Source organism: Bradyrhizobium sp. LeoA1Lang, from assembly GCF_055413685.1.
The window spans coordinates 1-45,656 of record NZ_JBVAPG010000065.1 but is presented as its reverse complement, the minus strand read 5'-3'; the positions used below and the strand labels follow the sequence as shown (position 1 = coordinate 45,656).

The window sequence follows — 45,656 nt, the reverse complement described above, 5'->3', positions numbered from 1 at the left end:
ATCGTGCCACAATGGCCGGCGGTGGGCGTGCTCTTGGTCGATGCTTGCATCAGACTCTCCGATGGTTCGAGTGTGGAAACCCAAACCTACCGGAAAGGGCGCGCTCACCGCCCCATGGAATCTACGACGCTACGAACTAGCCTTCGCCATCAATCCCTCGACCATGGCGCGGACGATGGAGGCGACTTCGCTGCGCAACGCTTCGATCGGCACTGCGATCAGCTTCTGCTCTAACCCCAGCGCGACTATGCCGTGGACGGCCGAGAACAGGCTGCGCGCGGTGACGCTCACGTCTTGCGGCGAGCGCGCCGGAAAGAGTGCGGCGAGCGGGTGGTAGATGTGGCGGAACAGGTCCATCTGCTCGGAGATGGCCCAGTCCGGGACCGCCTTGCCCGGTGCCATCCGGTGCTCGAACAGTGCGCGCCATAACTCGAGATTGTCGGCGGCGAAATCGCAATAGCCGACCGCGATGCGGACCAGCGTGTCGATGGGATCCGCGGGACCGTCGCGCTCTGCCGCGGTGAGGGCCGCGTCGAGCCGGGCCAGCGTGCGCGATCCTATCCGCAGGATCAGTTCGTCGACGTCCTCGACCAGATTGTAGACCGCGCCATTGGCGATGCCGATCTCGCTGGCGAGATCGCGCGTCTTCAGGCCGGCCAATCCGCCGGCGGCGATCGATCGTTCTGCCGCTTCGATCAGCCGCTCGAGGTTTTTAGCTCGTCGTTCCAAGGCCTTGGACATTTGTTAACTAAATACATGAGCGACGCTCAAGATTTTCTTGAACCACGCTCAGGTTCCCGTTACAAAGATGATGTGAGCAATGCTCATAACAGGGAGCTGGCAAATGTTCAAAACCGTTTTCACGCTTTTTCGCGGCACCGTGGCCGCGGCAGAGGAGGAGTTGCAGGATCGCTCGGCCCTCCTCATCCTCGACCAGCAGATGCGCGACGCGGCCTCGGCCGTCGACCGCTCCAAGCGGACGCTGGCGCTGGCGATTGCCGGCGACCAGCAGGAGGGCCGTCGGCTTGAGGCGACCAATGCGCGGATCGCGGATCTCGAGGCGCGGGCCACGGCCGCGCTGGAAGGTGGCCGCGAAGATCTGGCGCGGGAGGCGGCGCAGGCGATTGCCAATCTCGAAGCCGACCGCGACGCCGCGATGACCGCGCGCACGCTGTTTGGTCAGGAGATCGCGCGGTTGAAGTGCCATGTCGCCAATGCCGAGGCGCGGCTCACCGAACTCGACCGCGGCCGCCGCATCGCCCGCGCCTCGGACGCAGTGCGCTCGCTGCGCCGGAGCGGCATCGAGGCGGTGCGCCCATACGAATCCACGCTGCCGGAAGCGGAGAACACGCTGCGCAAGTTGCGCGAACGGCAGATGGAAGCCCAGGCCGCCGACGAGGCGCTGATCGAACTCGATACCGCCAGCGGACCGCTTGCCACGGCTGAGAAGCTCGCTGAGCAGGGCTTTGGGCCTCGCATGAAATCGACCGCCGACGACGTGCTCGCACGGCTCAAAGCCGGGCGTGCAGCTACTGCCTGAACCTTCAAGTCCTCAACATTGTTCATTTAAGGAGAGATTGCCATGAACCAGAACGTCCAGCCCCACAGCAATGCCTGGGTTACCTTCACCTATGCCTCCTTCCTCGGCTCCGCCTTCCTGGTCGGCGTCGGCATATTCTTCCTGCCCGTCGATCTCTGGATGAAGGGCTATCTCACCATGGGCATCGTGATGCTGGTGCAGACCTGCGTCACCCTGACCAAGACGGTTCGCGACGTCCACGAAAGCGGCAGGCTCGTGAACCGCATCGAGGACGCCAAGGCGGAACGGATCCTGATGGAAGTGTCCAAGGTGGCCTGACCAGGGCAGTTGGAGACGGACCGAACTTTTCGAGGCGGCGGATGTCTGGCATCCGCCGCTTTTTGCCGCGAGGATGCATCGATGACGGCGCACAAGGGAGCATTTACCTTCTGGCGATGAGCGCCGTCCGGCGCTCACAGCGCCTTAATGGGTGACGGGCAGTAATTGGGCCCGACAACGGGCAGCGGCATGGCGTCTTCCTGGAGCGGCATTTCGGTCTCGCGCTTGCGCGAAAGGTTTGGCAAAGCCGGCGCGGCACTGACGCGCTTGCCCGGCCACGCCACCTTCTGGCTCAAGGCGTTGTCGCAGCCAAACATCGATCTCACCTTGCGCACGCATGCGGGCCTTCGCACGCGGATCGTCGAGCGTCCGGGCAGCTCGCTGCCGCCGGAAGAATTGGAGGCACTGGCCTCGCAGCTGCGCGTCGTGGCCGCCAAGACGCTGCCGCAGGAGAGCCTGACCTACGGCATCTTCTCCGGCGAGCCAGAGCGTCTCGCGCGCGCCATCATCACGCTGATCTGTGAGGAGGAAACCGGGCGGCCGATCGCCTTCAATGCGCTGTCGGTGATGGAGGTTGAGCTCGACGGCGCGCCGATCGACGTCACCCATCTCGGCCTCGTGATGGTCGACCCCGATGTACGCGGGCAGGGGTTGTCCTGGGTGCTCTATGGCATGACCGCGCTGGTGCTGTTCGCGCGCGACGGGCTGCGTCCGAAATGGATTTCCAATGTCACGCAGGTGCCGGCGGTGGTCGGCATGGTCTGTGAGACATTTTCCGATGTCTATCCATCGCCGCTGTCAGGCGCGCGGCGGAGCTTCGCGCATCTGCAGCTCGCACGCGGGATCATGGCGCATCACCGCGCGGTGTTTGGTGTTGGCCCCGAGGCTGGCTTTGACGAGGAACGCTTCGTCATCACCGATGCCTACACCGGCGGCTCGGATGCGTTGAAGAAGAGCTTCGAGATCGCACCAAAGCACCGCAACGCGATCTATGGCGAGTTCTGCGCCCGCGAGCTCGACTATGCGCGCGGCGATGATTTGCTGCAGCTCGGCCGCATCGATCTCGCCGGCGCGCGGCGCTATCTCACGAGCGAGGTGCCGGCGGGCTCGCTGCCGGCGCTGATCGCCGCCTCCGCCGTGCTGGCGCTGCAGCGGCTGGTGTTGCCGTTCTTCCACTGGATGGATGATACGCGCGCGTTCGGCTCGCTGCGGCCGCGTTCTCGCGACCAGAAGGATGGGCGCCGATGAATCCCGGAATCATCGCCGATTCTATCGTCAATCTCTGCGGCGCGATCGGGCTCTGCGTCGCGATGATGACGTTCTACTGGCGCGACCCGAACAGCCCGCTGACGCGGCGCCTGCTGTTCGGACTCGGCGTGATCGCGCTCCTGTTCCTTGTGCGCGGCGTGGCGTGGTGGAGCGGCAGCGATGTGCTGGATCGCTTGAGCGTCATTCCGGCGGCGCTGATCCCGCTCGGCGCGCTTGTCGTGACCGAGGGGATGCTGCGGCGACATGCACCGCGCGTGGTGAAGATGCTGGCGGTGTTCGGCGGCATCCTGCTCGGCCTTGGCGGCGCGCTCGGGCTTGCCCGCTTCACGACCGCTTATGCCGTATCCCTGTCGCTATTCCAGCTTGCGGGCTTTGTCGTCTGCGCCTTGTTGCTCGCGAGCCGCGATCGCGCTTCGCTGATGGCGTCGGAAAATCGCAGCATCGGACGCCTCGCAGCCGGTGCGCTGATCGTGATTCCGTTCGTGATCACCGATTTCCGCACGCTGTTTCCGGACATCCCGGTTCGGCTCGGTGCGATCGGCGCGCTCTTGACCGTCACCGTGATCCTGATCGCAGGCGGCGGTGCCGAGACGCGGCGTCACGGGCTTGCGCTGATGACCTTAAGGCTTGGCAGCTCGGCGCTGCTCGGCATCGCCGCCGCCTTCATCGCCGGCGATGTCGATGCGGCGCAGATTGAGCGCTTCTGCGCGGTCGCGGTCGCCGGCGTGCTCACGATCGCCCTGATGACGGATGCGCTGCGCGCGGTGTTCGAGGCGCAGGAGCCGGGGGTGCTGAACGCGGCCGTGCTGTCGACGGCGAGGACGCGTGATGAATTGATCGCCGAACTGGCGCGGCATCCGATTTTCGAGCATGCCCGGCGCTACCGTGAGGTCGAGCTCGCGCATTACGATCCGTCGCTGCTGCGGGAATTGTTGGCGACGGAGCGAGTGCTGCGCCGGTCCGACGCGCCCTGGGGAGCTTCGTTTGATGATCCCGCGGTCGAGCGCGTGCTGTCGCTGATTGCAGCCAACAGCGCCACGCATGTGATCGTGCTCTCGCATGATCCGGTCGACCTGATCGTGCTCGCCGTGCCCGTCACATCAGCCGACCCCGCCACCGAAACCGCACTCGCGCTGGTGCGGAGGCTGCTGGCGCTGACGCCGGAGAGGGTGTGAGGTCGGCGGAGATCCGCCGGCCCCTTTTGGATTCTCGCTCGCCTATCAGCCGCAGACCTGCGTCGGCTGCGTGCGCCAGCCGTGCGTGGTGTGGACGCGGCGGTTCACGACGTAGCAATTGCCGTTGTCGTAATAGGTGTCGCCGTAGCCGTAGTAAGGATAGTCGTAGGCGTAGTCGTCGTAATAGTAGGGATCATAGAAGCCGCCACCGAAGCCTGTGCCGAAGGCGAAGCGCCGTCCATGGAAGCCATGGAAGCCGCGGCCGCGGAAGCCGCCACCGCGGAATCCGCCGAAGCCCTGATGAATGCCGCCGAACGTGCTGTGGAAGCCTCCGCCAGCAAAGCCGCCGCGAAAACCACCGCCGCCGAAGCCGCCACGGAATCCACCACCGCCAAATCCGCCACCGTGAAATCCACCGCCGCCAAAGCCGCCGCCAAATCCGCCACCATGGCCGCCGCCTCCACCGAAGCCGCCACCACCATGGCCGCCGCCGCCTCCGCCACCGCGCGCCAACGCTACCGTCGGCGCCGCCGCAAGACCAACCGATGCAGCCGCCAACAATGCGATAACCATCTTGCGTAACATTACACCACTCCGTCAGTATCGCACCCAGCCCGCGATAACGATCAGGTGGCGATCATTTGCGAGATCGCGATGCACACACCGCTCAACTCCGTGCGAGCGGAGTTTAAATTCTAGTTTAGAGAGAGTTGAACGGCGCAGTCGGAGTAGCGCTGTGGTATTACATCCGAAATGAAAAACGCCCGCTTCGTTGCGGGCGAAAAAAAACGACCGCGGCACGAAGGCCGCGGTCGTTTGATTTTTGGTTCGCGTTACGCCGGCGGCGCGTTGATGATCTGAAGCTGGGTGAATTCGGCAAGACCCTCTTCGGCGAATTCGGTGCCGATGCCCGACTGCTTGGCGCCGCCGAACGGGATGTTCGGGGCCATGTCGAGATGCTTGTTGATCCACACCGTGCCGGCCTCGATGCGGCTCGCGACCTTGTGAGCCCGCTCGGTATCCGACGACCAGACCGACGCGCCGAGCCCGTAATTGGTCGCGTTGGCGCGGCGGATCACATCCTCGTTGTCGGAGTATTTGATGATCGGCAGCACCGGCCCGAACTGCTCCTCGTCGACCAGCCTCGACCCCTCCTTGATGTCGCGCACCAAAGTGGGCTCGATGAAGTAGCCCGGACGGTCCATCGCCGATCCGCCGGCGATCACGTTGCCGTTCTTGTGGGCGTCCTCCAGGAACGCCTTCACCTTTTCGTACTGCATCTTGTTCTGCAGCGGACCGAGCTTGGTGCCTTGCTTGGAGCCGTCATCGACCACGGTGTTCTTCGCTATCGCGACCAATTCGTTGCAAATCTCGTCGTAGACGGATTCGTGCACATAGAGCCGCTTGATGGCGAGGCAGACCTGGCCGGAATTCTGGAACGCGCCTTCGAAGATGCCGGGCGCAACCTTCTTCGGATCGACGTCGTCGAGCACGATGCCGGCGTCGTTGCCGCCGAGCTCCAGCGTGATGCGCTTCAAGGTCTGCGCAGCGCTCGCCATCACCTTCTGCCCCGTCGCCGTTGAACCGGTGAACGAGATCTTGCGGATATCAGGGTGTTTCGTCATGTGGTCGCCGAGGTCGTTGGCGTCGGCGATCACATTGAGCACGCCCTTCGGCAGGATGTCCTGCACGAGCTCGGCAAAGCGCAGCGTCGAGAGCGGGGTGGTGGGCGCGGGCTTCACCACGAGCGTGTTGCCTGCAAGCAGGGCCGTCGGCAGCTTGAAGCTGAGGATCAGCAGCGGATAGTTCCAGGGGATGATGGCGCCGACCACGCCGAGCGGGCGGCGATAGGCTTCGACGCGGCGGTCGCCGGAATTCTCGACCACCCGCATCGGCAGATCGAGCGAGCCGAGATAACGGAAGAAGGCGGCCATGCCCATGACCTCGCCCGTCGCATCCGCCAGCGGCTTGCCCTGCTCGCTGGTCAGAATTCGCGCGAGTTCGTTGCCATTGGCCTCGATCGTCTCAGCCATCTTGATCACAAGCTTGCGGCGCTCCTCGATCGGCGCGGCGGCCCAGGCCGGGAAGGCGGCCTTGGCGGCGGCGACGGCCTGATCGAGCTGCTGCTTGGAAGCGCGCGGACATTGCGCCAGCACGTCTTCGGTCGCTGGATTGAGGACCGGCATTGTCAGATCGCCGGGTACCATCTTTCCGTCGATCAGAAGATTATAATCACTCATTGGCTTGCTCTCCCTGTGAACGGGCCCTTGGGGCCTCACCGGTTATGAACCTCGTTATATTCATGTGCATATCACGATTGCGGAAGATCGGCTATTGCCAAGATCGGACTTGACGGTGATAGGGCGACTATTTTCCCTTCACGAACGCCGCGAAGGCGTCCGCATAATCCGGATGCCAGCGCGACAGCGCGGGACGGTTCTCGACGATGTCGCCGACGGCCCAGAGGATGCGCCGCTCGTCGAGCTGCCGCGGCACGTCATTGTCGGGGCAAAGGATGTAGAAGTCGCCCGCATCCAGGCGCTCGATCATGAAGTCGATCGTCTGCTCCGACGTCCAGGCGCTGGCCGGCTTCTCGGCGCGGCCGCGTGCGGTCAGGCCGGTGAAGACGAAGCCGGGGATGAGCAGATGCGCGGTGAGGCGGCAGCCCGGCGTGTTGCGCAATTCATGCTGCAGCGCCTCGGTGAAGGCCTTCGCGCCGGCCTTGGATACGTTGTAGGCCGGATCGCCCGGAGGCGTCGTGATGCCCTGCTTGGAACCGGTGTTGATGACGAGGCCGTCGCGCCCGCGCTCGATCATGCGCGGCACGAAGGCATGCGTGCCATTGATGATGCCCCACAGGTTGACGCCCAGAATCCGCTGCCAGTTCTCGCGCGGACCGAACATCTGGCTGCCCGGCTGGATGCCGGCATTGTTCATCAGGATGTCGGTGCCGCCGAACCGCTGTTGTACGGCGCTTTCCAGCTTCACGAGATCCTCGAACCGGCTGACGTCGACGGTTTCGGTCATGATGCTGTTGGCGCCCCCGGGCGCGATCGATGACAGTTTTGTGGCGGCTTCCTGGAGGCTGATGGCACTGACGTCGGCGACGCAGACCTTCATGCCCGAAGCGGCGAAGCGCATGGCGGCGGCGAGCCCGATACCGGACGCGCCTCCAGTAATTACGGCGACATGATTTGGCGACATGGCGGGGTGGGGCATCGTCTCTCTCCGACAAATATGTGGCAGCGATCTCTAGGCTAACACGGCGGGCATGCCATGCGCGAAGGTGCATGGGAGGTCTTCATTGCCGCACTGCCCGCTATGAGGCCGGCTGCTTTACGGATTCGGGTCGCCGTTGTAGAGTTCCGCATATAACGGGTCTGAAACCGGCAAGGCCCGTCATACAAATCTCGTTCCATATCAAGGGAGTGCAAACATGGCTGTCACACAGGCAATTCCGATCACGCGTCACCCCTACGCGGACGGTTCCTACAAGAAGATGCTGATCGACGGCCAATGGGTCGATGCGGCCTCCGGTAAAAAGTTCGAGACCCACAATCCCGCGACCGGCGAATTGCTCGCGACCGTGGCCGAAGGCGACGCGGAAGACATCAACCGCGCGGTGGCAGCGGCGCGCCGGGCCTTCGAGGGCCCGTGGAGCAAGGTCAAGCCGTTCGAGCGGCAAAGCATGCTCCTGAAGCTGGCCGAACTGGTGGAGAAGAATTTCGAGGAACTGTCGCAGCTCGATACGCTCGACATGGGCGCGCCGATCAGCCGCACCCGCGGCAACCGCCTGCGGGTGCTCGGCATGCTCCGTTATTACGCCGGTCAGGCGACCGCCCTGCATGGCGAGACCATCGAGAACTCGCTGCCGGGCGAGATCTTCTCCTACACCCTGAAGGAGCCGGTCGGTGTGGTCGGCGCCATCATTCCCTGGAACGGGCCCCTGGCGGCGAGCGTCTGGAAGATCGGCCCGGCGATCGCAACCGGCTGCACGGTTGTGCTCAAGCCTGCCGAGGAAGCGCCGCTGACGTCGCTGCGGCTCGCCGAGCTCTGCATGGAAGCCGGCATTCCGCCCGGTGTCGTCAACGTGGTGCCGGGCTACGGCGAGACCGCGGGCGCAGCGCTCTCCTCGCATCCCGGCGTCGACAAGGTCGCCTTCACCGGTTCGCACGTCACGGGACAGGCGATCGTGCGGGCGTCGGCCGGCAACCTCAAGCGCGTCTCGCTCGAGCTCGGCGGCAAGTCGCCCGACATCGTGTTCGCCGATGCCGATCTCGACCAGGCGGTGCCGGGCGCGGCGATGGCGGTGTTCGCCAATTCTGGGCAGATCTGCAGCGCGGGTACGCGGCTGTTCGTCGAGCAGAAGGTCTATGACGAGTTCGTCGGCCGAGTCGCCGAATTCGGCAAGAAGCTGCAGGTCGGCAACGGCATCGACCCGAACACGCAGATCGGCCCCCTGGTGTCGCAGCAGCAGATGGAGCGTGTCAGTGGGTATCTCGAGATCGGCCAGAAGGAGGGCGCGAAGGCGGTTGCCGGCGGCGCACGGCTGACCGAAGGGCCGCTCGCCAAAGGCTATTTCGTGCAGCCCACGGTGTTCGCCAATGTGCAGGACAATATGCGCATCGCGCAGGAGGAGATCTTCGGGCCTGTCATCTCCGCAATCGCCTTCAAGGACACCGACGAATTGATCCAGCGCGCCAATGCCACGATGTTCGGGCTCGGCAGCGGTGTCTGGACCACCAATGTCAGCAAGGCGCATCAGGTTGCGCGGGCGCTGCGCGCCGGCTCGGTCTGGGTCAACTGCTACCAGGCGATGGACCCGGCGGTGCCGTTCGGCGGCTACAAGATGAGCGGCTATGGCCGTGAATCCGGCAAGCAGCATCTGGAGGAATATCTCAACGTCAAGGCGGTCTGGATCAAGACAGCCTGATACTCTTTGTTTGAGCATGATCTTTTCGGAAAACCGCGTTCCACTTTTCCGGATCATGCTGTAGCGGCGCGGTATTCTTCCGAGTGGCGGCCCTCGTGGCCGCCACTCGCTTTTCAGCGGCGCGTGCCTCCCCTATAGTGCCGGCAACGACAACACAAAATCCGGGGCAGGCATGAAATTCCCGTCGCTTTTCTCTCCTCTCAAGTTCGGTCCCTACCAGCTCCAGCATCGCGTGGCGATGGCGCCCTTGACGCGGATGCGCGCGGAAAAGCCGTCGCTGGCGCCACGGCCGCTGAACGTGGAATATTATGCTCAACGCGCCACGCCGGGTGGCCTGATCATCGCGGAAGCCTCGCCTGTGGTGAATACCGGGTTCGGCAGCCCCGGCATTCCCGGCATCTACAGCGAGCAGCAAATTGCCGGCTGGCGGAAAGTGGTCGATGCCGTGCACGCCAAGGGCGGCATCATCTTCCTGCAGCTCTGGCATGTCGGACGCGTCTCACATTCCTCGTTCCAGCCGGGCGGCGCGCTGCCGGTCGCGCCTTCCGCCGTGGCGATCTCGTCCGAATTCAAGGCGATGACGGCGGACGGCAAGGTGGTCGATTACGAGACGCCGCGCGCGCTCGAGACCTCTGAGATTCCCGGCGTGATCGAGGCCTACCGCGAAGGCGCGAAGAACGCGATGAAAGCCGGGTTCGACGGCGTCGAGATCCACGGCGCCAATGGCTATCTGATCGAGCAGTTCCTGCAGTCGCGCAGCAATCTGCGCACTGACCAGTATGGCGGGTCGATCGAGAACCGCGTGCGCTTCCTGATGGAAGTGACGAAGGCCGTGATCGAGGTGTGGGGAGCGAACCGCGTCGGCGTGCGGCTGTCGCCTTACGGCATCGCCAATGGCAGCGGCGAGGCGGACCCGATGCCGCTCTACGGCCACGCCATCAAGTCGCTCGATCCGCTCGGGCTTGCCTATCTGCACTTCATCGAGCCGCGCTCCTCCGGCGCCGGCAGCGCCGAGGTCAATCACCAGAACGTGCCGTCGGCGATGGTGCTGTACCGCCCGATGTGGAGCGGCGTCCTGATCACCGCCGGCGGCTTCACCGGCGAGACGGCGGATGCCGCAATCGCCGCGGGACACGCGGACGCAATCGCCTTCGGCCGCATCTTCATCTCCAATCCGGACCTGCCGCGCCGGCTGCAGCGCAGCTATCCGATAACGCCGTATAATCGCGCGACGTTCTACGGCGGCGAGGAGAAGGGATATACCGATTATCCCGCGCACAACGAGATGGCACAGGCGTAAACATCGCTGTCATTGCGAGCGCAGCGAAGCAATCCATGGTTCCGCGCGTGGAGAGATGGATTGCTTCGTCGCTTTCGCTCCTCGCAATGACGAGGAAACGAGAAGCGAGAATGGCCAAAGCTGCCGCTGCAGGAGGTATCGCGTCGGGCCAATGCCTGTGCGGCGCAGTTCGGCTTGAGATCGACGTGCCGGCGCGCTGGGCCTGGCACGATCATTCCGCGCCGAGCCGCCGCGCGCATGGGGCGGCCTACGCGACCTATGTCGGGAGCTGGCGCAAGCGGTTTCGCATCATCGCGGGAGAGGATGCGATCACGCGCTATGAGGATCCGGCGACGAAGACCGTGCGCAGCTTCTGCGCGACCTGCGGCACGCCGCTGTTTTACGAGCGCGCGCATTCGGCGCACATGGTGAACATTCCGCGCGCGCTGTTCTTGGGCCGTACCGGCCGGCAACCGCTCTATCACATCGCAATCGAAGAGCTGCAGGAGTGGGCCTATACCGGCGAACCGCTGGTGCCGCTGAAGGGTTATCCTGGCGTGGTCTGGCATCGCTCGAAAAAGAAGAAGCGGCCGGATCGCGAGGGGATGTTTTGATTCTTCGTAGCCCGGATGGAGCGAAGCGCAATCCGGCGACACGGTGCAAACCCCGGATTGCGCTGCGCTTCATCCGGGCTACGCCGTGTGCCCGCAAGCCTCTGCGCAAGGCAGCCATGAGCGCAGGCGCGATTGCTCGAGGCCGGCAAGTTTGGTCATGATGCCTCTTCCCGCGCGCCAATGAGCCCGAGGGTAGGAGGAGACATGAAGAATCGCATTACCGGGCGTTCGGCGTTCCTGGCGCTGTTGAAGGACGAGGGCATCACGCATCTGTTCGGCAATCCCGGCACCACCGAATTGCCGATCATGCATGCGCTGAAGGATCATCCCGACCTCACCTATGTGATGGCAATGCAGGAGAGCCTGGTGGTGGCGATGGCCGACGGGTTCAGCCGCGCCTCCGGCAAGCTCGTCGCCTGCAACGTCCATGTCGCGCCCGGGCTCGGCAACGCGATGGGCTCGTTGTTCAACGCCAAATTCACCGGCACGCCGTTGATCCTCACCGCCGGTCAGCAGGAGCAGGGTCACGGATTGACCGAGCCGGTGCTCTACGGCCCGCTGGTGCAGATGGCCGAGCCGCTGGTGAAATGGGCGGTCGAGGTGACGCGACTGGAAGACCTGCCGCGCATCGTGCGCCGCGCCGCAAAGGTCGCAACCACGCCGCCGACCGGGCCGGTGTTCATCTCGCTGCCCGGCGATATCCTCAATTCCGAAGCCGGCATCGAGCTCGGCCGCGCGACCCGCGTCGACACGCGGGTGAAGCCGTCGGATGAATCGCTGCAGGCTCTGGTCGCGCGGATCCTGAAAGCGGAGCGGCCGGTGATTGTCACCGGCGACGAGATCGTCAAAAGCGATGCGCTGCAGGAAGCCGCCGAGCTCGCGCAGGTGCTGGGCGCGCCGGCCTATCAATCGTCGACGCCCTATGGCGCGCACTTCCTCTCCGAAAGCCCGTGCTTCATGGGCGCGATCGCGCGGGTGCAGAAGCTCGCGCGCGAGACGCTGGCGCCTTACGATCTCATCATCGCACTCGGTGGCGATCCCTTGCGGATGTCGGTCTATAGCGAGGTCGATCCGCTGCCGGATGGTCTGGGTATCGTGCAGGTCGGCCTGGTCGACTGGGACCTAGCCAAGAATTACGGCGCCGAGATCGCGCTGAAGGCGGACGTGAAGGAAACCCTGCGCGCGCTGATTCCGGCGCTGAAGGCGGCCGGCGGCGCCGCGCTGGAAGCGCGGGCGAAGCAGGGCGTTGCGGCGCTGGCGTCGAAGAACTGGACTGCGAAGCGGAAGGCGCTGGTCGAGCAGATATCGAAAGCCGAGGGCACCTCGCCGATCGATCCCGACTGGCTGGCGCTGCAGGTGGTCGAGGCGATGCCTGACAATGCGATCCTGGTCGATGAAGGGCTGACCTCATCGCGCCAGATGATCGCGCTGCGCCCGCACCGCGACCGCTATGGCTATCACGCGCTCGCCTCCGGCGGCATCGGCTGGGGACTGCCGGCCTCGGTCGGCGTCAGCCTCGCCAATCCGCAGCGGCCGGTGGTGTGTTTTTCCGGCGACGGCAGCGCGATGTACTCGATCCAGTCGCTGTGGACGGCGGCCAACCACAAGCTGCCGCTGACTTTCGTCATCGTCAACAATGGCGGCTACCGCATCATCAAGCAGCGCCTGCTCGCCTTCCATGGCGATGACCATTATGTCGGCATGGACTTCGTCGATCCGGCGGTTGATTTCACCGGCGTCGCGAAGTCGCTGGGGTTGGAAGCGACACGGATCACCGATCCCCGTGAGCTGAAGGGCGCGCTGCGCTCCGCCTTCAGCCGTCCCGGCGCCAAGCTGATCGAGGTGGTGGTGAGCAACGCGGTGAATTAAGCCGCGCTCTATCAACGCGTCATTGCGAGCGGAGCGAAGCAATCCATCTCTCCGCTAGCGGAGGCATGGATTGCTTCGTCGCTACGCTCCTCGCAATGACGGTCTGAGACGGTGTCGCTCCTACTCCGCCGCCGTCGCGTGCGCCTTGATGCGGTAGCGGCCTGCGGGGTGCTCGGTGGTCAATCGCGCGCGGCCCGCGCCGAACAGTTTCTCGCGCAGCGTGCCCTGCGCATAGTCCTGCTTGTATCGGCCCCGGCGGGTCAATTCCGGCACCAGCATGTCGGCGATATCCTCGAAATCGCCGGGTGAGATCGCAAAGGCAACATTGAGGCCGTCGACGTCGGTCTGCTCGAACCAGCGCTCGATATCATCGGCGACCTTTTCCGGCGTGCCGACCATGACCGGGCCGATGCCGCCGATGCCGACATGCTCGGCGACCTCGCGCACGCTCCAGATGCGATCGGGATCGGCGCGGGTGATGTTGTCCATCGCGGTGCGGCCGGCGTCGTTATGGACATGGCGGACCTCCTGGTCGAGGCCGTAGGTGGAGAAATCGACACCGGTCCAGCCGGACATCAAGGTCAGCGCGCCCTCATGGCTGATGTGGCGGCGATAGTCGGCATATTTCGCTGACGCCTCGGCCTCGGTGTGGCCGAGGATAACCGTCATCATGCTGAACATCAGGACCTCGGCCGGATTCCGTCCCTTCTGCTCGGCGAGCTCGCGGATGGCGGAGACCCGCGGCGCGATCACCTTGGCCGATGGTCCGGACATGAACACGCATTCGGCGTGCTCCGCGGCGAACTGCCGGCCGCGCGGCGACGTGCCGGCCTGATAGAGCACCGGCGTGCGCTGCAGGGACGGCTCGCTCAAATGCAGCGCGTTGAGGCGGAAGTTCTTGCCCTCGTGCCTGACCGGATGCACCTTCGCGGGATCGGCGAAGATGCTGCGCGCACGATCGCGGATCGCGGCGTCGTCCTCCCAGCACCCTTCCCAGAGCTTGTAGACCACTTCCATATATTCGTCGGCGACGTCGTAACGGTCGTCATGTGCCGTCTGCTTGTCCTTGCCGGCGCCGCGCGCGGCGGAGTCGAGATAGCCGGTCACCACGTTCCAGCCGACACGGCCCTCGGTCAGATGATCGAGCGTCGACATCCGCCGCGCGAAGGTGTAGGGGGGCTCGAAGGAGAGGTTGCTGGTGACGCCGAAGCCGAGATGCTTCGTCACCGCGGCCATCGCCGGAACCAGCAGCAGGGGATCGTTCACCGGCGTCTGCGCGGCGTTGCGCAGCGCAGCATCCGGGCCGCCGCCGAACACGTCATAGACGCCGAGCACGTCGGCGAGGAACAGGCCGTCGAACCGGCCGCGCTCCAGCGTCTTCGCGAGATCGAGCCAGTAGGGCAGCCGGTTATACTCCGCGGTGCGGTCGCGCGGATGGGTCCACAATCCCGGCGACTGATGCGCCACGCAGTTCATGGCAAAGGCGTTGAGCCGGATTTGTTTGGTCATGTGCTAAGCTTTCGATACTTACTTTGTGGCGTGCCGAATGCAATTTTAGCAGAGCCCGGCATCGCTGCGCCACTTCCAGCATAGGGCGTATCCCGATAATGAGGTCGAGAGAATAATTCGATCGACTAGGTGCGGCGAAAGGGAAAGTTATGGCTGACAGGGGTGATGCGATCGCTCGCGTCCGACAGCATTTTCAATCGGGCGAGTTTCTTCGCGAACTCGACCAACGTATCGGCTACCGGACCGAAAGCCAGAATCCCGGCAGCGGCGCCGCGCTGCGCGGCTATCTGACTGATAATCTGCAGCCAGCGCTGGCCGAACTCGATTTCAAGACGCGTTTGATCGAGTCGCCGACGGGCAAGGGTCCGTATCTGCTGGCCGAATATCTCGAGGACGCCTCGCGGCCGACCGTGCTCACCTACGGCCATGGCGATGTCATCGACGGCATGATCGGCGAATGGCGCGATAATCTCGACCCCTGGAAGACCACGATCAAGGGCAACCGCGTCTATGGCCGCGGCACCGCCGACAACAAGGGTCAGCACAGCATCAATATCGCGGCGCTGCGCGCGGTGCGGGAGACCCGCGGCGGCAGGCTCGGCTTCAACGCGAAGTTCATCATCGAAACCGGGGAGGAGATCGGCTCGCCGGACCTGCGGGCGGTCTGCGAAGCGCATCGCGAGGAACTCAAGGCCGATCTGTTCCTGGCATCCGATGGGCCGCGGCTTTCGGCCGAGCGGCCCACGATTTTCCTCGGTTGCCGCGGCGGCCTGCGCATCCATCTCGATGTCAACCTGCGCGAGGGCGGGCATCATTCCGGCAATTGGGGCGGCGTGCTCGCCAATCCCGCGACGATCTTGGCGAACGCGATTGCGAGCCTGGTCGACAGCAAGGGGCGGATGAAGCTGGAGGCGTTGAAGCCGCCGCCGATCTCGAATCGGGTCTGCGCCACGTTGGCGGACGTGAAGGTCGAGCCGAGCGCGGACGAGCCGGCGCTGTCGCCGGACTGGGGCGAGGAGGGGCTGTCGCCCGCCGAGCGGCTCTATGCCTGGAACACGCTGGAAGTGCTGGCGATGTCGGCGGGCAATATCGCAAGTCCGGCGAATGCGATTCCCGGAAAGGCGAATGCCGTGCTGCAGCTTCGCTTCGTCGTCGGCACGAAGATTGGCGAGGTCGTCGATGCCGTGCGTGCGCATCTCCATGCCAACGGCTTTCCGATGGTCGAGGTCAGCGACGCGCAACGCTTTGCGGCGTCGCGGACCGACATGGACAGTCCCTGGATCGACTGGACCGCGGGCTCGATCCGCAAGACCACCGGCAAGGCGCCGGCGGTGCTGCCGAATTTCGGCGGCTCGCTACCGAACGACGTGTTTTCGGAAGGTCTGGGCTTGCCGACGATCTGGGTGCCGCATTCCTATCCCGGCTGCTCGCAGCACGCACCCGACGAGCACATTCTGCTGCCGGTGACGGAAGAGGCGCTCATGATCATGGCCGGCCTGTTCTGGGATCTCGGCGAGATGGCGAGGGCGCTGTGATCGCCGCCGATGTACCGAGCGGGTTCTGCATAGGACGGTCTATATGAAGGATGCCGAGCCCGTCGATACGCTGACGCCGCCATCGATCACCAGGTTTACGCCATTTACAAAGCTCGCATCATCACTGGCAAGAAACGCGATGACACCAGCAACTTCTTCCGGCTGGGCTGCCCGTCCCAGGGGAATGCGTTCTTGTAGCCGTTGAAGCACGTCAGGGAAGCGTTCGAAGACGCGCATCGTCAGGTCGGTGAATATGGTGCCTGGGCAGACCGCATTGATGCGTACTCCCTTCTCGGCAAATTCGAGAGCCAGACTCCGCGTGAGGTTGCTGACCGCGCCTTTCGTGGCGTTGTAAAAGCTGAGCCCGCGGTCGCCGCCAAGTCCCGAAATGGATGACACGTTGATGATCGAGCCTTTGCTCTCGATAAGATGAGCAAGCGTCGCCCGCGTTACGTTGAGGACCCCATCGACGTTGACCGCGAAGACCTCACGCCAACCCTGGGTGGGCAGATCGAGGAAAGCGCCGGCAGTTGCCGTTCCGGCATTGTTGACGACAATGTCGATCTTGCCGAGTCTGCGGACGACATCGGTGACGAGGTCTTCAACCGCATTCGCGTTGGAGACATCAGCCGGCCGGATCATGCAGCGATCGGCTGTCAAGGTTGCGGCGACGTCCTGCAATTTGGACGCTCGGCGTCCGTTCAATACGACGGTCGCTCCTTCCTCATGAAATCGGCGTGCGGTCGCCGCGCCGATACCGCTTCCAGCGCCGGTGACGATGACCACCTTGCCGTCGAACCTTGGGGACATAGCTCGTGAACTCCACCTGGTACAACCGATGCGTCGGTGGATGCTGGGGAGCTCCGATTGCAGTTGTGTTTCAGTGGAGACATACTTGGCTACATTTGAAGGCGATCACGATTGGTTGGGCCCTGTGGAGCTCACGCGCCCTCATCCAGCGCGACCAACTCGCGTTTCCTGCGCAGCGCTGGCAGCAGTGGCCCGATCAGCAGCACCACCGCCAGCGCCAGACATGCCGCCGAGATCGGCCGCTGCACGAAGGTCATCAGGTCGCCTTGCGACAGGATCAGCGACTTGCGCAGATTGTTTTCCAGCATCGGGCCGAGCACGAAGGCGAGCACCAGCGGCGCCGGCTCGTAGCCGAGCTTACGCATGAAATAGCCGATCACGCCGAAGGCGATCATCACATAGACATCGAAGACATTGTTGCTGGAGCAATAGACGCCGATGATCGTGAACAGGATGATCAGCGGGAACAGGACGTTATATGGCAATTTCAAGAGCTGCACCCACATCCCGATCATCGGCAGGTTGAGCACGAGCAGCATCAGGTTGCCGATATACATGCTGGCGACGATGCCCCAGAACAGTCCGGGGTTCTGCGTGATCAGGAGCGGGCCCGGTTGCAGGCCGTGAATCACGAAAGCGCCGAGCAACAGCGCCATCACCACGTTCGGCGGGATGCCGAGCGTCATCAGCGGAATGAAGGCGCCACCGGCGGCAGCATTGTTCGCCGATTCCGGGCCGGCGACGCCCTCGATGGCGCCCTTGCCGAACCGCTCCGGCGTCTTGGAAAGGCGCTTCTCCAGTGCGTAGGATGCAAACGAGGCGACGACCGCGCCGCCGCCCGGCAGGATGCCGAGGAAGAATCCAAGGATCGTCCCGCGCGACACGGGTCCGGCGCTGGCCTTCCAGTCCGCTTTGTTCGGCAGAAGGTGCGTGATTTTGGTGTTGATGACGTCGCGCTTGATCGCCTGCTCGGTGTTGAGCAGCACTTCGGCGATGCCGAACAGCCCCATCACAACAGGCACGAGCCCGATGCCGTCGATCAGCTCCACGCGGCCGAACGTCAGCCGCGGCATCGCGGTGATGCTGTCGAGTCCGACCAGTCCGAGCACGACGCCGATGCAGGCCATCAGCAGCGCCTTGGCCATCGATCCCTGCGTCAGGAAGGTCAGGACCACCAGTCCCAGCACCATCAGCGAGAAATATTCGGCCGGACCGAATGCGATCGCGACGCTGGCGAGCTTTGGCGCGACCAGCATCAGCGCGATCAGGGCAAACGTGCCGGCGATGAACGAGCCGAATGCGGAAATGCCGAGCGCGGGGCCGGCGCGGCCCTGCTTGGCCATCTCGTGGCCGTCGATGCAGGTGACGACGGAGGCGGCTTCGCCGGGGATGTTGACCAGGATCGAGGTGGTGGAGCCGCCATACATCGAGCCGTAATAGATGCCGGCCATCATGATGATGCCGGATTCCGGCGTGCCCGACAGCGTCACCGGCAACAGCAGCGACATCGCCGAGATCGGGCCGATGCCGGGCAGCACGCCGACCAGGGTGCCGATGAAGACGCCGATGAAGCAATAGAGCAGGTTGACCGGCAGAAGCGCGACGCCGAACCCGTGGGCGACGTTCAGGATTGTTTCCATGGGCGCGCTCAGCCGATCTCGAATACGCCCGAAGGCAGTTGAATGCCAAGCAGATGCTTGAGCACCCACCACATGCCGAGCGGGGACATGATCGACAGCGGAATGGTCAACGACCATCGCACGGGATCGATCACACGGAGCAGCAGCACCATCAGCGGAATCGCCGACAGCAGAAAGCCGAACGTGTCGAGCGCGAACGAGAACAATGTGAGGCAGGCGATGATCAGAAGCGGCTTGCTCCAGCGCGTGTTCTCCCAGCGCGAGGCCAAAGTCGGCCCGCCTTCGGTGACGGCAGAGACAATGATCGTGAGAGCGAACAGGCAGATCAGGATGCCGGTGTAGAACAGCACGTAGCCGGAACCGGGATCGTTGATGGTGCCGAGCTTGAGCCTCACACCCGACCAGATCACAAAGCCGCCGAAGGCCAAGCCAATCAGCCCGCCCCAGAGCTCGGAATTGCTGAGGCGGAATTTTACGTTCGCGTCGTTGCTCATGTCGTGCGTCCAGATGCTCGCGCTGCCACCGGCGTTGCCCTGTGCGAGGGGCTAGTTCGTCTTCTTCGCGAGACCGAGCGACTCGATCACCTTGCGCTCTGACGCGGTGACCTCGACGACGAATTTCTTGTAGTCCTCGGTGTTCTTGTAGTTCGGCACCATGTCGTATTTGGCGAGCGTTGCGATCACGGCCGGGTCCTCGATCGCCTGCTTGAAGGCGTCGTGCAGCTTGGCCACGATCTTGGGATCCATGCCCTTCGGCCCGGCGATGCCGAACGGGGAGTCATAGACCATGGAATAGCCGAGCTCCTTCAGCGTCGGCACGTCGGGATAGTTCGGCGAGCGCGCGCCGGTCCACACCATCAACAGGCGCAGTTTTCCGGCATCGACCAGCGGCCGCCAGCCGGTGGAATCCGCTTGCAGCATAGTGTGCTGGCCGAGCACCGCGGCATTGGTCTCCGCGCCGCCCTTGAACGGCACCTGCGTCAGCTTGATGCCGGCCAGAGCCGCGATCTGCTCCATGCCGATATGCAGCGAGGTGCCGGCGCCCGGCGTCGCATAGGTGACCTTGCCGGGATTCTTCTTGGCAAAATCGATCACGTCCTGCCAGGTCTTGAACGGACCTTCGGCGCTGGTCGTGACGCCAAAGGTGTAGCCGGTGAGGTGGACGATATAGCTGAAATCCTTGGCCGGATCCCAGGACACTTCCTGCATCAAGGGCAGGCGGAACACGGTGATCGGAATCTGCGCGATGGTGTAGCCGTCCGGCTTCGCGGCGGCCGCCATGGTGGCCGGGCCGACCGTGCCGCCGCCGCCGGCCTTGTTGTCGATCGCGATCGGCTGGCCCAGGATCTTCGAGGCGCTGTCGGCGATGGCGCGCATCGAGATGTCGGTCGATCCTCCTGCCGGCCACGGCACGATCAGCGTGATTGGTTTTGTCGGATATTCCTGGGCGGTGGCGGAAGTCGCCATCAGCATCCCGATGGCCGCGACTGCAAGCATCAAACGACTGTAACGAGGCATCTACAACTCCCTCTGCGGTCCCGTTGGCCGGGCCGGATTTGTTTTCTCTTTGATGCGGCGATCTTTCCTGAAAACGAAACAGAAGAAAAGCGTGTTGGGGGGAAGGTTTGTCGATGCCGCCGGATGAAACGGCACGTGCGACAATTCGCCTACCGTGGTATGCCGAGCTGCGGAATTGGAGCGGCGGCCCGCGGGCGCGAATGCCGGCAGGTGGGGGCAACCTCTGCGGGCGGGACGGGAGACAATCGAGACTAAAGTATGCCCGCTCTATTTTCTCGCCTACGAGTATGATTTCCTTTGCACGCCGGGGACATGGGCTGATAGCTGCGGCAACAGGGGGCGCAAGAGTTACGACGATGGCGAAGCTCGGTCATTTTGCGATGAGCGAGACATCCAGAGCCGTGTCGCGGCCACGTTGCGCCGGCTGACAGACATTCTGACACAATCGAACCTATCCAACCGAGGAGACCACGCATGAAACGCCTTCTTTCGATCGGCTTCGCGCTCGCCACCGCGCTCGGCGCGGCTGAGGCCGGCGCCCAGGAGCTGACGGGGACGTTGAAGAACATCAAGGAGACCGGCACGATCACGCTCGGCCACCGCGACTCCTCGATCCCCTTCTCCTATCTCGACGACAACCAGAAGCCGATCGGCTACGCGATGGACATCTGCTACAAGATCGTCGACGCCGTGAAAAAGGAACTGAAGCTCGACAAGCTCGAGGTGAAGCTCAACCCGGTGACGTCATCGACCCGCATCCCGCTGCTCGCCAACGGCACCATCGATCTCGAATGCGGTTCGACCACCAATAATGCCGAGCGGCAGAAGCAGATTTCCTTCACCAACACCCATTTCCTCACCGCGAGCCGCTACGTCTCGAAGAAGTCGAGCAAGATCAATTCGATCGACGATCTCAAGGGCAAGCCCGTGGTGTCAACCGCCGGCACCACCAACATCAAGCAGCTCACCGAGGCCAATGCCGCGCGCGGGCTGAACGTCAACATCATCCCGGCCAAGGACCATGCGGAAGCATTCCTGATGGTCGAGACCGACCGCGCGGTCGCCTTCGTGATGGACGATATCCTGCTCGCAAGCCTGGTTGCGGGGTCGAAGGCGCCGGACGACTACGTCATCTCGAAGGACGCATTCTCGAAGCCCGAGCCGTACGGCATCATGCTGCGCAAGGACGATCCGGCCTTCAAGAAGGTGGTCGATGCGGCAACCGCCGCGCTCTACACCGGCGGCGAGGGCCAGAAGATCTACGACAAGTGGTTCACGCAGAAGGTCCCCCCGAAGGGGCTGAACCTGAATACGCCGATCTCGGCCGAGCTGAAGAACGAGTTCGCCAAGCCGTCGGACTCGCCGGATCCGGATTCGTATAAGTAGACGTAGCTCTAGACCCTCATGGTGAGGAGGCGCTCTTGCGCCGTCCGAACCATGAGGCCCCACCGTGGCCTCATCCTTCGAGACGCGGCGAAGACGCCGCTCCCCAGGATGAGGAGTGAGAGCTTCGGGATGAGGGACAGGCAGGGACTCGGCCATCTCAGGTGGCCCGGCCATTGCATGGGCGGGGCGGACGTATAGCGGAACGGGGGAGCTTTGAACTACCACTGGAACTGGCAGATCTTCTTCGAGCCGAATCCGACCGGCAGCGGCACCTATCTCGACATGCTGCTGTCAGGGTTGGCGCTGACGATCAAGACCGCGCTCATGGCCTGGATCATCGCGCTGGTGTTCGGCTCGGTGGTCGGCGTGCTGCGCACGCTGCCGTCGAAGGTCGCGGGCTGGATCGGCTTCTGTTATGTCGAATTCTTCCGCAACATGCCGCTGCTGGTGCAGCTCTTCCTGTGGTTCTTCGTGCTGCCGGAACTGTTGCCGCGCGCGGCGGGGCTGTGGCTGAAGCAAATGCCGAATGCGCCGTTCTGGACGGCCTCGATCGGGGTCGGGCTGTTCATGTCGGCGCGCGTTGCCGTGCAGCTTGCCGCCGGTATTGCCTCGCTGCCGCGGGGGCAGAAGCAGGCGGCGACCGCGCTCGGGCTGACGACGGCACAGACCTATCGCTACGTGCTATTGCCGATGGCCTATCGGATCATCCTGCCGCCGCTGACCTCCGAATTCCTCAACACCGTGAAGAACACGGCCGTGGCGATCACCATCGGGCTGATCGAATTGACCGGGCAGGCGCGCGCGATGCAGGAATTCTCGTTCCAGGTGTTCGAGGCCTTCACGGCCGCGACCATCATGTATCTCCTGGTCAATATCGTCGTCGTCACCGGCATGCGCTTCCTGGAACGCAAGGTCGCGATCCCCGGCTATATCGCGGGGAAATAGCATGCTCGGCAGCTTCGATTTCGATGTCATCCGCCGCTCGCTGCCCTATCTCTTCGTCGACGGCATGACGTTCACGCTGACGCTGACGGCGCTGTCGGCGCTGGGTGGATTGGTGTTCGGCACGCTGATCGCGCTGATGCGCTTGTCCGGCTTCCAGCTGCTCGGCCGCATCGCCGGGCTCTATGTCGACTTCATGCGCTCGCTGCCGCTGGTGCTCGTGATCTTCTGGTTCTACTTCCTGGTGCCCTATATCGGGCAGTGGCTGACCGGCGCGTCGCGCCCGATCAGCGTCGGCGCGTTCGCCTCCTCGCTCATCACCTTCATCATGTTCGAGGCCGCCTATTTCTCCGAGATCATGCGCGCCGGAATCCAGTCGATCTCGCGCGGCCAGCCGGCGGCGGCAAGCGCGCTCGGCCTGACCTACGCGCAGAGCATGCGCTACGTCGTGCTGCCGCAGGCGTTCCGCAACATGCTGCCGGTGCTGCTCACCCAGACCATCGTGCTGTTCCAGGACACCTCGCTGGTCTACGTGCTGTCGATCCCGGATTTCCTCGGCGCCGCCAGCAAGGTGGCGCAGCGCGACGGCCGGCTGGTCGAGATGTATCTGTTCGCGGCAGTGGTCTATTTCACCATCTCCTGTCTTGCCTCCTTCGGCGTCCGCCGCCTCCAGGCGCGCATCGCCATCGTCAGGTAACCAATCGCATGATCGAACTTCGTCACGTCGACAAATGGTACGGGCCGACCTTCCAGGTGCTCAAGGACTGCACCACCAGCGTCGCCAAGGGCGAGGTCGTGGTGGTCTGTGGCCCCTCCGGATCGGGCAAGTCGACGCTGATCAAATGCGTCAACGCGCTGGAGCCGATTCAGGGCGGCGAGATCATCCTTGACGGCATCAAGGTCAACGATCCCAAGACCAACCTGCCGAAACTGCGCGCGCGCGTCGGCATGGTGTTCCAGCACTTCGAACTGTTTCCGCATTTGCGGATCATCGACAATCTCTGCCTGGCGCAGGAGAAGGTGCTGGGCCGCAAACACGACGAGGCAGTGGCAAAGGCCGTGAAGTTGCTCGATCGCGTCGGGCTGAAGGAGCATGCGAAGAAATATCCGGCGGAGCTTTCGGGCGGGCAGCAGCAGCGCGTCGCGATCGCGCGGGCGCTGGCGATGGACCCCGTCGCGATGCTGTTCGACGAGCCGACCTCGGCGCTCGATCCGGAAATGATCAGCGAAGTGCTCGACGTGATGGTCGATCTCGCGCGCGAGGGCATGACCATGATGGTCGTCACCCACGAAATGGGCTTTGCCAGCAAGGTCGCCCATCGCGTGATCTTCATGGACCAGGGCGAGATCGTCGAAGATGCGTTGAAGGCCGATTTCTTCGGCAAGCCGCGCAGCGACCGCGCGCAGAAGTTTCTGTCGAAGATTTTGCAGCATTAGCCCCCCGCTGTCATTCCGGGTTCGCGCTTCGCGCGCCCCGGAATGACGGCGAGAGAGTTGGGACGGAAGGTCTATCGGCATCAGCGAATTGCGTATAGAAAACCTGGTCGCATCACTACGTCCGGGGAGACTTCGCTTGGAAAAGATCGCTTACGTCAACGGCTCCTATGTGCCCCTTTCGGAGGCCAAAGTGTCGGTCCTCGACCGTGGCTTCCTGTTCGCCGATGGGATCTACGAGGTGGCCGCCGTGCTCGACGGTAAGCTGGTCGACAACGCCTCGCATCTGGCGCGGCTGGAGCGCTCGGTCGGCGAGATCAGGCTGGAACTGCCGGAAACCATTGCGCGGATCCAGGAAATCCAGAAGGAGCTGGTGGCGCGCAACAAGCTCGTCAACGGCATGGTCTATCTGGAGGTGACCCGCGGCGCCGATACCGGCCGCGATTTTGCTTTTCCCAAGGGGGTGAAGCCGACGCTGGTGATGTTCACCTCCGAGAAGGACATCGTCGGCGCGCCCTCGGCCAGGACTGGCATCAACGTGATCACCGTGCCTGACATCCGCTGGGAGCGGCGCGACATCAAGAGCGTGGCGCTGCTCGCCCAGGTGCTGGCCAAGCAGGCGGCCGCCGAAGCCGGCGCCGGCGAGGCCTGGATGATCGAGGACGGCAAGGTCACCGAGGGCGGCTCGTCCTCCGCCTTCATCCTGACCCAGGACGACGTCATCGTGACCCGGCAGAACGGCAGCGAAATCCTGCCCGGCTGCACCCGCAAGGCCGTGGTGGCGCTCGCCGAGGAGCGCCAGCTCCGGGTCGAGGAGCGTGCGTTCTCGATCGAGGAAGCGCTGGCCGCCAAGGAAGCCTTCATCACCAGCGCCAGCCTGTTCGTGCAAGGGGTGGTCGCCATCGACGGCAAGAAGGTCGGCAATGGCAAGCCCGGTCCGATGACGGACCGCCTGCGCGAGATCTATGTCGAATTCGCCAAGGCGACGGCGGTGTAGGCGCTCCGCTGCCCAGACTCCGATGTCATCGCCCGCGAAGGCGGGCGATCCAGTATTCCAGAGACGTCAGTGCTGGATCGAGAAGCCGCCGGTTACTGGATGCCCGCCTTCGCGGGGCATGACGGTGGAGAGCTGGTCCTAGTCTAATGCGCGCCACCGCCGGCAAGTGCGCCCGGCTTCTTCAGCAGCGCCGCGGCGAACAGGGCGACGATCAGTGCAACGCCCATCACGTAGAAGGTGTCGCTGAAAGCTAGAATATAGGCCTGCTTCTGCACGATCCTGCCGACCGCGACGATGGCGCGGTGCGTCGCGTCGGCATGGTCGGCGACGCCATGGCTCATGAAATATTGCGTGAGCTGCTCGATCCGCGTGCGGGTCGCCTGCTCCAGCAGCGAGACCGACTGCATCAGCACGTTGGAGTGATACTGCTCGCGTTTGGTCAAGAGCGTCTGCAATAGCGCGATGCCGACGGCGCCGCCGAGATTGCGCATCATGTTAAAAAGCCCCGATGCCGAGCCGGCATTCTCTGCCTCGATGCCCGCGGTCGCGACCGCCGACAGCGGCGCCATCACCAGCGCCTGGCCGATCGCGCGCACGATGTTGGGCCAGAACAACTGGTCGGTGGCATAGTCATTGGTCATGTAGATGTTCATGAAATTCGAGGCCGCGAATAGCGTGAATCCGACCCCGATGATGATGCGTGGGTCGAAGCGCTGCATAAGGCGCGGCACCAACGGGATGAGCGCGAGCTGCGGCAGCCCCGTCCATGCCAGCACCATGCCGATCTGCTCGGCATTGTAGCCCTGAATCCGTGCCAGATATTGCGGCAGGATGAACACCGAGCCGTAGAGCGCGGTGCCAAGCAGGAAATTAGCCAGCATGCCGAAGCCGAAGTTGCGGCGGAGCAGCAGGCGCAGGTTGAGCAGCGGCTTGTTCGTGGTCAGCTCGATCACGATGAAAGCCACAAGCGCCACCGCCGCGATGACGGAGAGGCGGACGATGAAGGGCGAGCCGAACCAGTCGTCCTTGTTGCCTTCTTCCAGCACGGTCTGCAGTGCGGATAGGCCGATCGCCATGGTGAGGATCCCTGGCCAGTCGCCCTCGCGCAGAAGCGAGAGCTTCATCGGCTTCGCTTCCAGCGAGAAATAGAGCATGCCGACCATGATCGCGCCGGGCACCAGGTTGACATAGAAGATGTACTGCCAGCCCCAGTTCTCGGTGAGATAGCCGCCGATGGTCGGGCCGATGGCGGGAGCAAATGTCGCCGACAGCGCGAACAGCGCGAGCCCGACCGGCTGCTTCGCCTTCGGCAGCAGCGTGATGATCAAGGTGAACGCCATCGGGATCAGCACGCCGCCGGTGAAACCCTGCACGGCGCGCAGCACGATCATCTGCGGCAGGTCGTGTGCCAGCGCGCAGGCCGCCGAGAAGACGAGGAACAGCACAGCATTGGTCAGGAGATAGCGGCGGATCGAGAACACCTGCGCGAGCCAGCTGCTCAAGGGGATCACCACGATCTCGGCGACCAGATAGGAGGTCGAGATCCAGCCGCCGTCATCGATGCCGGCGCCGATCGCGCCCTGGATGTCCGCCAGCGAGGCGTTGACGATCTGGATGTTGAGCACCGCCATGAAGGCGCCAAGGTTGGCGCCAACCACCGCGATCCAGATTTTTGCGGGGATGGACGGTGCGGCGGCGGGTTTTGGGCTGAGATCCGCGGAGGACGCGGCGTCGAGCGTGGGCTGTAGCGTAGTCATTAGTCTCGTCCGCTAGCGCATGATGAACTCACCGCTAGCCCCCGTTCGGATGCGCGGCGCCGGAGGCGAGCCGGCTTTTGGCTTCGCGCTCGGCCAGCACGGTGGCCTTGGTGTCGACGGTCGGCACCGCGGACATGCCCGGGCGCAACAGGCCCTTCAGCCTGATATCATCGAGCACGATCTTGACCGGCACGCGCTGCACGATCTTGGTGAAGTTGCCGGTCGCGTTGTCCGGCGGCAGTAGCGCGAATTCGAGCCCGCTCGCGGGCGACAGGCTGTCGACATGGCCGCGCAGCTTGGTGCCGCGGAAACTGTCGATCTCGACTTCGACCGGCTGGCCGTTGCGCACATTCGTGAGCTGCGTCTCCTTGAAGTTGGCGACGACATAGACGGCGTCGAGCGGCACGACCGCCATCAACTGCGTGCCGGCCTGCACATACTGTCCGACCCGCAGCGAGCGCGCGCCGACGGTGCCATCGACCGGCGCGGTGATGCGCGTATAGCTGAGGTTCAGCGATGCCTGCTGCTCCATCGCACGGGCACGGTCGAGCTGTGCGACTGCCTTGGCGCGTTCGGTGGTGAGCACATCGACCTTGCGCTGGGCGGCGAGCAGGCCGGATCTGGAGTGCTGCAATTGCGCGTTGCTGGCACGAAGCGCGGCATCAGTTTGCTGCGCGCGCTGCACCGTGCCGGAGCCGGTCTTCATCAGCCCCTCGTAACGAGCCTGCTCTTCCTGCGCGAATTTCAGATTGGCTTCGGCGGCGGCGACGTCGGCCGTTCCTTGCTCGATGATCGGCTGCTGCAGCGCGAGCTGCGCATCGAGGTTGCGCACCGCGGCCTCGGAGGCATCGACATCGGCGTGGGCCTGGGCGAGCGCGGCGCGGAAATCGCGGTCGTCGATTTCGGCCAGCAACTGCCCGGCCTTGACCGGCTGGTTGTCGCCGACCAGCACCTGCGCGATGTACCCGGAGACCTTTGGCGAGACGATCGTGGAATCGGCCTTCACATAAGCGTCATCGGTCGATTCGAGGTAGCGGCCGGTGGTGAGGTAGTCGTAGCCGAAATCGGCAATGCCGGCGATGCCGAGCACGGCAGCCAGCGCCAATACCGCCCGCCTGATCGCCAGCCGCGACGGGCGCAGGCTTATTTTTTCTTTTGTATCAGTGACATAGGATGTCGTCGACATGGCTACCCCGCATGCGTTTAGGCGCGCCTCCTCACGCAGGAGGGCGCCAAATCCGTGGGGTAGATGCGATGTCTCCAGCGCTGTGATAATCCGGCGAAAACTGGAAGGATTATCCAGTGAGAGCAAACAATCGGGAACTCGCTTATGGACCGGTTGACCAGCCTGACGGCCTTTGTCCGGGTAGTGGATAGCGGCGGCTTTTCGGCCGCCGGGCGCCGCCTCAACATGTCCACGACCATGGTCAGCAACCACGTCCAGGCGCTGGAAGACCGGCTCGGCGTGCGTCTGCTCAACCGCACCACGCGAAAAGTGAGTCTCACCGAGGTGGGGCGCACCTATTACGACCGCTGTGTGCAGATCCTCGCCGATATCGAGCAGGCCGATGACATCGCCGGCGCGCTGCATTCGACGCCGCGAGGCACGTTGCGCGTCTATACCCATACCCACACGGTGCCGTATGTCGCGCCCGTCGTCGCCGAATTGCTGAAGACCTATCCGGAGGTCAGGGTCGATCTCTCGATGGGCGAGCGCACGGTCGACATGATCGACGAGGGCTTTGACGTCGCCGTGCGCATGGTCCTGCCGCCGGATTCGAGCCTGATCGTGCGCAGCCTCGCCACCTGGCGCCACGTGCTATGCTGCTCGCAGGACTATCTCGAGCGGCACGGCACGGTGCATGAGCTTGCCGAGCTCAGCGAGCGCGATTGCGTCCGCCATGCGAATTATCCGTACCAGGACGAGTGGCGGTTCATCGACCGCTGCGGCGCGCCGGCTTCGGTGAAGGTGTCCGGTCGGTTCATCACCAACAGCGGCGAGGCCCTGCGCATGGCTGCGCTGCAGGGGGTCGGCATTTGCCTCGCTGCAGGCTTCCTGGTTCACGGCGATCTCGAAGCCGGACGGCTGGTCCGCCTGCTGCCGGAATACCGGCCCGTCGAGCTTTCGCTGAACGCGGTCTATCCGCACCGCCATCATCTATCGGCGAAGGTCAGGACCTTCATCGATATGCTGGTCGACCACAGCGCCGAGCAGCGGAAGCTGATCGACCCCTATTCGTGACGCCGCAATCGCCGGATTCGTAGGGTGGGCAAAGCGCAGCGTGCCCACCATTCCAAGCACGCCGTGAGATGGTGGGCATGCTGCGCTTTGCCCATCCTACGATTTCTTTTCGTATTTGCCCGTTCGCGCATCACCGTCTGGCACGAGGTGATGGCGCAGCACGCCGCAATCCAATAAATTGCCGGGGACCACAGGGCAGGAGGGAGCAGCATGTTTGCGCTGAAGCGGGCGTCATTATGCCGAACCATGACGCCGCTTGTCGCGATGCTCGCCTGCCTGATCGCGCCGCTGCCGGCCGCGGCGTTCGGACCGCCACCGAATGCGCCGCTGTCGATGGAAAAGCTCTCGCGTCTCGACGACTTCGTCACCGAGCAGAGCGCGACCGGAAAGATTCCCGGCGCGGCGCTGCTGATCCAGCGGCACGGCAAGCCGATCTATTTCAAATGCTTCGGCAAGCGCAATGTCGAAGCGAACATCGATATGACTGCGGATACGATCTTTCCATTGCATTCGGTGACGAAGACGGTCACCAGCGTGGCGGCGATGATCCTGATTGATCGCGGCAAGATCGCGCTCGATGATCCCGTCAGCAAATACATCCCCTCCTTTGCCAACATGAAGGTCGGCGTCGAGCGCAAGGACGAGTCGGGCCGCCCGGTGCTCGATCTGGTGCCGCTGGTCCGTCCGGTCACGATCGAGGATCTGCTGCTGCACACTTCGGGCATCACCTACGGCTTCTATGGCTCGGGGCTGGTGAAGGCAGCCTATGACGGCATCTATCTCGGCGACTTCGACAATGCCGAATTCGCCGAGCGGATCGCGAAGCTGCCGCTCGCCGAGCAGCCGCGCACGCTCTGGGACTACGGCCATTCGATCGATGTGCTGGGCCGCGTCATCGAGGTCGCATCAGGGCAATCGCTCTATGAGTTCGAGAAGACGGCATTGTTCGAGCCGCTCGGGATGACCACGACCAAATATTTCCTGACCGATGCGGCGGAGCGCGCCCGCTACGCGCGGCGGCTGCGCAGTGACGAGCGTGTCGAGCGCAATCCGCTCGACGTGACGCGCTGGGAGTCCGGTGGCGGCGGCCTGGTGTCGACAGTTGCCGATATGGCGCGCTACGGCCAGATGCTGCTCAATGGCGGCACGCTGGATGGCAAGACCATTCTCGGCCCGAAAACTTTCAAGGCGATGATGACCGACCATATCGGGCCAGGATCGGGCGTGGCCCGCAACTATTTCTATTATCCGGGCGACGGCTTTGGCTTCGGCTACGGGTTCGGGATCCGCACCGATGCCGGCAATGCGGTGCCGCCTCCGCCGGGCTCGCCCGGCGAGATCAAATGGGACGGCGCTTCGGGGGCGTATGTCGTCGTTGACCCGGCCCAGGACATGTTCTTCGTGCTGCTCTTGAACGCGCCCTCCGGGCGGTGGCACGTTGAGGTCAACGTCAAGAAGATCGTTTACGACGCATTCGAAAAGTGATCGAACAGAAATCTGATCCGGAACGGTCCCGATGCTGCGCAAAACCGCTGGAACCGATCAAGGCGCAATCGCGACGACCCGCATCGTTGCGCTCGACCGCGCGCGCACCTTCATCATCCTGTTGGTGCTGATCCATCATTCGGTGGTGAACTACACTCATTTCGGCAGCGGCGACAAAGCGCGCTGGCTCGGCTTCGATCTCGTCGTGCTGTTCAACGACAGCTTCTTCATGGCCTGCATGTTCCTGATCTCGGGCCTGTTCGTGCACGACAGCCTGACGCGCCGGGGAGGGGCGAATTTCATTGCCAGCCGTGCCTGGCGGCTCGGCATTCCCTATCTGGTGTCGATCTTCGTGCTGATGCCGGTGGCCTATTATCCGACCTTCCTGCGCTATCATTTGCCTGGCACGACCGATTTCAATTTCTTCCATTTCTGGTGGCACACGCTCACCATCGGGCCGTGGCCGTCGGGACCGGCGTGGTTCTTGTGGGTGCTGCTCGCGTTCAATATTCTGACCGTCGCCGTGTGGTCGCTCGGGCCGCGGCTGCTCAAGGGCTTGGGCCAGGTGATCTTCGTGACGCGCAACCGGCCGATGACGGTGTTCGCCGCATTCCTGATGGTCTCGCTCGTCTCCTACGTGCCGATGCGCCTGATCTTCGGTGATGCGAGCTGGCTCGAGCCGGGCGGTTATCCGCTGCCGATCCAGACCAGCCGCATCTTGCTCTATGCCGCCTATTTCTTCACCGGCGTCGGCATCGGCGTGGTCAGCCTGCGCACGGGCATTTTCGCGGAAGACGGCGAAGTGGCGAAGCGCTGGCTGCTGTGGCTTGGCTACGCGCTCGCGTTCTACGGCGCGATCCTGTTCCTGGTCTACGCTCACCACAACTGGATCGATTTCAACAATCCGCCGACGTGGTGGGAAGTGGCTTACGCCTTTGCTTTCGCGCTGTTCAGCGCGGCGATGGCGTTCGCGCTGCCGGCAACCTTCCTGCGTTTCGCAAAGGCCAAATTACCCATGTTAGATGCCATGCAGCCATCGGCTTATGGCATCTATCTCCTGCACTACATCTTCATCATCTACCTGCAATACCTGGTCTACGACCGTGCCTGGCCGGCCGGCGTGAAGGCCGCCATCGTGTTCGCCGGTACGCTCGCGGCAAGCTGGGCGCTGACGATGGCGCTGCGCAGGATCCCGATCGTGGCGCGGATGATCTAGTACCGTAGCCCGGGTGGAGCGGAACGCGGAACCCGGGACATCTGCATCAGCGGTTACGAGTTTCCCCGGGTTACGCTGACGCTCCACCCGGGCTACGAGGCTGTTTCCCCAAGTGCTGAGATGAAGCTCGCTCGCGCAACGCAGCAATGTCGAAATGTGCTTGGCTCAGCAACGATCCACTGGTTTACAGCGTTTCCAGTCACGAGCCGGCGCGAGGTCGCCGGCGAGCCTGGAGTTAGAATCCTGCGATGTGGTTGTTGTTGCTGCTGCCGTTCGTCGGCCTGTTGTGGGTGCCCTTCTATAATTTCATGGAACCGTCGCTGTTCGGCTTTCCCTTCTTCTATTGGTATCAGCTCGCCTGGGTGCCGATCACTTCACTCTTGATCTGGCTGGTCTACCGCGGCCGCAAGCCTGACGAAGCCTGAGGACGCGCGTCATGGCCGATCAGATCGAATGGATTCCCCTTTCCGTCTTCGTTTTCTTCTTTGCGCTCGTCACCGTCATGGGCTTCATGGCGGCGCGCTGGAAATCCGGCGCCACCAGCGAGCATCTCGATGAATGGGGGCTCGGTGGCCGGCAATTCGGCACCTGGGTCACTTGGTTCCTCGTCGGCGGCGACTTCTATACTGCCTACACCATCATCGCCGTGCCCGCGCTGGTGTATGCTGTCGGCGCCTATGGCTTCTTTGCGCTGCCTTACACCATCATCGTCTATCCCTTCGTGTTCGCGGTGATGCCTCTGTTGTGGAAAGTGGCGCATGCCAAAGGCTACGTCACCGCTGCTGACGTCGTGCACGGCACTCATGAATCGCGCGCGCTCGAATTCGTCGTCGCGCTCACCGGCATCGTCGCGACGATGCCCTATATCGCGCTGCAGTTGATCGGCATGGGCGTCGTGATCAAGGCGATGGGACTAACCGGCGAACTGCCGCTCGTCGCGGCCTTCGTCATCCTTGCGCTCTATACCTATAGTTCCGGCCTGCGCGCGCCGGCGCTGATCGCCTTCGTCAAGGACGTGATGATCTATATCGTCGTGCTGGTGGCGGTCGTAGTGGTGCCGGCGAAGCTCGGCGGTTACGCCGCAGTGTTCGCCGCCGCGAATGATGCCTTCACGGCAAAGGGCGGCGCCACCGGCCTGATCCTGAAACCGTCGCAGATGCTCCCTTACGCGACGCTCGCGCTCGGCTCGGCGCTCGCGGCCTTCATGTATCCGCACACGCTGACCGGCATCTTTGCTTCCAAATCTGCCGAGACGATCCGCAAGAATGCGATCCTGCTGCCGGCCTATACGCTGCTGCTCGGCCTGATCGCGCTGCTTGGCTACATGGCCCATGCCGCGCACATCCAGGTGTCCTCGCCGAACGACGTGGTGCCGATGCTGTTCAAGGCGCTGTTCCCGTCCTGGTTCGCAGGCTTCGCCTTCTCGGCGATCGCGATCGGCGCTTTGGTGCCGGCGGCGGTGATGAGCATCGGCGCCGCCAACCTCTTCACGCGCAATATCTGGAAGTCCTACATCAATCCAGACATCACCCATGCCGGCGAGGCATCGGTGGCGAAGATCGCCTCGCTGGTGGTGAAGGTCGGCGCGTTGGCCTTCATCCTGTTCCTGCCGACGCAATATGCGCTCGACCTGCAACTGCTCGGCGGCCTCTGGATCATGCAGATCCTGCCGGCGCTGGTGTTCAGTCTGTTCACACGCTGGTTCCGCGCCGAAGGGTTGCTGCTCGGTTGGGCGGCCGGGATCGGCTGGGGATCATGGACGGCGTGGAGCAATGGGCTGAAGCCGCTGGCAACGATCAGCTACGGTGGCGATAGCTACAGCTTCTATGTCGGGCTCGGCGCGCTGATCCTCAACATCGCCGTTGCGGCGATCGCGACGGTGGTGGTCACCTGGCTGTCACCGGCGGCTCAACGCGACGCCCCAGCGCGATCCTGACGCAGCGGCGTTCGGCGCAGCTTCACACGAGCTGCGCCGACAGGCGCGCGACCTCCGCCTTCGCCTTGGCGATTGCGGCGTCCTTCACCGGGCCGTAGCCGCGGATTTCCATCGGTGCTCTGGCAATCGTGAGGATGTCGGGCATCCGTCGCGCATCGAGCCTGCCGAGCATGGCATCGATCTGTCCCTCATACCAGGCGATGAGGTCGCGCTCCGCGCGGCGCTCGGCGGTGTAGCCGAAGACGTCGAACGGCGTGCCGCGCAGCGTCTTCAGGCTCGCAAGGATCTTCAGAGGCGTCCTGATCCATGGGCCGAAGCTGCGCTTGCGTGGCCGGCCGCGCGCGTCCTTGCTTGCCGGCAGGAATGGCGGCGCCAGATGATATCTCACCGAGAAGTCGCCTTCGAACTGCTGGCGCAATTCGTCGAGGAAGCCGGTCTCCATGTGAAGCCGCGCCACCTCATACTCGTCCTTGTAGGCCATCAGCTTGAACAAAGCGCGCGCGACTGCGTCCGTCAGCGCCTCGGTTCCCAGCGAAGCTTCCGCATCTTGCACACGCTTTACCATTTTCCGGTAGCGCGCGGCATAGGCTGCATCCTGGTAGGCAGTCAGAAAGTCGGCGCGGCGCGCAATCGTCTGATCAAGCGTTTCCGCTTCGATCATTCTCGCATTATCCGCGCCGGGCAGGAAGTTCGGATCGGCGCTGGCGATGCGTCCCCAGGCAAAGGCCTGCTTGTTGCGTTCGACGGCGACGCCGTTGAGCTCGATCGCGCGGAGCAGCGCGTTCAGCGAGACCGGGACCAGTCCCTGCTGCCAGGCGAAGCCGAGCATGATGATGTTGGCATAGACGGTATCGCCGAGCAGCCGCTCGGCCAGCGCATTGGCGTCGATCGCGCCGAGATGACCGCAGCCGATCACGTTCTCGATGGCGCGCAGGCGGGCTGATGCAGCAAGGTCCGCATCGCGGAAGCGCACGACGTCGCCGGTCGGCATCTCCGCGCTGTTCATCGCGGCGCGCATGCCCTTCCGATAGGTGCCCGACGCCTTGGCAGAGGAACTGACGACGACATCGCAGCCGATCAGCGCGTCGGCCGCGCCCTGGTCGATGCGAACCTGGTGCAGTTCGTCTGGGCTCGACGCGATGCGGATGTAGCTCAGCACTGGCCCGAACTTCTGCGCAAAGCCGGTGAAATCGAGCACCGAGACGCCGCGGCGCTCAAGATGCGCGGCCATGCTGATCAGCGCACCCACGGTGATGACGCCGGTGCCGCCGACGCCGGTCACGAGGAGATCATAGGGACGATCGAGCGGTGCAAGCGGCGACAGGGGCAGCATGGCGGCACGCGCCTGTGGATCGATGCTGCTCGCAGACTTCGCACGGCGCTTGGCGCCTTCCACGGTGACGAAGCTCGGGCAGAAGCCGTTGAGGCAGGAGAAATCCTTGTTGCAGGTGGAGAGATTGATGCGGCGCTTGCGGCCGAACGGCGTCTCCTTCGGCTCGACGCTGAGGCAGTTCGATTCGACCGAGCAGTCGCCGCAACCTTCGCAGACGAGGTCGTTGATATAGGCAAAGCGGGGCGGGTCTTCGATCTGGGCGCGCTTGCGCCGGCGGCGTTTTTCGGTGGCGCAGGTCTGCTGGTAGATCAGCACGGAGACGCCGGGAATTTCGCGCAGCTCGCGTTGCACGGCATCCATCTCCTCGCGCGGATGGATGGTGACGCCGATGGGGAAGTCGGCGGGCGCAAACTGCGAGGGAGCATCCGAGACCAGCGCGATCCGCGACACGCCTTCGGCGCGGACGCTGTGGGCGATGGCATGCACGCTCACGGGCCCGTCGACCGGCTGGCCACCGGTCATGGCAACCGCGTCGTTGAACAGGATCTTGTAGGTGATGTTGGCGCCGGCCGCGACGGCCTGGCGGATCGCCATCGATCCGGAGTGATAATAGGTGCCTTCGCCGAGATTCTGGAAGATGTGCTTGTTGCCGGTGAAGCGCGACGATGCCGCCCAGTTGACACCTTCGCCGCCCATCTGGATCAAGGACGAGGTGTCGCGGTCCATCCAGCTTGCCATGAAATGGCAGCCGATGCCGGCAAGCGCCTTCGATCCTTCCGGCACTTTGGTTGAGGTGTTGTGCGGGCAGCCGGAGCAGAAATAGGGTGTGCGCGTTGCGCCCGCGACCGTGATGACGCGCTGTGCATCGGGCGCGAGCGCGGCGGTGCGCTTCGCAAGATCGAGGCCGGGGAAGATTGGGTCGAGGCGCCGCGCCAGCACGTCGGCGAGCGGGCGTGGCGACAATTCGCCGATCCATGAGATCAGGCGTGCGCCGGTCTCGTCATGCTTGCCGACCATCCGCTCCGGCTTCGAGCCTGGATAGTCGTAGAAATATTCCTTGAACTGGCTTTCGATGATGCCGCGCTTTTCCTCCACCACGAGGATCTCGCGTTTACCCTTCACGAACTCCATCGCATCGTGCAGCGCGAGCGGCCAGACCATGCCGACCTTATAGATATCGATGCCGAGGCGGCGGCAGGCGGCCTCATCGAGGCCTAGCAGCCGCAGCGCTTCCATCAGGTCGAGATGCGCCTTGCCGGTCGTGACGATGCCATAGGTCGCATGCGGGATGTCGTAGATGTGGCGGTCGATCGGGTTGGCTTTTGCAAAGGCGTAGACCGCGTGCTTCTTTGCTTCCAATCGCTCCTCGATCTGCGGACCTGGAAGATCGGGCCAGCGATAGTGCAGGCCGCCGGGCGGCGGCGTGAAATCGGGGGCGCGAAAAGCGCGCGGCGGGCGCAGTGCAACGGAGGCGCCGGATTCGACGATCTCCGAGATCGCCTTGAAGCCGACCCACATGCCGGAGAAGCGGCTCAGCGCGTAGCCGTATTCGCCGAATTCGAGATATTCGGCGACGCTTGCCGGATGCAGCGTCGGCATGAACCAGCTCATGAAGGCGACGTCGGACTGGTGCGGCATCGAGGAGGAGACACAGCCATGATCGTCGCCCGCGACGACCAGCACGCCGCCATGCGGCGACGAGCCATAGGCATTACCGTGTTTCAGCGCATCGCCGGAACGGTCGACGCCGGGACCCTTGCCGTACCAGAGGCCGAACACGCCCTGCACTTGTCTGTCGGGCTGGGTCTCGACCTGCTGCGAGCCGAGCACCGCGGTTGCCGCAAGGTCTTCGTTGACTGCGGGCAGGAATTCGATGCGCTCCGCCTTGAGGCGATCGGCGATGCGCCAGAGTTCGAGATCGACGCCGCCGAGCGGCGAACCGCGATAGCCGGAGATGAAGCCGGCGGTGTTGAGCCCCGCCGCGCGGTCGCGTTTCGCCTGGTCGAGCACGATGCGGACGATCGCCTGCGTGCCCGTGAGGAAGACGCGGCCGTCACCGCGTTCGTAGCGGTCGGAAAGCTGATAGGTGTCGAGGGAGGGAATGGCGTCCATGGCCGGCCTCGCATCGGATTCGGGTCGGCCGACGGTAATCCTGTCCGTCCGGCAAGTGTTACCAATTTATCCCTGCGACGCGCCTCATATCGGTAGGATTTTGTAGAGAGTTGTAATTCTCGGTAGAATTTACCAAACGGAGATGCCCTCATGGTCGAAGAGCAGGACGAACGCATCCTCACAGAGCTGCAGAAGAACGGACGCGCGACCAACCAGGAACTTGCCGAGGCGGTCGGCATGTCGACCTCGGCCTGCTGGCGGCGCGTGCGCGGGCTGGAGGAGTCCGGCGTGATATCGGGCTATTCGGCGCTGGTGGAACGCGAGCGCGCCGGCTTTGCGACCTCGGCAATCCTTCATGTCTCGCTCGAGCGGCACGATGCAAAATTCGTCGACGAGTTCGTGGCGCGGGTGAAGCGGCGCAGCGAAGTCCTGGAATGTTTCGCGACCACGGGAGACGCCGACTATCACCTGCGCGTCGTGGTGCGCGACATGCACGCGTATAACCAGTTTCTCGACGAATTCATGTTCCGCGTGCCCGGCATCCGCTATGTCCGCACCAATATGATCCTGAAGGAGATCAAGACCGGCGTCGCCCTGCCGTTCGATACCAGGCGGCCGCGGAAGGATTGAGGGAGCGATCCGCGGACGCGATGCCGTAGCCCGGGTGAAGCGTCAGCGTAACCCGGGGCCGGTCGCAAACGTTGACGCAGATGTCCCCGGGTTACGCGTTCCGCTTCACCCGGGCTACAGGTTTCAGAGGTTCTCCCTCACGAACCGGTTACGCAGCGTGCCGATGCCGGTGATGTCGATCTCGACAACGTCGCCCGCTTTCAGGTCCGGCGAGGCTCCGTCGGTGCCCATCCAGATCACGTCGCCCGGCCACAGCGTGAAATACTTCGTCAATTCGACGATGAAGGGGACGATGCCGAAAATCATGTCGTTGGTGCGGAAGCGGTTGGTCTCCTTGCCGTTGACCCGCACCACCGTCTCCATGGTGTCGAGATCGACATCGGTCTCGATCCATGGGCCCATCGGCTTGAAGGTGTCGGCATTCTTGGAGCGCCACAGGCCGCGGTCGGCCTTCTGCCAACTGCGCTCGCTGACGTCGTTGCCGATGGTGTAGCCGAACACGCAAGACATCGCGTTTGCCGCATCGAGATGTTTTGCCTTCTTGCCGATGACGACCACGAGCTCGCCCTCGTAGTGGATCTTTTCCGTTGCAGTCGCGGGGATCACCACGTCCTCGTCATGGGCGATCAGCGCGTTCTGGGCGCGGTAGCCGATCTCGGGCCGGTCAGGCACGGCCGGAATCTCGCCGCGCTTGTCGGCGGCCTCCTTCAGGTGCTTCAGATAGTTGAGCCCGACACAATAGAAGGTGCGGGGGATCAGCGGCAGCTCGATCTTCACATCGCCAAGCGCATGCGTCTGCGCGGTGCGCCGCCATTCGCCGAACGGATCGCCGTCGACAGTAATGACCTTTTCACCCTCGACGAGACCCCAGGAGGTCTTTCCCTGGGCGGTGAATTTGAGCCAACGCATTGATTTTCTCTCTTATTCGGCCGCAACGGGCGGATGCGTTTTCCAGGCCCCGGCCGCGGGACGGGGCAGGCCAAGATTCTCGCGCAGCGTCTTGCCGGCATAGTCGCGGTGGAAGAGGCCGCGACGCTGCAATTCCGGCACGACGTGGCGGACGAAGTCGGCATAGGAGCCCGGAACATAGCTCGCCGCAATGACAAAGCCATCGCAGCCGCGCCCGACGAACATCTCCTCCAGCCGATCCGCGATTTCCTTCGGTCCGCCGACGATCGCATCCTGCACCAGGCCGCGGCCGGAGAAGGTGATGAAGTCGCGCGTGCTCGGATTGGCCTTGCCGGAGGTTTTCAGCACGCCGTCGCGGATGCCGAGCATGCCTTGCATGCCCTGCAGTTCTTCCGTCGTCAGCGGCTCGTCGATGCCCTTGGCGCCGAAATCGAAATTCAGCCCCTCGGCGAGCAGCGACAGCGCGTCGATCTCCAGCGGCAGCTTTTGGATCAGCGCCATCCGGTCTTCCGCCTCGGCCTTGGTTGCGCCGCAGACCGGCGTCGTCAGATTGCAGAGAAACATCTGCTCGGGATCGCGGCCGGCCGTTGCGGCCTCATTGCGGATCGCCTCATAGCCTTGCCTTGCGCTCGCAAGATTGCGCGCGGCGGTGAAGATCACCTCGCCCCATCGCCCGGCAAAGCGCTGGCCGCGGCCGGAGGCGCCGGCCTGGATGATGACGGGATGGCCCTGCGGCGAACGCGGCACCGTGAAGGGTCCGCGCGACTTGAAGAACTTTCCATCGTGATCGAGCCGCTTCACCTTGGTCGGATCGGCAAAGCGGCCGCTCTTTTTGTCGATGATAACAGCGCCGTCTTCCCAGGAATCCCAATGGCCGAGCACGACCTCCATGAATTCGTCGGCGCGGTCGTAGCGCAAATCGTGTTCGAGATGGTGCTCGCGGCCCATGTTGAGCGCTTCGCCGTCATTGACCGACGTCACCACGTTCCAGCCGGCACGGCCGCCGGTCATCAGGTCGAGGGTGGCGAAACGGCGCGCGACGTCGAACGGCTCGTAATAGGTGGTCGAACAGGTCGAGGCGAGGCCGAGCTTCTCGGTGACCATGCCCATCGTGGTCAGCACGATGACCGGGTCCATCTTCACACAGCGGATGCCGTATTCGACGGTATGGGCGTGATCGTTGCCATAGCGGTCCGGCATCGCCAGACGGTCGTCGAAGAACGCCATGTGGAATTTGCCGGCTTCCAGGATCCGCGCGATCTCCTGGTAGTAATCCGCCGACATCGAATCGTCGCGCGATTCCGGATGGCGCCAGGAGCCCGGCAGATTGGTGCAGTTCTGCGCCTGCAGGAAGCCGACCAGTGCCATTTGCCGTGTCATGCCGTTATCCCTGTCTCACGCCAGATCGAGTTGTTTTGTCAGCCCGTACTCGCCGGCGAGCGCGCGGAGCTTGTCCCAGGTCGCATCCTCGATCTCGATGCCGTTCTTCCGACGCTCCTGCTCGCGCAGAAATTCGACCTCGCCGGGATAGAACACGCCCGGACTTCCTTCCGAGGGCGGCGTCGATTTCAGGTAGCGCGCAAACCCCGCCACCTCGCGCTTGAAATCCTGCAGCGGACGGAAGGCGGCAACATTGAACACCGCCATGAAGCATCCGTCATTGTGGCGTCCGGTCGGCTCAACGCCGAATCCAAGCCCGGTGAGCAGGCCGCACAGGACTTCCACCATTGCTGCCAGGCCAGAGCCCTTATAGCCCTCGCTGCCGCCGAGCGGCAGCAACGCGCCGCCCTTGCGATAGTCTGTCGGGTCGGTGGTGTGGCGGCCTTCGGCGTCGATGATCCAGCCGGTCGGAATCCGTTCGCCGCGTGCGACCGCGAGCTGGATCTTGCCGGCCGCGACCGCCGATGTCGCCATGTCCAGATAAAACGGCGCCTCGAGCTCAGAGGGCACTGCGATCGAGATCGGGTTGGTGCCGAGCCGCGCTTCACGGCCGCCGAACGGCGCGACGTGTTTTGGCGAGCGGCCGGAATCGGCGGTGGCAATCCCGATCATGCTCTCGCGCATCGCCATCAGCGGATAGTGCGCGAGCCGCCCAACATGGCTCTGCCGGAACACGGTGCAGGCGGCGACATTGGCGGTCTTCGCCTTCGCAATCGTCAATTCCATCGCCTTGGCATTGACGTGGAAGCCAAAGCCCCAATTGCCGTCGATCACGGTCGTGGTCGGCGATTCCTGGACGATGGTCCATTTCGCGCCGGGCACGATATGGCCGGCCTTGATGCGGTCGATATAGGTCGGGACCGCGATGATCCCGTGCGAGTCGTGACCGGCGAGGTTGGCGTTGACGCAGCCGACCGCGACCGCCTGGGCTTCCTCCTCCGACGCGCCGGCGCCGCGCAGCAGCGCCGCACCGGTGCGGGTGAGACGATCGGCGTGGACGATCGGCATGGGGTTTCCTCAGGTTGAAGCCCGCGTCACGTGGCGGGTCTTGCTTGTTTGTGGTTCGCCATGGTCTCAAAGGAGTAGGCGACGAGCAAGGCCAGAATGTCCGGTCCGCCATGACGCCGGCGCGGCTTTTCAGGGCAGCCGGTCTCGTGGCAGGGAACCGACGCCCTTGCAGGCGTTGCGTCGCGCCTCCGTCAGCGGCGCGCCGCGTCAGAAGAAATCGTCAACAAACCGGTAATTTTGCGGGGGTTCTATCCGACTTTGTTCGCCCCACATTTACTCTGACTCGCAACTTATAGCTGTTCCTAACGTCCACTTAGGTCTCTGCTCCGCATAAAATCCCGCGGGGCCGGCCGAGACTGGCCGCAGGGAGTTGATCGCTTGGAGCAGACCATCAGGGGTACCTTCGCGGCGTTGAACGCCAGCAACGAAGCGATCCTGTACGCCAAATCGCCGGAGGAGCTGTACGCCAAGGTCTGCGAGGCCGCGTTTTCCAGCGGCGACTTCCTGGCGACGGCGGTCTTCCTGCTGGATGCCGAGACCAGCCTGCTGCGCTTTGCGGTCGGGTTCGGCGACGATATCGCGCGGCTGCGCGGCATCCCCATCTCGATCATAGCGAATACGCCGGAGGGCGAAGGGGTGTGCGGACAGGCGTTCCGGGACCAGAAGGCCTGTGTCAGCAACGACTATCTGAATGACCAGCGCTCGCTCGCCTGGCGCGCCGGCGTCCGCGATAGCGAGGTTGCCGCGGCAGCGGCAATGCCGCTGATCTGCAATGGCCGCAGCGTCGGCGTTTTCCTTGTCACCCGGCGCGAGGTCGGCTCGCTCGGCAACGAGCTCGTGTCGCTGCTGGCGCGCATGGCCGCGAATGTTTCGTTTGCGCTGGACAATTTCGAGCATGAGCGCATGCGCAAGAGCAGCGAACGGGCGATGCGCCGGCTGAACCAGATGTTCGGCGCCATCAGCGCGACCAACGAAGCGATCCTTCGCGCCAAGACCGAGCACGATCTCTATCAGCGGGTCTGCGACGCCGCCGTCCATAGCGGGAAATCCGTTGCCGCCGTGGTCCTGCTCGCTGACCCGGATTCCCATTGGCTCGAACCGGTCGCCGGCACTGGCGACGCCATCGACCTGATCACGCAAACGCGCTTCTCGATCGATCCGGACAATATCTACGGCAAGGGCGTCTGCGGGCAGGCGTTCCGGACGCAGCGGCCGTGCATCAACAACGATATCCCGAAATCGGACGGTCCGTGGCGACAGGTGGGATACGACGCCGGCGTCATGGCCTGCATCGCGGTCCCCGTGACCAAGTTCGGCAAGAGCATCGGCGTCTTGTTGTTCTTTGTCGGCAGGTCGTGGGCGACGGACGAAGAGATCGTCGCGCTGATGGCGCGGATCGCCGAGAACGTATCGGTGGCGCTCGACAATTTCGAACACGCCAATGAAAAGGCCAGGGCCGAGCGGCAAAAGGATCGGTTGTCGCGAATGTTCGCGGCGCTGAGCGCGACCAACGAAGCGATCATGCGGGCGAAGTCACGAGAGGAGATGTTCAAGCTGGTGTGCCAGGCGGCCGGCAAGGGCGCCAGGTTCAACTCGACCAGCATCTTCCTGGTCGCGCCCGGCAGCGACTATCTCGAGATGGCGGCGACCGCAGGACCGACGTCCGAGAATGCCCGCAATCTCAAGGTATCGATCGACGAGGCTGTTCCGGAGGGGCGCGGGCTTTGCGGGACGGCATTCCGTTCCAGGCAGGCCAGCATCAACAACAACTTCCTGAAGGACATTGAGGACAGTGCGTTCCGGGACATCATCGAACGCGAGGGCGCGCGATCGGGCGCGGCGTTCCCGTTGTTCGTCGACGGTGAGCCGGTCGGCGTGATGCTCTTCATCTCGTCCGAACACGACACCTTTATCGCCGAGTTCGCCGAACTGCTGCAGCGGCTGGCTGACAACGTGTCGTTCGCGCTTGGCAGCTTCGAGCGCGCTGACGAGAAGGCGAGGACCGAGGAGCAGAAGGAGCGGCTGACGCGGATGTTTGCGGCGCTCAGCGCCACCAACGAAGCGATCATGCGGGCGAAGTCGCGGACCGAGCTGTTCCACCTGGTCTGCGAGGCCGCCGTCGTCGGCGGCAATTTCACCTCCACCGCGATTGCGCTGGAGCGGCCAGGCGACGACTACCTGGAAAACGTCGCCTCGGCCGGTCCCGACGGCGAGCGCGCGTTCAACGTGCGTCTGTCCATCAATGCGGCGCATCCCGAAGGGCGGAGCCTCACCGGCATCGCGTTCCGCACCCGGAAACCCTGCATCAGCAACGACTATCTCGGCGACTTCGGCGATTCGAGCCCGTTCTATCAGGTCCTGCGCGACGCCGGCACCCGCTCGGGCGCCGCATTTCCGTTATTGAAGAACGGCAAGCCGATCGGCGCCATCATCTTCCTCTCCTGCGAGATCGGCGCCTTCAGCCCCGAGTTGATCGGGCTGTTGCGACGTCTCGCCGATAACGTCTCGTTCGCGCTGGAAAATTTCGATCGCGCCGACGAGAAGGCGAGGGCCGACGAGCGGATCGAATATCTCGCCTCGCACGACGGCCTGACGCGTTTGCCCAACCGGGAAACCTTCAACGAATTGCTGCGCCACGCGATCGAGGTGGCCGGCCGTCATCAGCGTCAGTTCGCGCTGCTGTTCATCGATCTCGACCGTTTCAAGGTCATCAACGATTCGCTTGGCCACGACGCCGGCGACCTGCTGCTGGTCAAGATCGCCGATCGCCTACGCGGGACCTTGCGTTCGAGCGACGTCATCGCCCGGCTCGGCGGCGATGAATTCGTCGTCATTCTGGAAGAGACCGACCGTGCCGACGTCGAGACGATCGCCGAGAGCCTGTTGTCGGCACTCAGCCAGCCGCTGCAACTGAGCGGCCACGAATGCCAGACCACGGCCTCGATCGGCGTCGCGATGTATCCTGCGGATGGCTTGGACGCCAAGACGCTGACCAAGAACGCCGACATGGCGATGTATCTCGCCAAGGAGGACGGCAAGAACGGCTTCCGCTTCTACTCCAAGGAGATCAAGACGCAGTCGATTGAGCGGCTGACGCTGGAGAATGCCCTGCGCCGCGCGCTGGAGCGCGATCAGTTCTCGCTCTTCTACCAGCCGAAGATCGACATCGCGAGCGGCCAGATCACCGGCGTCGAAGCGCTGCTGCGCTGGACCCATCCCGATCTCGGGCAGGTCGCGCCCGCCCAGTTCATTCCGCTTGCGGAGGAAATCGGGCTGATCGTGCCGATCGGTCGCTGGGTGCTGAAGGAGGCCTGCGCGCAGAACATGGCCTGGCAGCGCCGCGGCTTGCGACCGGTGACGATGGCGGTCAACCTCTCGCCGCGGCAATTCGGCGACGAGAATCTCCTGCACGACGTCGACGAGGCGCTGCTTTCAAGCGGCATGGCGCCGGCGTTGCTGCAGCTCGAGGTCACCGAAAGCATGGTGATGCGCAACGTGCCCTGGACGATCCGGGTGCTGGATGCGATCCAGAGCCGCGGCATCCGCCTGGCGATCGACGATTTCGGCACCGGCTATTCGTCGATGTCGCTGATGAAGCAGTTTCCGATCGACACCATCAAGATCGATCGCTCCTTCGTGCGCGACCTCGCCCGCGACAGCGAGGACCAGGCGATCGCGCAGGCCATCATCAGCATGGGCAAGGCGCTCGGCATGACCGTGATCGCCGAGGGCGTGGAGACGGCCGAGCAGGAGCGCTTCCTGCGCGACCATGGCTGCGACGAGATGCAGGGCTTTCGGCTCAGCAAGCCGCTGCCGCCGCGGGAGCTCGCCGAGTTGTTGCGCTCCGCGCCGGCGCTTATCTCTCCGCCGCTGCAGCCGGAGGAAGATGCCGCGGACGATCAGGCAGCGTCGGATTTAGGGCGGAAACGCGCTGTCATCTGACGGCTGCACATGCAGGTCGCGCACATCCGAATCGGTCGATTTCACCTTGCGCGAGAAATCATAAGGCCACGGCAGATAGGTTTGGCCGGCAAGCGATTTGAGCAGGACGCTGGCGCCTGCCGCGTAAGTCGCGCCCTTGGCGAGGCGCAATCGGATACTCCAGTCGGCCGGCAATTCCACCACGGATTGGCGCAGTTCGAATGCCGGCCCCCACCACCACGCAGGCGCCGGCGGCCGTTCGCTTTCCGGAATGGCGCGCCAGCGTCCATATTCGTCGACGATGCGCTCAAATTGCAGTTTCGCGGCTGGATGCATCGGGCTTCTCTGTTGTGCTCCCATGATATCCGCCTCCGCGCCCCGCGCAAAGCCGCTATTGCTGGCCGTGTTGCCAGTGCGTGGTCACCTCAGTGCCGGTCTTGTTCAGATGAACATGCTGGTCGACATGGTCCACCCAGGACAGCGGAATGAAATGATGGTGCTGTCCGTCCGGTGAGCTTTGCTTGGTCAGCTTGATCTTGTCGGTTCCTTCGAGATGATCGACCTTTCCAACCGTCTTCCGGTCCGACGAGATGACGTCCATATGTTCCTTGATCTCTGTGGCCATTGCCATCGTTGATCTCCGTACAGTTGGAGAGGATGAACGCGGCAGCCGAGCAAAGGTTGCTGTGCGTGTAGGGTGGGGGAATCGCAGCGGGGCCCCCACCACCGGGGGCGGGGGTGGGGGTGGGGCCCCGGGGCGTTGGGCCCCCCCACCAGAGGTTGCTTTGCCGACGCCGGGGGGGGCCGCGCCGGGGCGTGGCCCCCTTTCCTGGGCACCGCGGCCTCGTCCGTGGCGGCGGTCCCAAGAACCCTCTTGGCGTCATTGGTGCTGAATCGTCC

General features: G+C 63.8%; 38 protein-coding genes. 21 read left to right on the top strand and 17 right to left on the bottom strand.

The window, feature by feature from the left end:
* Positions 1–129 precede the first annotated feature (129 nt).
* The gene (locus ACZYOF_RS22040; protein ID WP_463717096.1) at positions 130–741 is read right to left on the bottom strand and encodes a TetR/AcrR family transcriptional regulator; all 612 of its coding nucleotides are present in this window, start codon (positions 739–741) and stop codon (positions 130–132) included.
* 103 nt (positions 742–844) lie between these two features.
* Here ACZYOF_RS22040 and ACZYOF_RS22035 point away from each other — a divergent pair, with 103 nt between their 5' ends.
* The 4 genes from ACZYOF_RS22035 to ACZYOF_RS22020 all read left to right on the top strand — a co-directional run bounded on the left by ACZYOF_RS22035 (position 845) and on the right by ACZYOF_RS22020 (position 4,302).
* A complete protein-coding gene (locus ACZYOF_RS22035; RefSeq protein ID WP_463717095.1) occupies positions 845–1,540 on the top strand; it encodes a PspA/IM30 family protein in 696 nt (231 codons plus the stop codon).
* Positions 1,541–1,582: 42 nt separating this feature from the next.
* Positions 1,583–1,858 carry a YiaA/YiaB family inner membrane protein gene (locus ACZYOF_RS22030; RefSeq protein WP_130580975.1) on the top strand — a complete coding sequence of 92 codons (276 nt, stop codon included), beginning with the start codon at positions 1,583–1,585 and terminating at the stop codon, positions 1,856–1,858.
* A gap of 189 nt (positions 1,859–2,047) precedes the next feature.
* The gene (locus ACZYOF_RS22025) at positions 2,048–3,106 is read left to right on the top strand and encodes a hypothetical protein (RefSeq protein WP_463717094.1); all 1,059 of its coding nucleotides are present in this window, start codon (positions 2,048–2,050) and stop codon (positions 3,104–3,106) included.
* Positions 3,103–4,302 (top strand): hypothetical protein, encoded by a 1,200-nt coding sequence (locus ACZYOF_RS22020; RefSeq protein ID WP_463717093.1) that lies wholly within the window; start codon positions 3,103–3,105, stop codon positions 4,300–4,302. Before ACZYOF_RS22025 ends, ACZYOF_RS22020 begins: the two co-directional genes overlap by 4 nt.
* A 45-nt stretch (positions 4,303–4,347) precedes the next feature.
* Here the strand turns inward: ACZYOF_RS22020 and ACZYOF_RS22015 are convergent, their stop codons facing one another.
* From ACZYOF_RS22015 to ACZYOF_RS22005, 3 genes are all read right to left on the bottom strand, one after another.
* Complete coding sequence (locus tag ACZYOF_RS22015; protein WP_463717092.1) at positions 4,348–4,887, bottom strand: hypothetical protein; 540 nt, start codon at positions 4,885–4,887, stop codon at positions 4,348–4,350.
* A 248-nt stretch (positions 4,888–5,135) separates the two neighbouring features.
* Positions 5,136–6,542: an aldehyde dehydrogenase family protein gene (locus ACZYOF_RS22010; RefSeq protein ID WP_463717091.1), complete on the bottom strand. Its 1,407-nt coding sequence runs from the start codon at positions 6,540–6,542 to the stop codon at positions 5,136–5,138.
* 127 nt (positions 6,543–6,669) lie between these two features.
* Entirely contained in the window at positions 6,670–7,521 is an 852-nt protein-coding gene (locus ACZYOF_RS22005; protein ID WP_463717090.1) for an SDR family NAD(P)-dependent oxidoreductase, read from the bottom strand.
* 217 nt (positions 7,522–7,738) lie between these two features.
* On the opposite strand from ACZYOF_RS22005, the gene ACZYOF_RS22000 reads away from it, so the two are divergent.
* From ACZYOF_RS22000 to ACZYOF_RS21985, 4 genes are all read left to right on the top strand, one after another.
* Complete coding sequence (locus ACZYOF_RS22000) at positions 7,739–9,235, top strand: aldehyde dehydrogenase family protein (RefSeq protein WP_463717089.1); 1,497 nt, start codon at positions 7,739–7,741, stop codon at positions 9,233–9,235.
* A gap of 172 nt (positions 9,236–9,407) precedes the next feature.
* Positions 9,408–10,535 carry an alkene reductase gene (locus tag ACZYOF_RS21995; protein WP_463717088.1) on the top strand — a complete coding sequence of 376 codons (1,128 nt, stop codon included), beginning with the start codon at positions 9,408–9,410 and terminating at the stop codon, positions 10,533–10,535.
* Positions 10,536–10,645: 110 nt separating this feature from the next.
* On the top strand, positions 10,646–11,128 hold the full coding sequence (locus ACZYOF_RS21990) for a GFA family protein (RefSeq protein WP_130583572.1): 483 nt from the start codon (positions 10,646–10,648) through the stop codon (positions 11,126–11,128).
* 204 nt (positions 11,129–11,332) lie between these two features.
* A complete protein-coding gene (locus ACZYOF_RS21985) occupies positions 11,333–12,997 on the top strand; it encodes a thiamine pyrophosphate-binding protein (RefSeq protein WP_463717087.1) in 1,665 nt (554 codons plus the stop codon).
* A gap of 120 nt (positions 12,998–13,117) precedes the next feature.
* On the opposite strand, the gene ACZYOF_RS21980 is transcribed toward ACZYOF_RS21985, so the two are convergent.
* Positions 13,118–14,506 (bottom strand): LLM class flavin-dependent oxidoreductase, encoded by a 1,389-nt coding sequence (locus ACZYOF_RS21980; RefSeq protein WP_463717086.1) that lies wholly within the window; start codon positions 14,504–14,506, stop codon positions 13,118–13,120.
* A 149-nt stretch (positions 14,507–14,655) separates the two neighbouring features.
* Between ACZYOF_RS21980 and ACZYOF_RS21975 the strand changes: the two genes are divergently transcribed.
* Entirely contained in the window at positions 14,656–16,041 is a 1,386-nt protein-coding gene (locus tag ACZYOF_RS21975) for a M20 family metallopeptidase (protein WP_463717085.1), read from the top strand.
* Positions 16,042–16,080: 39 nt separating this feature from the next.
* Here ACZYOF_RS21975 and budC read toward each other — a convergent pair whose 3' ends face one another.
* From budC to ACZYOF_RS21955, 4 genes are all read right to left on the bottom strand, one after another.
* A complete protein-coding gene (gene budC, locus ACZYOF_RS21970) occupies positions 16,081–16,851 on the bottom strand; it encodes a meso-2,3-butanediol dehydrogenase (RefSeq protein WP_282528993.1) in 771 nt (256 codons plus the stop codon).
* A 131-nt stretch (positions 16,852–16,982) separates the two neighbouring features.
* A complete protein-coding gene (locus ACZYOF_RS21965) occupies positions 16,983–18,491 on the bottom strand; it encodes a tripartite tricarboxylate transporter permease (RefSeq protein ID WP_463717084.1) in 1,509 nt (502 codons plus the stop codon).
* Between the two features lie 8 nt (positions 18,492–18,499).
* Positions 18,500–18,985, bottom strand: coding sequence for a tripartite tricarboxylate transporter TctB family protein (locus ACZYOF_RS21960; protein ID WP_282528995.1), 486 nt, complete (start codon positions 18,983–18,985; stop codon positions 18,500–18,502).
* A 51-nt stretch (positions 18,986–19,036) separates the two neighbouring features.
* Positions 19,037–20,008, bottom strand: a complete 972-nt coding sequence (locus ACZYOF_RS21955; RefSeq protein WP_463717083.1) for a tripartite tricarboxylate transporter substrate binding protein — start codon at positions 20,006–20,008, stop codon at positions 19,037–19,039.
* A 474-nt stretch (positions 20,009–20,482) separates the two neighbouring features.
* On the opposite strand from ACZYOF_RS21955, the gene ACZYOF_RS21950 reads away from it, so the two are divergent.
* From ACZYOF_RS21950 to ACZYOF_RS21930, 5 genes are all read left to right on the top strand, one after another.
* Positions 20,483–21,394, top strand: a complete 912-nt coding sequence (locus ACZYOF_RS21950; protein ID WP_394567511.1) for an amino acid ABC transporter substrate-binding protein — start codon at positions 20,483–20,485, stop codon at positions 21,392–21,394.
* A gap of 213 nt (positions 21,395–21,607) precedes the next feature.
* The gene (locus tag ACZYOF_RS21945) at positions 21,608–22,339 is read left to right on the top strand and encodes an amino acid ABC transporter permease (protein ID WP_130584105.1); all 732 of its coding nucleotides are present in this window, start codon (positions 21,608–21,610) and stop codon (positions 22,337–22,339) included.
* Between the two features lies 1 nt (position 22,340).
* Positions 22,341–23,033: an amino acid ABC transporter permease gene (locus ACZYOF_RS21940; RefSeq protein WP_463717082.1), complete on the top strand. Its 693-nt coding sequence runs from the start codon at positions 22,341–22,343 to the stop codon at positions 23,031–23,033.
* A gap of 8 nt (positions 23,034–23,041) precedes the next feature.
* The gene (locus tag ACZYOF_RS21935) at positions 23,042–23,773 is read left to right on the top strand and encodes an amino acid ABC transporter ATP-binding protein (protein ID WP_463717081.1); all 732 of its coding nucleotides are present in this window, start codon (positions 23,042–23,044) and stop codon (positions 23,771–23,773) included.
* Positions 23,774–23,909: 136 nt separating this feature from the next.
* Positions 23,910–24,767 carry a D-amino-acid transaminase gene (locus tag ACZYOF_RS21930; RefSeq protein ID WP_130584108.1) on the top strand — a complete coding sequence of 286 codons (858 nt, stop codon included), beginning with the start codon at positions 23,910–23,912 and terminating at the stop codon, positions 24,765–24,767.
* Between the two features lie 143 nt (positions 24,768–24,910).
* Here ACZYOF_RS21930 and ACZYOF_RS21925 read toward each other — a convergent pair whose 3' ends face one another.
* Positions 24,911–26,524, bottom strand: a complete 1,614-nt coding sequence (locus tag ACZYOF_RS21925) for an MDR family MFS transporter (protein WP_463717080.1) — start codon at positions 26,522–26,524, stop codon at positions 24,911–24,913.
* A 34-nt stretch (positions 26,525–26,558) separates the two neighbouring features.
* On the bottom strand, positions 26,559–27,710 hold the full coding sequence (locus ACZYOF_RS21920) for an HlyD family secretion protein (protein ID WP_463717079.1): 1,152 nt from the start codon (positions 27,708–27,710) through the stop codon (positions 26,559–26,561).
* Positions 27,711–27,854: 144 nt separating this feature from the next.
* On the opposite strand from ACZYOF_RS21920, the gene ACZYOF_RS21915 reads away from it, so the two are divergent.
* The 5 genes from ACZYOF_RS21915 (at position 27,855) to mctP (ending at position 33,403) form a co-directional block, all read left to right on the top strand.
* Positions 27,855–28,766, top strand: coding sequence for a LysR family transcriptional regulator (locus ACZYOF_RS21915; RefSeq protein WP_463717078.1), 912 nt, complete (start codon positions 27,855–27,857; stop codon positions 28,764–28,766).
* A gap of 210 nt (positions 28,767–28,976) precedes the next feature.
* Complete coding sequence (locus ACZYOF_RS21910; protein ID WP_463717077.1) at positions 28,977–30,251, top strand: serine hydrolase domain-containing protein; 1,275 nt, start codon at positions 28,977–28,979, stop codon at positions 30,249–30,251.
* A gap of 31 nt (positions 30,252–30,282) precedes the next feature.
* A complete protein-coding gene (locus ACZYOF_RS21905; RefSeq protein WP_463717076.1) occupies positions 30,283–31,467 on the top strand; it encodes an acyltransferase family protein in 1,185 nt (394 codons plus the stop codon).
* Between the two features lie 248 nt (positions 31,468–31,715).
* Positions 31,716–31,892, top strand: coding sequence for a DUF3311 domain-containing protein (locus ACZYOF_RS21900; protein ID WP_130580722.1), 177 nt, complete (start codon positions 31,716–31,718; stop codon positions 31,890–31,892).
* A gap of 11 nt (positions 31,893–31,903) precedes the next feature.
* Positions 31,904–33,403, top strand: coding sequence for a monocarboxylate uptake permease MctP (mctP, locus tag ACZYOF_RS21895; protein WP_463717075.1), 1,500 nt, complete (start codon positions 31,904–31,906; stop codon positions 33,401–33,403).
* Between the two features lie 22 nt (positions 33,404–33,425).
* On the opposite strand, the gene ACZYOF_RS21890 is transcribed toward mctP, so the two are convergent.
* Positions 33,426–36,848 carry an indolepyruvate ferredoxin oxidoreductase family protein gene (locus tag ACZYOF_RS21890; protein ID WP_463717074.1) on the bottom strand — a complete coding sequence of 1,141 codons (3,423 nt, stop codon included), beginning with the start codon at positions 36,846–36,848 and terminating at the stop codon, positions 33,426–33,428.
* Between the two features lie 150 nt (positions 36,849–36,998).
* Between ACZYOF_RS21890 and ACZYOF_RS21885 the strand changes: the two genes are divergently transcribed.
* On the top strand, positions 36,999–37,478 hold the full coding sequence (locus ACZYOF_RS21885; RefSeq protein WP_028169319.1) for an Lrp/AsnC family transcriptional regulator: 480 nt from the start codon (positions 36,999–37,001) through the stop codon (positions 37,476–37,478).
* Positions 37,479–37,601: 123 nt separating this feature from the next.
* Here ACZYOF_RS21885 and ACZYOF_RS21880 read toward each other — a convergent pair whose 3' ends face one another.
* Genes ACZYOF_RS21880 through ACZYOF_RS21870 form a run of 3 tightly spaced genes read right to left on the bottom strand, consistent with a single transcriptional unit; the run spans position 37,602 to position 40,835 of the window.
* Positions 37,602–38,387, bottom strand: a complete 786-nt coding sequence (locus ACZYOF_RS21880) for a fumarylacetoacetate hydrolase family protein (RefSeq protein WP_463717073.1) — start codon at positions 38,385–38,387, stop codon at positions 37,602–37,604.
* A gap of 12 nt (positions 38,388–38,399) precedes the next feature.
* Positions 38,400–39,767 carry an LLM class flavin-dependent oxidoreductase gene (locus ACZYOF_RS21875; RefSeq protein ID WP_463717072.1) on the bottom strand — a complete coding sequence of 456 codons (1,368 nt, stop codon included), beginning with the start codon at positions 39,765–39,767 and terminating at the stop codon, positions 38,400–38,402.
* Positions 39,768–39,782: 15 nt separating this feature from the next.
* A complete protein-coding gene (locus ACZYOF_RS21870; protein WP_463717071.1) occupies positions 39,783–40,835 on the bottom strand; it encodes an Ldh family oxidoreductase in 1,053 nt (350 codons plus the stop codon).
* A 378-nt stretch (positions 40,836–41,213) separates the two neighbouring features.
* On the opposite strand from ACZYOF_RS21870, the gene ACZYOF_RS21865 reads away from it, so the two are divergent.
* A complete protein-coding gene (locus tag ACZYOF_RS21865) occupies positions 41,214–44,777 on the top strand; it encodes a bifunctional diguanylate cyclase/phosphodiesterase (RefSeq protein ID WP_463717070.1) in 3,564 nt (1,187 codons plus the stop codon).
* Here ACZYOF_RS21865 and ACZYOF_RS21860 read toward each other — a convergent pair.
* On the bottom strand, positions 44,751–45,116 hold the full coding sequence (locus ACZYOF_RS21860; protein WP_463717069.1) for a hypothetical protein: 366 nt from the start codon (positions 45,114–45,116) through the stop codon (positions 44,751–44,753). The genes ACZYOF_RS21865 and ACZYOF_RS21860 overlap by 27 nt on opposite strands.
* Positions 45,117–45,147: 31 nt before the next feature.
* Complete coding sequence (locus ACZYOF_RS21855) at positions 45,148–45,387, bottom strand: DUF2171 domain-containing protein (protein WP_130580714.1); 240 nt, start codon at positions 45,385–45,387, stop codon at positions 45,148–45,150.
* Positions 45,388–45,656 lie beyond the last annotated feature (269 nt).

Excerpts from the sequence above, each read along its gene's own strand:
- ACZYOF_RS22040 (WP_463717096.1), bottom strand. The coding sequence starts at position 741 with ATGTCCAAGGCCTTGGAACGACGAGCTAAAAACCTCGAGCGGCTGATC.
- ACZYOF_RS22035 (WP_463717095.1), top strand. The coding sequence starts at position 845 with ATGTTCAAAACCGTTTTCACGCTTTTTCGCGGCACCGTGGCCGCGGCA.
- ACZYOF_RS22030 (WP_130580975.1), top strand. The coding sequence starts at position 1,583 with ATGAACCAGAACGTCCAGCCCCACAGCAATGCCTGGGTTACCTTCACC.
- ACZYOF_RS22025 (WP_463717094.1), top strand. The coding sequence starts at position 2,048 with ATGGCGTCTTCCTGGAGCGGCATTTCGGTCTCGCGCTTGCGCGAAAGG.
- ACZYOF_RS22020 (WP_463717093.1), top strand. The coding sequence starts at position 3,103 with ATGAATCCCGGAATCATCGCCGATTCTATCGTCAATCTCTGCGGCGCG.
- ACZYOF_RS22015 (WP_463717092.1), bottom strand. The coding sequence starts at position 4,887 with ATGTTACGCAAGATGGTTATCGCATTGTTGGCGGCTGCATCGGTTGGT.
- ACZYOF_RS22010 (WP_463717091.1), bottom strand. The coding sequence starts at position 6,542 with ATGAGTGATTATAATCTTCTGATCGACGGAAAGATGGTACCCGGCGAT.
- ACZYOF_RS22005 (WP_463717090.1), bottom strand. The coding sequence starts at position 7,521 with ATGCCCCACCCCGCCATGTCGCCAAATCATGTCGCCGTAATTACTGGA.
- ACZYOF_RS22000 (WP_463717089.1), top strand. The coding sequence starts at position 7,739 with ATGGCTGTCACACAGGCAATTCCGATCACGCGTCACCCCTACGCGGAC.
- ACZYOF_RS21995 (WP_463717088.1), top strand. The coding sequence starts at position 9,408 with ATGAAATTCCCGTCGCTTTTCTCTCCTCTCAAGTTCGGTCCCTACCAG.
- ACZYOF_RS21990 (WP_130583572.1), top strand. The coding sequence starts at position 10,646 with ATGGCCAAAGCTGCCGCTGCAGGAGGTATCGCGTCGGGCCAATGCCTG.
- ACZYOF_RS21985 (WP_463717087.1), top strand. The coding sequence starts at position 11,333 with ATGAAGAATCGCATTACCGGGCGTTCGGCGTTCCTGGCGCTGTTGAAG.
- ACZYOF_RS21980 (WP_463717086.1), bottom strand. The coding sequence starts at position 14,506 with ATGACCAAACAAATCCGGCTCAACGCCTTTGCCATGAACTGCGTGGCG.
- ACZYOF_RS21975 (WP_463717085.1), top strand. The coding sequence starts at position 14,656 with ATGGCTGACAGGGGTGATGCGATCGCTCGCGTCCGACAGCATTTTCAA.
- budC (WP_282528993.1), bottom strand. The coding sequence starts at position 16,851 with ATGTCCCCAAGGTTCGACGGCAAGGTGGTCATCGTCACCGGCGCTGGA.
- ACZYOF_RS21965 (WP_463717084.1), bottom strand. The coding sequence starts at position 18,491 with ATGGAAACAATCCTGAACGTCGCCCACGGGTTCGGCGTCGCGCTTCTG.
- ACZYOF_RS21960 (WP_282528995.1), bottom strand. The coding sequence starts at position 18,985 with ATGAGCAACGACGCGAACGTAAAATTCCGCCTCAGCAATTCCGAGCTC.
- ACZYOF_RS21955 (WP_463717083.1), bottom strand. The coding sequence starts at position 20,008 with ATGCCTCGTTACAGTCGTTTGATGCTTGCAGTCGCGGCCATCGGGATG.
- ACZYOF_RS21950 (WP_394567511.1), top strand. The coding sequence starts at position 20,483 with ATGAAACGCCTTCTTTCGATCGGCTTCGCGCTCGCCACCGCGCTCGGC.
- ACZYOF_RS21940 (WP_463717082.1), top strand. The coding sequence starts at position 22,341 with ATGCTCGGCAGCTTCGATTTCGATGTCATCCGCCGCTCGCTGCCCTAT.
- ACZYOF_RS21935 (WP_463717081.1), top strand. The coding sequence starts at position 23,042 with ATGATCGAACTTCGTCACGTCGACAAATGGTACGGGCCGACCTTCCAG.
- ACZYOF_RS21925 (WP_463717080.1), bottom strand. The coding sequence starts at position 26,524 with ATGACTACGCTACAGCCCACGCTCGACGCCGCGTCCTCCGCGGATCTC.
- ACZYOF_RS21920 (WP_463717079.1), bottom strand. The coding sequence starts at position 27,710 with ATGTCGACGACATCCTATGTCACTGATACAAAAGAAAAAATAAGCCTG.
- ACZYOF_RS21915 (WP_463717078.1), top strand. The coding sequence starts at position 27,855 with ATGGACCGGTTGACCAGCCTGACGGCCTTTGTCCGGGTAGTGGATAGC.
- ACZYOF_RS21910 (WP_463717077.1), top strand. The coding sequence starts at position 28,977 with ATGTTTGCGCTGAAGCGGGCGTCATTATGCCGAACCATGACGCCGCTT.
- ACZYOF_RS21905 (WP_463717076.1), top strand. The coding sequence starts at position 30,283 with ATGCTGCGCAAAACCGCTGGAACCGATCAAGGCGCAATCGCGACGACC.
- ACZYOF_RS21900 (WP_130580722.1), top strand. The coding sequence starts at position 31,716 with ATGTGGTTGTTGTTGCTGCTGCCGTTCGTCGGCCTGTTGTGGGTGCCC.
- mctP (WP_463717075.1), top strand. The coding sequence starts at position 31,904 with ATGGCCGATCAGATCGAATGGATTCCCCTTTCCGTCTTCGTTTTCTTC.
- ACZYOF_RS21890 (WP_463717074.1), bottom strand. The coding sequence starts at position 36,848 with ATGGACGCCATTCCCTCCCTCGACACCTATCAGCTTTCCGACCGCTAC.
- ACZYOF_RS21885 (WP_028169319.1), top strand. The coding sequence starts at position 36,999 with ATGGTCGAAGAGCAGGACGAACGCATCCTCACAGAGCTGCAGAAGAAC.
- ACZYOF_RS21880 (WP_463717073.1), bottom strand. The coding sequence starts at position 38,387 with ATGCGTTGGCTCAAATTCACCGCCCAGGGAAAGACCTCCTGGGGTCTC.
- ACZYOF_RS21875 (WP_463717072.1), bottom strand. The coding sequence starts at position 39,767 with ATGACACGGCAAATGGCACTGGTCGGCTTCCTGCAGGCGCAGAACTGC.
- ACZYOF_RS21870 (WP_463717071.1), bottom strand. The coding sequence starts at position 40,835 with ATGCCGATCGTCCACGCCGATCGTCTCACCCGCACCGGTGCGGCGCTG.
- ACZYOF_RS21860 (WP_463717069.1), bottom strand. The coding sequence starts at position 45,116 with ATGGGAGCACAACAGAGAAGCCCGATGCATCCAGCCGCGAAACTGCAA.
- ACZYOF_RS21855 (WP_130580714.1), bottom strand. The coding sequence starts at position 45,387 with ATGGCAATGGCCACAGAGATCAAGGAACATATGGACGTCATCTCGTCG.